Source organism: Streptomyces sp. NPDC110618 (assembly GCF_055657065.1).
This window is the reverse complement of sequence record NZ_JBVKBN010000022.1, coordinates 1-56,650: the sequence shown is the minus strand read 5'-3', so window position 1 is coordinate 56,650 and position 56,650 is coordinate 1. Positions and strand designations below refer to the sequence as shown.

The following is a 56,650-nucleotide window of genomic DNA, read 5'->3' as shown; positions in this document are numbered from 1 at the left end:
CAGCATCAGCGTGGGCAGCAGATACCCGGCCAGGCCCTGCATCCCCAGGTGCAGGACGACCTTCAGCGACGCCTTCTCGGTGAGCAGGATCTCCGCGCCGCCCAGGGCGAGCAGCAGCCCGCCCCAGAACGGCCGCTGACCCCGCCAGCGCCGGAAGCCCGCGCGCGACGGACGGCGGAGACCGGGGCGCGTCATCAGCAACCCGACTCGCTGAACCGCAGCTTGAGGCCGGGCAGCTTGAACACACCGGCCGTCGTGGCGTAGTTGGTCTGCCGCAGATTGGCGATGCGTACGGTGTCGGCCTGCTGGCTGAAGACGCCCTTGGGCCCCTGCACCCCGGCCTTGGTGAGGGTGCTCGCGTCGTTGCCGATCTCGATGCCGTTGAAGGCGGCGTCGCCGGACAGTTCCGTGGAGTCGGTGGTCAGATCGCTCGCGGTGACCTTCTCCGCTCCGCTGCCCGCCGTGATGAGCAGGTTGATACCGCCGAGGTCGACGCTCTGGCAGAGCTTGCTCAGTGTCGCGTCCTTGATGACGGACGTGACGACCAGGACCTGACCTCCGGTGTCGCCCTCGTTGGGGCTGCCCGGTGCCATGTTGTCCAGCCCGCCGAACTGCTCGAAGCCGGTGCCGTTCAGCTCGGTGGCGGTCACCGTGAACGGCATGCCGGAGATGGCGAACTGCACGCCCAGGGCGCCCTGCGCGGTGAGCACGGCGAGTCCGGCGAGGGCGAGCGTGGCGGGGACCGCCATGACGGCGGCGCGACGGGCGCGGACGCGTCCGGGTCTGGGGGTGGTACCGCTTTCCAAGTCTGCTCCCGGTGTTCGGGCACGTTGTCCTGGCGCGGACAGCGGGCGGGTGAGGGGTGGCGTGAAGGGCTTTCTCCGTACTGCCCAGTAGCGTGCGAGGAAGTTACCGGGGGTTACATTTGAGGGTCAAGACAGTTGTGAAAAAAGGGTGTTGAACCTGCGTCAGTTTTGCGCCGCGGTTGCGGGAAGCCCCAACTCCCGTTCAAACCCTTGACGTTGACGAGACGTCAGGTCTACAACTCAACCTGGCCGTACCGGAATCCGTGGCGCCGGATCGGACGGCCCCTCTCGCGGCCATCAGCCCGCGTCTCCCCATGGCACCCCGCACGGCCGGTCCTCCCTGCGGCCGTGCGCGGTACCCCCCACCCCCCGCTTCGAAAGAAGAGGCACCCGCATGCGTACTCGCACCCTGCTCACCCTCGTCACCGCCGCCGCGGCCTGCGCACTCCCGCTCGCCGGACCCGCCTCGGCGGCCGACGACGTCCCGGTGCTCACCACCGGCGGCGCCGGCGGCACCCCCGTCGCCGTCGGGGACGTCCTGACCGCCCAGCTGGCCAGTGGCACCACCGCCACCCTCTACTCCAGCGCGACCGGCACCAGCGGAGTCTCCTGCACGTCCTCGCAGTTCACCGCGACCGTCACCGACAACCCGGCGGCACCGGGCACCGCCACCGAGTCGCTCGACGCGCACTCCTTCGACAGCAGCAGCTGCACCAGCAACGTCCTCGGCGTGCGCGCGGTCAACAGCATCACCGTCGACAACCTGCCCTACACCACCACCGTGACCTCCGACGGCACCGTCACGGTGGCCCCGGCCGGCGGCGCCGTGCAGACCACGGTCCGCCTGAGCACCCTCCTCGGCACCATCACCTGCGTCTACCAGGCGCCGAGCCTGACCGGCACGGCGAGCAACGACGACAACAGCATCACCTTCACCGCCCAGCAGTTCACGAAGGTCTCGGGCTCCTCGCTCTGCTTCGCGAACGGATACTTCACCGCCAAGTACGCCCCGGTGACCGACGGCGGAGTTCCCGTCTTCGTCAACTGAGGGACGTCGCGCCTGAGTTCACCTCCTTCGCAGGCGCGCGACCAGGGCGGCGCCCCCGGTGAGCACCAGCACCGCGGCGGCGCCGCCCGCCACCAGCGGGGCGGACGGGCCGGAGTCCGGCGTGGAGTTCGCGCCCACATTGCTGGTGTCCGGCGTCGGCGTCGGCGGCGGCACGGGCGTACGGCGCGGCTCGGCCTGAGCGGTCCTGGAAGGCTCCGGAGACTTCGAGGGCGAGGGCTCCGCCGGGGCAGACGCCTTCTTGTCGCTCTCCGCGGGCTTCTGCGCGGCGGCCGTCTCCTTCTCCGGGAACACCACGTCCGAGCAGGAGTAATACGTGTCCGGCGTACTGCTGTTCTGCCACACCGTGTACAGCACGTGCCGTCCCGTGCGGTCCTTCGGCAGGGTCATGCGGATGCGGTAGGCGCCGTCCGTGAGTGCCGGGTCGCGTACCTCGGCGAAGGGCTGGTCCGGCAGGTCGGACCAGGTGAGCGGCTTGGCCGGATCGTAGCCCTGCTCGGTGAGGTAGAGCCGGAAGGTGCCGGTGTGCGGGATCGTCGAGACGTACCGCATGGTCAGCGTGGCGCCGGGCGCCAGGCGTGTCGAGGGCCAGTCGGAGCGGGCCAGGTCCAGGCCCCGGTAGGCGGGCAGGCCACCGCTGCACAGTTTCCCGTCGGGGACGACCTGCCGGTCACGTCCGTTCACATTCGCGATGCGCAGGTTGTCCCAGGCCGTGAAGGGCGCCCCGTTCGCGGCGACCGCCGCCCGGCACGCCGCCGTCCGCGCGTCGGCGCCGCCCTCCGGGGAGCAGGCCCGCACCCGGCTCACCGGGTCCGTGGGCGCACCGTGCGCGGCGGCCGGTCCGGCCGCACCCAGGGCGAGCAGCAGCGGGGCCGCCGTGAGAGCGGCGGCGTGCCGGGCGCGAATCCGGGTCATGTGAAGCGTCTCCTCGGCCGGTGCGGGACGGGCGGTGCGGGACCGCATGCTTCTGACCAGTACGGGCCGTGGGCCGTGTGCGTTCAGCGGGGTGCGAGCCGCCGCATAAACGGACACAAGCGGTCAATCAGTGGACGCCAAGGGTTCGTTTCCAGCCTGATCGAGGGTTTCCCCTGTATCCCTATGACCGTCTGTTTGCCTATCGTTCCTGCACAGCCGACCCACAGGTAACCCCGCAGGGGTCGGTCCCCACCGCGCCTGGCCGGCCTCAGCGCAACGCTTTTCGGTTCTCGGTTCGCCCCCCTCCGCTTCGACGACGAAGCGACAGACCGCCGCTCCGACGCTGCCCGGAGTCCGGCCACGAAAGGCATTCCCTTGCGTACCTCCCCCTCCGTGCGACGGAGACTGATATCCGTCGCCGCGGTCTCCGCCGCGCTGTTCACGGCCGCTACCGCCACCGGCGCCTCGGCCCAGGAGACCGCCGCCCCCCAGCAGGCCCCCACCGCCGCCCGCACCGAGGCCGCCCCCGGCGCCCCGGCCGAGCGTCTGATCGTCGGCTACAAGTCCGGCGCCGCCGAGGCGAAGTCCAACAAGGCCGCCGACGCGGACGCCGTCGCCAAGGGCAGGAAGGCCGGCGAGTCCCTGGACTTCGAGCGCCGCCTCGGCACCGGCGCCGCCCTCGTCGACCTCGGCGAGGACCTCAGCAAGGCGGACGTCGCCGACGTCATCGCCGAGTACGAGGCCGACCCGCAGGTCGCCTACGTCGTACCGGACCGGCTGAACAAGCCGCTGGCCACGCCGAACGACACCGAGTACACCAAGCAGTGGGACCTGTTCGAGGCCACCGCGGGCATGAACGTGCCGGGCGCCTGGGACACCACCACCGGCACCGGCGTGACCGTCGCCGTCATCGACACCGGCTATGTCGCCCACTCCGACCTCGCCGCGAACATCGTCGGCGGCTACGACTTCATCTCCGACGCCGCCGTCGCCAACGACGGCGGCGGGCGCGACAGCAACCCGGCCGACCCGGGCGACTGGACCGCCGCCAACGAGTGCGCCTCCGGCGACCCGGCCTACGACTCCTCCTGGCACGGCACGCATGTCGCGGGCACCATCGCCGCGGCCACCGGCAACGGCAAGGGCGTCGCCGGTATCGCGTACGGCGCGAAGATCTCCCCGCTGCGGGTGCTCGGCAAGTGCGGCGGCTACGACTCCGACATCATCGACGCCATCACCTGGGCGTCCGGCGGCACCGTCTCCGGCGTCCCGGCCAACACCAACGTCGCCAAGGTCATCAACATGAGCCTCGGCGGTGGCGGCGCCTGCACCACCGCGACCCAGAACGCGATCAACGCGGCCGTCGGCCGCGGCACCACGGTCGTCGTCGCGGCGGGCAACAGCAACGCCAACGCGGCCAACTACTCGCCGGCCAGCTGCAACAACGTGATCAGCGTCGCGGCCACCGACCGGCAGGGCAACCGCTCCTACTACTCCAACTACGGCTCCGTCGTCGACATCGCCGCCCCCGGTGGCGAGACCAACTCCGTCACGACCAACGGAATCCTGTCGACGCTGAACTCCGGTACCAAGGGCCCGGGTGCGGAGAGCTACGAGTACTACCAGGGCACCAGCATGGCCGCCCCGCACATCGCGGGTCTCGCCGCGCTGATGAAGTCGGCCAACACCGCGCTCACCCCGGCCCAGATCGAGTCCGCGATCAAGACCAACTCGCGTGCTCTGCCGGGTACCTGCTCGGGCGGCTGCGGCGCGGGCCTGGCGGACGCGGCGAAGACGGTGCAGGCGGTGAGCGGGTCCGGCGGCTCCACGGGGGGCACCACCTTCACCAGCACCTCGTCGGTCGCCATCCCGGACAACAGCACGGTCGAGTCCCCGATCATCGTCTCCGGCCGCAGCGGAAACGCCCCCTCGGCGCTCCAGGTCGGCGTGGACATCAGCCACACCTACCGCGGCGACCTGGTGATCGACCTCGTCGCCCCGGACGGTTCGACGTACCGGCTGAAGAACTCCAGCTCCTCGGACTCCGCGGACAATGTCGTCACCAGCTACACGGTGAACGCCTCCAGTGAGGTGGCCAACGGCACCTGGAAGCTGCGGGTCCGGGACACGGCGACGCAGGACACGGGCCGGATCAACAGCTGGAAGCTGACCTTCTGACCAGAGGAAAGCCAGAAGGCGAGTCCTTCACATGAGCGGGCGGGTCGGCCGGTGCGGATGGGGCATCGGCCGGCCCGTCGTCATGCGCCGCCAGTGCCAACCCGTCGTCGTTCACGCGCCGCCAGTGCCAACCCGTCGTCATTCATGCGCTGCCTGTGCCGACCAGTCGTCGTTCATGCGCCGCCGTCGCCGCGGAAGGCGTCCAGCCGGTCCAGCGCCCACTGCCGGTAGCTCCCGGCGGGCCGCCCCAGCAGCTCGGCGACGGTCGGGTCCACGTCCGACTTGGCCCCGGCCCGGCCCCGCAACGCGCTCTCGGCGAGCGCCTCGGCGATCGGCGCGGGATACCGTACGAGCAGCCGACGCCGTGCCTCCTCCTCGGTCAACTCCTCGAAGACCAGCGGGCGTTGGAGCAGATCGCCGAGGATCTTCGTCTGCTCCACGGGGCTGATCGCCTCCGGCCCGGTGAGCGGGTAGGCCCGTCCGGCGTGGGCCTCGGGCGCCAGCAGCGTCAGGGCCGCCACCTCCGCGATGTCCCGCGGGTCGATGGTGGCGTTGACAGCGTTGCCGCAGGCGGCCCGTACGACACCCTCCGCGCGGATGGAGATGGCCCAGCCGAGCGTGTTGGACATGAAGGCACGCGGCCGCAGCGACGTCCACAACAGACCGGAATCAGCGAGCAGTTGCTCGTTGCCGCGCTGCCAGGTCGTGATCAGGTCGGCGGCGCCCGGGTCGGTGACCGCGAGCGCCGACAGCTTCACCACATGCCGGACCCCGCACGCGCGCGCCGCCGCCAGGAAGTGCTCGTCATGGGCGTGCGTGAGCGGGTTGGCGGTGACCAGCAGCGCGGCGGTCACCCCGGTCAGCGCCCGGCGCAGACTCGGCGGATCGTCGAAGTCGCCGCCCACCACCTCCACCCCCGGTCCGGCCAGGTGCGCGGCCCGGTCGGGGCGGCGGGTCAGCAGCCGCAGGGGAGCGGCACCGCGCAACCGGCGTACGGCCAATGATCCGACGGTGCCGGTCGCGCCGGTGAGCAGGATCATGGCTCGGCCCTCCGCATCGGCTCCTCCTCCTCGCCGAGCAGGGCGAGGATGCGCGCACCCCGGTCCGGCGCGGTGTCGAGCCTGCCGATCAGCCCCGGCACCGCGATGCTCGGCAGGACGTGCGCCCACATCACCGACAGCCGGTGGCCGAGATCCGCCCGCCCGGTCAGCGCCCGCGACATCAACTGGATCCCGGCGAACGAGCCGACCAGCAGCTCCACCGTGTCCCGCGGCACCACCGTGGGCAGCAACTCGCCCTGCTTGTCGGCCTCTTCGAGCAGTTCCACCACATGGTCCGCCCACTGCCGGAACGGCCCGGAGTGGTCGACGCCGGGCGGGGTGGCCTGGTCCACGGTCAGCCGCACACTGCCCTGCAGCAACGGGTTGTTCAGCAGCCGCCGTCCGTAGACGAAGCTCATGTCCACGATCTCCTGGAGCTTGCAGGGCTGCGGCGGCACCGAGCCGAAGGGCACCTGCTCGTCCAGGACGGCCTGGGCGAGGGACTCCTTGGAAGGGAAGTGGAAGTACAGGGCACCTTTGGTGACTTCGGCCCGCTCCAGCACCATGGAAATCGTCGTCGAGGCGTAGCCGTGCTCGTCGAACACCGCCCCCGCGGCTTCCAGGATCGCTCTGCGCGTCCTGATGGCGCGTTCCTGCTTCGCCATAAGGGCCCCTCCGTTGCGCCGAGTTGACGGGATGGCCATGGTGCGAGGGCCCGGAGGCGCACCCGGTCCTGGTCACCCTGGTCTCATTGAAAACAAACCGGTCGGCTCGTACTCTAGCGCTCACGGCACGGGCACCTCGCCGTCTGTCAACACTGTCGGGGGAGCCAGGGAGAGACATGCCTCAATTGCCGCAACTCGCTGATTTCCCTACGGCGTCCGAGGCGCTCACGTCCACCGTGCCCCGCCAGCTGGTCCACCGCGCGGCCGTCGCCGAGACCCTCCTGACCGGCTGGAGCCGCATCGGGACCGACCGGTTCAGGGTGGCCGCGCAGTGGCCGCGAGCCCACCAGTTGCATGTGTCGAGCGACCGTACCGCATACGAGCCGCTGCTCGTCACCGAAACAGTCCGCCAGGGCGGCACCCTGATCGCGCACACCGAGTACGACGTACCGCTGGGCCACCGGTTCGTGCTCCAGGAGCTGCGTGTCAGCACCCGCCCCGAACACCTCCGGGTGGGCCCCCTGCCCGCCGAACCATGGGTCGACATCAGCATCCTCGACATCCGCAGGCGGGCCGGGAAGGTCACCGCCTTCGACGTCGAAGCGGCCGTCTTCCTGGAGAACACGCAGGTCGGGAGCGCGTACTTCGCCGCGTCCTGGACCAGCGACCCCGTCTACCGCAGGCTGCGCGGCGGCCGTACGCCGGAGAACGTCACCCCGCTGCCCCTGCCGCCGGGACTCACGCCCGCCGACGTCGGCCGCACGGTCCCCGGTGATGTCGTCCTGGCTCCCGCCGACCGCCGGGACCGCTGGCAGCTGCGCGTAGATACCGCGCATCCCGTTTTTTTCGACCATCCTCTCGACCATGTGCCGGGGATGCTGCTCCTGGAGGCGGCCGGGCAGGCGGCCCGGGTCGTGCACGGCGGGCGGCGCGTCCCGATGTCGTTCCACGCGACCTTCGATCGGTATGCCGAACTGGACCTGCCCACGTGGATAGAGGCGGTGCCCGGTCCCGAGGGGCTGGTCCAAGTCCTCGGCGCGCAAGGGGATTCGGCAGTCTTCGCATGCGGGGTAGGCACGGTCGCGCAGTGAGCTATGGTGTTCGGGGAGCAGAAAACAAACGGCATGACCCGTTCTTTTCCCGGCCCAGGAGAGAGTCGAGCCGATGGCGAGGCAGTTACGCGCAGAACAGACCCGCGCGACGATCATCACCGCTGCCGCTGACCTTTTCGATCGTCGCGGCTACGAGTCGACCAGTCTGAGCGACATCGTCGAACACGCCCAAGTCACCAAGGGCGCCCTGTACTTCCACTTCGCGGCGAAGGAGGACCTCGCGCACGCGATCATGGAGCTGCAGTCGAAGGCGTCGCGTCAGATCGCCTGCGAGATGGAATCGCGCGGCTACTCCTCGCTGGAGACGCTGATGCGCACCATGTTCGGCATCACCCGGCTGTCGGTGGAGGGCCCGATCCCGCGGGCCGGACTCCGGCTGGCCACCGGGCCGGTCCCGGTGAAGGCGCCGATGCAGCACCCGTTCGCGGAGTGGCTGGACATCGCCACCCGCAAACTGGTCGGCGCGGTCAAGGAGTCGGACCTCCACCCGGACGTCGACATCGACGCCGCGGCCCACTCCCTGGTCTGCTTCTTCGTCGGCACCCGCGTCGTCGGCCGCTCCGTCGAACCGGTCGTCCGTCAGCCCCGCAGGCTCGCCGAGATGTGGCACGTCCTGATCCGCGGCATGGTCCCGGTACCCCGCCGCCCGCGCTACCTCACCCTCGCCACCCAGCTGGAACGGGAGGCGCGGCTGAGTCAGCGGGAAGCCGTCGGGTGACCGCGATACCGTCGCCGCATGGACGACACCCCGCCCGTGATCCTCGGCGACGTACCCGGCTCCTTCCCGCACTCCGTCCTGACCGAGCGCCACCCCGCGATCATCGAGCAGGTGCGCGCGGCCGTCCCGTACGGCCCCGAGCAGCGCTCCGCGCTCGACGCGCTGCTGCACGAAGGCACCAAGGGCGTCGTCGAACCGCTCCCCGACGGCGCCCACGACCGGGACCGCTGGCAGGACTGGGGCATCGCCGACCACGCGGGCCGCCCCTGGACCGACGCCCCCTGGCTGTGGGCGGAGAGCTACTTCTACCGCCGGCTCCTCGACGCCACCGGCTACTTCACCCCCGGCGCCTGGCAGGGCATCGACCCCTTCCGCCCCGCCAAACTCGCCGAACTGGACTCCCCGGAGACGGACGAGGAACTGGCCGCGCTGGACGGCCTCGCCGTGCTGTCGCCCGCCGAGCGGGACCGGGCCCTGCTGCACGGCTCCCTGTGGGGCAACCGCGCCGACCTCGGCTTCCGGCTGTCCACCGCCGACGGTACGAGCCCCTCCGGCACCCCGCCGCTGGTGGCCGACGACAGCGGCGCCCTGTGGTCCCTGCTGCCGCCCGGCCGGACCGCCCCGCTGCTCTGCCTGATCGCCGACAACGCGGGCCGCGAACTCGTCCCCGACCTCCTGCTGATCGCCCACCTCCTCGACCAGGGACGGGTGGCCCGAGCCGTCCTGCACGTCAAGCCGTACCCGTACTTCGTCTCCGACGCCACCCCCGCCGACGTCCTCGACGCCCTGGGGCGGCTCCGGCAGGCGCCGGGCGCGGCGCGGGCGTACGGCGACACCCTGTGGGCGGCGCTCACCGACGGACGGCTCACGATCCGCGCCCACCCCTTCTCCTGCGCACCCCTGCCCTACGAGCGGATGCCCGACGACCTGCGCGCGGAACTGGCCGGGGCCACGGTCACGATCCTCAAGGGCGACCTCAACTACCGCCGCCTGGTGGGCGACCGCCGCTGGCCCCCGACCACTCCTTTCGCCGACGTCACCCGCTACTTCCCCGGCCCCGTGGCCGCCCTGCGCACCCTCAAGTCCGAGGTGATCACCGGCCTCGACGCCGACACGGTGACCGCACTGACCGCCGCGGAACAGGAGAGCTGGCGCACCAGCGGCACCCACGCCCTGATCCAGGTGCGCCGCTGAAGGCTCACGGCACTGTGCTCACGGCACTGTGCTCACGGCACCTCGACCGGCAGCGACTTGATGCCGTTGATGAAGTTCGACACCAGCCGCCCGGCCGGACCGGCGGTGCGCAGGACCGGCAGGGCCCGCAGCGACTCCCGGTACAGCACCCGCAGTTGCAGCCGCGCGAAGTGCGCGCCCAGACAGACGTGCGGACCGTCGCCGAAGGAGACGTGCGGATTCGGGGAGCGGGTCAGGTCGAGCCGGTCCGGCTCGGCGAACACCCGCTCGTCGCGGTTGGCGGAGGCGTGGAAGACCACGACCTTGTCCCCGGCCCGGATCCGCTGCCCGGCCAGCTCGGTGTCGACGGCGGCGGTCCGGCGGAAGGTCAGCACCGGCGGATGCCAGCGCAGCAACTCGTCCACCGCCGGACCCAGTTCGACCTCCTCCGCGCGCAGTCGCGCGTAGCAGTGCGGGTGCTCGGCCAGCGCCAGCAGGCCGCCCGGGGCCGCGCCGCGCACGGTGTCGTTGCCCGCGATCGTGAGCAGGAAGAAGAACATCTCCAGCTCGGGCGCGGTGAGTTCGGCGTCATGCGCCAGGATCGTCATCACGTCGTCGGCCGGGTACCGCCGTTTGTAGACGGCCAGTTCACCGGCGTAGTCGAACATGTCCCGCAGCAGCGCCGGGGAGCGCGGGTTGACCGGCTTGCCCGTCGCGTCGCGCACCGTCGGCCCGGACTCGTCGGGGTCCTGGTAGCCGATCACCCGCCGCGTCCAGTGCAGCAGCAGCTTGCGGTCCCGCTCCGGGACGCCCAGCAGGTCGGCCAGATTGAGCAGCGCGTAGTCGTCGGTGACGGCGGTGACGAGATCGACGGTGCCGTCCTGCTCCCGCGCGGTCTCCAGGGCCTGCGCGAACAGGTTCCGGGCGCGTGTCCCGGCCAGCGCGGTGAACCGGTCGATCCGCTTCGGGGTGAACGCCCGGCTCACCAGGCGGCGTAACCGCCCGTGCTGCGGCGGGTCCTGATTGAGCATCATGCGCCGGATGAACGGCAGGTCCTCCGGGTCGGGGTCGCGGATCTGGGTGGCGCCCAGGTGGGAGGAGTACGTCAGGGCGTCCTTCAGCACCCGCACCACGTCCGCGTGCCGGGTCACCGCCCAGAAACCCGGCCCGGCCGGCCAGCCCAGCACCTCGGGCTCCTCCTGCCAGGACACGGGATGGTGGTCGCGCAGGACGCGGTAGGCGGCGTACGGCACGCCTTCGGCGTACTGCCGGGGATCGAAGACATCGGGGGCGGACGGGGACGGCCGGACGGTCACGCCTGCTCACCCTCGGCCGCCCAGGACCCGTCCGCGTAGTCCAGGTCGTTCAGCTCGTCCAGGTCGTCGGTGTCGTCCTCGTCGTCCGCGTCCAGGAACGCCTCCACCGCCTGGATCAGCTCCAGCGGGGACTCGTCCATCGCGTAGTGACCGGCCGCCGACAGCTCCCGCACCTCGCCGTACGGGTACCAGCGCCGCCAGGTCTCGCGCAGCAGGGCCGCCGACAGCGCGGGATCGAGCCGGCCCACCAACGCCAGGGCGGGCACCCGGACGCCCGCCACCTCGGTGTGGAAGTCCTCCCCGGCCCAGGAGTCCAGCCAGGCCCGGAACGCCTTCGGGTCGCTCACCGCCAGCGAACGGGCCACCATGCGCTCCAGCCAGGCCGCGGGCCGCACCCCGCCCGTGGTGAAGTCGATGATCGCCCGGCGGTTCTCCGGCAGGTGCGCCGCGTCCGCGAACAGCTCCCACTGCTCCGCCGGGAGCGGCAGCCCCGAGGCGGGCACCGGGGAGACCCCCACGATCCGCCGCAGCCGCTCGGGCGCCAGCGCCAGCAGCCGCTGGGCCACCGCGCCGCCCATCGAGTGCCCGACCACCGAGAAACGCTCCCAGCCGAGCCGGTCGGCCAGCCTCAGCAGGTCCTGGGCCGCCTCGGCCGTCGTATACGCCCCCGCGGCGTCCTTCGCCTCGCCGTACCCGCGCAGATCGACCAGCGCGTAGGTGAAGGACAGGACGTCGAGGTCCGGCAGGACGCTCGCGTACGCGGACCGGTCCGCGAACCAGCCGTGCACCGCGAACACCTTGTGCGCACCGTCGCCGTGCAGCTCATGGGGGAGCGTGAAGGAGGTCATGCGAACACGGTGGCGCCACCGCCGGGCCTCGGCAAGAGCACCCGGCACGGCGGACCGTAACCGGAACACCACAGTACGCATGCGGAGTTGGCCGGTTTCCGGCGCTTTCACGCGATGGTGTGATCATGTCCCGGCGTGCGGATGCCTACCCGGGGCCCCGGGTAGGGCCCGGCCATGACGCAGCAGCCCTTCGAACTCCCGCACTTCTACATGCCGTATCCCGCGCGGCTCAACCCGCACGTCGACGAGGCCCGCGCCCACTCGACGGCGTGGGCGCGCGAGATGGGCATGCTGGAGGGATCCGGGATCTGGGAGCAGTCCGACCTCGAAGCACACGACTACGGCCTGCTCTGCGCCTACACCCATCCCGAGTGCGACGGCCCCGCCCTGTCGCTGATCACCGACTGGTACGTGTGGGTCTTCTTCTTCGACGACCACTTCCTGGACATGTACAAGCGGACCCAGGACCGCGCCGCCGGCAAGGCCCACCTGGACCGGCTCGCCCTGTTCATGCCGATGGACCTGTCCACCCCGATGCCCGAGCCGGAGAACCCGGTGGAGGCCGGACTCGCCGACCTGTGGAAGCGCACCGTCCCGGCCATGTCCGTGAACTGGCGGCGCCGCTTCGCCGTCGCCACCGAGCATCTGCTCAACGAGTCGATGTGGGAGCTGTCCAACATCAACGAGGGGCGGATCGCCAACCCCGTCGAGTACATCGAGATGCGGCGCAAGGTGGGCGGCGCCCCCTGGTCCGCCGGTCTCGTGGAGTACGCGCAGGCCGAGGTGCCCGCCGCCGTCGCCGGGTCCCGGCCGATGCGGGTGCTGATGGAGACCTTCTCCGACGCCGTGCACCTGCGCAACGACCTCTTCTCCTACCAGCGCGAGGTCGAGGACGAGGGCGAACTCAGCAACGGCGTCCTGGTCCTGGAGACCTTCTTCGGCTGCACCACCCAGCAGGCCGCCGACATGGTCAACGACGTCCTCACCTCCCGGCTCCACCAGTTCGAGCACACCGCCCTCACCGAGGTCCCCGCCCTCGCCCTGGAGAAGGGCCTCACCCCGGACGAGGTCGCTGCCGTCGCCGCCTACACCCAGGGACTGCAGGACTGGCAGTCCGGCGGCCACGAATGGCACATGCGCTCCAGCCGGTACATGAACGAGCGCGCCCGCACCGACCGGCCCTGGCACGGACTCACCGGCCCCGGCACCTCCGCCGCCGACATCGGCGCCCTGCTCGCCTCGGCCGGCTCCGAACGCCTGCGCGCCCACGCCCATGTGCCGTACCAGCAGGTCGGACCGTCGCTGATCCCCGACTTCTACATGCCCTTCCAGGTGGAGCTGTGCCCGCACCTGCCGGGCGCCCGGCAGCGGCTCGTGGACTGGTCCCACCGCATGGGCATCCTCCAGGAGGGCGTCTGGGACGAGGACCGGCTCAACGCCGCCGACCTCGCCCTGTGCTCGGCGGGCCTGGACCCCGACGCCACCCCGGAGGCCCTGGACCTCAGCGCCCACTGGCTCGCCTGGGGCACCTACGGCGACGACTACTACCCCCTCGTCTTCGGCCACCGCCGCGACCTGGCCGCGGCCAAGCTCACCACCGAGCGCCTGTCCGCCTGCATGCCCGTAGACGGCGAGGAGGCCCCCCTCGTCCCGTCCAACGCCATGGAACGCGCGCTCATTGACCTGTGGGCCCGCACGACGGCGGCGATGACGCCCGAGCAGCGGCGCACCTTCAAGGACGCGGTCAACTCCATGACCGAGAGCTGGCTGTGGGAGCTGCACAACCAGTTCCTCAACCGCGTCCCGGACCCGGTCGACTACCTGGAGATGCGCCGGTCCACCTTCGGCTCCGACCTCACCATGGCGATGTGCCGCATGGGCCACGGCCCCGCGGTGCCCCCGGAGGTGTACCGCAGCGGCCCGGTGCGCTCCCTGGAGAACGCCGCCATGGACTACGGCTGCCTCATCAACGACGTCTTCTCGTACCAGAAGGAGATCCAGTACGAGGGCGAGGTGCACAACCTCATCCTGGTCGTGCAGAACTTCTTCGGCTGCGACTACCCCGCCGCCCTCGCCGTCGTGCACGACCTGATGACCCAGCGGATGCAGCAGTTCGAGCACGTGGTCGCACACGAACTACCGGTCGTGTACGACGACTTCCAGCTCACCGAAGAAGCACGGGACGCGATGGCCACGTACGTCGGCGACCTGCGGAACTGGATGGCGGGCATCCTGAACTGGCACCGCGAGGTCGACCGCTACAAGCCCGACTACCTGGCCCGCCGCGCCCACGGCTTCCTGCCCGACCGGTCCCCGGCGGCGGGGCTGCCGGTGTCCCTGGGCTGAGGGCCGGATGCGGGGCTCCGGGGGCCACGGGTTCCCGGGGCCCGCGTGTTCGGCCGCCGGTTTCACCCCCGGCCTGTCCGAACCTCCGGCCGCGCGCCTGTCCGACCGCCGACCTCACCCCCGCCCGCGCGCCCGTTCCACCGCCGCCCTCGCCCACGCCGTGATCATCGGGTGCGGGCGGGAGCCGTCGCCGGAGAGTTCCGGCTGGAAGAGGGAGGCCAGGAAGAAGGGGTGGTCCGGGAGTTCGGCGATGCGGACGTGGCCGTCCTCGTCGTGGCCCGAGAAACGGAGGCCGTGCGCGGTCAGGGTGTCGAGGTGGCGGGTGGGGCCGTAGGCGCAGAAGTAGCGCTCGACGGTCCGCTCCGCGCCGATCACCGTCCGGGCGAGCGAGTCCGGCTCCACCAGGACCGCGCCCTCGTGGCCCACCAGGGAGCAGGCCAGCGGCTCGATCAGCGGGTCGGCGGCGTCCGGGTCGTTCTCCGCGTGTGCGGCGCCGGTCAGGCCGCAGACCTCGCGGGCGTACTCCAGCAGGGTGTGCTGGAAGCCGCCGCACGTCCCGAGGAAGGGGATGCCCCGCTCGCGTGCGGCGCGGATCGCCGCGAGCACCCCGGCCTCGCTGCGGTACGGGCTGCCCGGCACCACCCACACCGCGTCGAAGCCGTCCACGACGCCGGGCTCGGCGGCCTGCTCGGAGGGAATCCAGTACGCGTCCAGGAGCAGCCGCTCACGGTCGGCGAGCGTGTCGAGGAGGAGCGGCAGCCGGGTGTGGGACACGACGTTGGGGGAGCGGTCGCCGACCAGGGCGACCCGCGCGAGGGGCTCGGTCATGGCGTTCATCCTGGGCGCCGTCGCGAGTTCACGTCCAACGATGATTCCTGCACTCTCCATAAGCGGTACTGATGTCATCCTGGTCGCCATGGACCCGCACCTGCTGCGCACCTACGTCACCGTCGCCCGCCTCGCCTCCTTCTCCGAGGCCGCCCGCGCACTCGGCTACACCCAGTCGGCGGTGTCCCAGCACATCGCGGCCCTCGAACAGGACCTCGGCGCCCCGCTCCTCACCCGCCGCCCGGTCGCCCCCACACCGGCGGGCGCGCGCCTGATGGAGCACGCCGAAGCCCTGCTGCTGCGCCTGGACGCGGCCCGCGCCGACGTCGTACGGCTGGCCGCGGCGCCCGCGCGCGGGCTGACGCTCGCCGCCGCGCCCACCGCCCTCGGCCCCGCGGTCCTCGCCGCGCTCCCGGCGGCCGGGGTGACCCTGAAGGTGCTGCCCCGGGACGGCATCCCGGCGGCCGTCGCGACCGGCGCCGCCGACCTGGGCCTCGTCGACGGCCTGGCCGCCCCCAGCGACCCGCTGCGGATGCCCGACGTGGCACCGCTGACCACACGCGGCGCGGGCGAGGAACCGGTGTGCGTCCTGCTGCCCGAGGCCCATCCGCTGGCCCGGCGCCCGGGGCTGCGTCTGCACGACCTCGTCGACGCCCGCTGGCTCGACGCCCCCGGGGCGGGCCTCCCGCTCGACCGGCTCCGCGCGGCCGTCGGCGGAAACGGCTTCCGCCCGGCCCTGCGCTACGAGGGCACCGACGTACGCGCCCTCACCGCTCTCGCCGCCGCGGGCCACGGCCTGACCGTGCTGCCCCGGTCGGCCGCGACCGGGGTGCCGGGCGCGGTCGCGGTTCCGGTCACCGAGCCCCGGCTCGTCCACCGCACGGAACTGGTGCACGCGGGCGCACTCCGGGGCGCGGCACAGGAGCTGGCGTTCGCACTGACGTCCGAGCAGGGGCCGGACTTCCGCTCCTGAGCGGGCGTCAGTCTCACTCGTTCGTGGCTCGTTGTGCGCCGGAGCGCCGGGTAGTCCTCAGCCGGAGCCGGACCGTAGCCCTCAGCCCGAGGTCGACCGCGGTTCTCCGTCCGGAGGCGATCCATGGAACACACCGCGTTGCGCCCCAAGCCGATGCCCGGCCAGGAGCCCGGCGACGGCCCGCGCACGACACCCACCCCGCGACCGCGCGCCGCGCGCCGGCGCGGACGCCGGTTCACCACCGCGCTGTTCGCGCTGTTCGTCGGCGCGGTCCTGGTGCTGTCCGGCGTCGGACTCGGCACCGTCGGCGCCACGGTGATCGGGATGAGCAAACTCGCCGAGGCCCAGCAGGCCCAGCAGGCGAGCACCCGCACCCACGCCGCCCCCTCCGCCTCGCTCGGACCCCGGCCCGCCCCGGCCGCGACCGCCGCCCGCGCGACGCTGGGCGTGGAGGCGGTGGACGCCGAGAAGGCGGGCGCCCGCCTCGTCGGCGTCCACGTCCCGGGCCCCGGCTACGCGGCGGGCCTGGTGCGCGGCGACATCCTCCTCGCCTTCGGCAGGACCCGGATCGACACCGCGACCGACCTCGCCCGCGCGGTGGCGAAGGCCCGCCCCGGCACCGAGGTCACCTTGACCGTGCGGCACGCGAGCGGGGGGTACCAGCAGCTCGTCGTGGTGCCGGGCGTGGTGACCTGAGGCCCGAGGACACCTCGGAAACAACGTCGACCGGCTCGCGCCGCCCTCTGCATGCGGGCAGGATGCTCCCCGTAGTCACTTCACCCGCCCAGGGAGGCACGGATGAGCGCCCCGACGCCCGCTCCCTTCACCGCCGAGGAATATCGAACCCGTATGGAGCGCGCCGCGCGGGCCGCCGCCGACGCCGGGCTCGCCGGACTGCTCGTCGCGCCCGGGCCCGACCTGGTGTGGCTCACCGGATACGCGCCCCCCGTCACCGAACGGCTCACCCTGCTCGTCCTCGTCCCCGGTCGCGACCCCGCGCTCGTCGTGCCCACGCTGGAGGCGCCGGACGCCGCCGAGGCACCCGGCGCGCCCGCGCTGAGCCTGCGGGACTGGACCGACGGCAAGGACCCCTACGCCGTGGCCGCGGCCCTGCTGGACCCCGGCGGCCGGTTCGGGATCAGCGACAACGCCTGGGCCATGCACCTGCTGGGCCTCACCCACACCCTGCCCGGCTCCTCCTACGCCTCCCTCACCGAGGCGCTGCCGATGCTCCGCGCGGTGAAGGACACGGTGGAGCTGGAGCGGCTCGCGGCCGCGGGCGCGGCGGCGGACGCCACGTACGAGGAGATCCGGCAGGTGCCCTTCGCCGGGCGCAAGGAGGCCGACGTCGCCGCCGACCTGGACCGGCTGCTGCGCGCGCACGGCCACTCCCAGGTCGACTTCACCATCGTCGCCTCCGGCCCGAACGGCGCCAACCCGCACCACGGGGCGGGCGAGCGGGTCATTGAGCGCGGCGACATGGTCGTCCTCGACTTCGGCGGGCTGCTCGGCGGCTACGGCTCCGACACCTCCCGCACCGTCCACGTCGGGGAGCCCACCGACGAGGAACGCCGGGTCCACGACATCGTGCGCGCGGCCCAGGAGGCGGGCTTCCGGGCCGTACGGCCCGGCGTGGCCTGCCAGGAGGTCGACCGGGCCGCCCGCGCGGTGATCGAGGACGCCGGGTACGGCGAGTACTTCATCCACCGCACCGGGCACGGCATCGGCGTCACCACGCACGAGCCGCCGTACATGGTCGAGGGCGAGGAACAGCCCCTGGTGCCCGGGATGTGCTTCTCCGTGGAGCCCGGCATCTATCTGCCCGGCCGGTTCGGGGTCCGCATCGAGGACATCGTCACGGTCACCGAGGACGGCGGGAGGCGCCTGAACGACACCACCCGCGAGTTGGTCATAGTGGACTAGTGGACCGGCGGGAAACTCTCGGCGGTTCCGGCACCTCTTCAGCGACAACGGCTCTAGTGACTACGGCGCGACCCATGACCCAGGCACCGACACCCACCGCGGACACGGTCCGCAGACTGGTCCGTTCCCTGCTCAAGGACGGCGCGGACGACACCGCGGGACCCGAGGTCCGCCCCGTCGCGCCCGGCGACGAGGCCGTCACCTGGTGGGTCGGCGCCCGCCATGTGCTGCGCCTCGCGCCCGACCGCGACGGCACCGTCCGCCAGCGCCGCGAGATGCGTCTGCGCGACCTGGTCCGGACGCACCTGCCGGTCGCGGTGCCGACGAGCGTCGCGCACGGCGAGTGGGCGCCCGGTCTCGCCTACACCCTGGACACCAAGCTGCCCGGCGGCTCGGCCGAGGTGCACGACGTGTCCGCGGTCGGCGAGGCGGACCTCGCGGGATTGCTCACGGGGCTGCGCGAGGTGCCGGTCCGGCAGGCCGAGGCGCTCGGCGTGCCGCGCACCGGCCCGCGCTCGCTTGAGGCGCTGCGCCGGGCCGCCGAACGCGCCGCCGCCCGACTCGCCGAGGCCGACGAGTTCGACCCGGCCCGGCTGCACCAGCTCACCCCGCCGGCCGCGGTCCAGCTCGCCGCCCAGCCCGGCACCGCCGTCCTCGTCCACCACGGGCTGACCGGCGAGCACCTGGTGGTGAGCGCCGACGGACGGGTGCGCGGCGTCCTCGGCTGGACCGACGCGGTGGTCGGCGACCCCGCCGAGGACATCGCCGGTCTGGCCCGCGCGGTCGGCTCCCCGGCCGCCGTCCGCGCCGCCACCCTGGCGGGCTACGGAGCCCGCCCGTGCCTGCGCGGCCTGTGGCTGGCCCGCTGCGACACCGTCGTCCACCTCGCCGAGGCCCTCGACAAGCCGGGCCGCACCTCCCTGCCGGAGCTGCGCCGCCGCCTCGAACTGGCCTGGGAGGCGATCCTGCTGGAGCGGGTCACGGAGCTGCGCGAGGACGACGACCCGGACGAAGGCCCCTGAGCGTCACTCCTGCAGCAGCACCACACCCGACTCCCCGGGCAGGTGCAGCACGCCGTCCTGCCCCGGCACCTCCACCGGCTCCCACGCGGCCAGCACGCGCGCGTGGCGCGGGCCCAGCGGGATCTGCGCCGGGTCCTTGCCGAGGTTCACGGCCACCCGGACATCGCCGCGGCGGAAGGCCAGCCAGCGGTGCCGCTCGTCGAAGGCGACCTTGGTGTCGGCGAGGTCGGGGTCGGTCAGATCGGGCTGCTCGTGCCGCAGGGCGATCAGGCGCCGGTACCAGTCGAGCACGCGCGCGTGGGGCTCGCGTTCCGGCTCCGACCAGTCCAGGCACGAGCGGTCCCGGGTCGCCGGGTCCTGCGGGTCGGGCACGTCCTCCTCGGCCCAGCCGTGCGCGGCGAACTCCCGTCGCCTGCCCCGCCGTACCGCCTCCGCCAGCTCGGGGTCGGTGTGGTCGGTGAAGAACTGCCAGGGCGTGCCCGCCGCCCACTCCTCGCCCATGAACAGCATCGGCGTGAAGGGCGCCGTCAGGACCAGAGTCGCCGCGCAGGCCAGCAGGCCGGGGGAGAGGGTGGCGGAGAGCCGGTCGCCCTGGGCGCGGTTGCCGACCTGGTCGTGGGTCTGGCCGTAGCCCAGCAGCCGGTGCCCGGCCACCCGGGAGCGGTCCAGCGGCCGCCCGTGGTGCCTGCCCCGGAAACTGGAGTAGGTGCCGTCGTGGAAGTAGCCGCCGGTGAGCGTCTTGGCGACGGCGGCCAGCGGGGCGCGCGCGAAGTCGGCGTAGTAGCCCTGGGACTCGCCGGTCAGAGCGGTGTGCAGGGCGTGGTGGAAGTCGTCGTTCCACTGGGCCTGGAGCCCGAGTCCGCCCTCCGCGCGCGAGGTGATGATCCGCGGGTCGTTCAGGTCCGACTCCGCGATCAGGAACAGCGGGCGGCCCGTCTCGGCCGCGAGGGCGTCCACCGCGGCCGACAGCTCCTCCAGGAAGTGGCACGCGCGCGTGTCACGCAGTGCGTGCACCGCGTCCAGCCGGAGCCCGTCGATCCGGTAGTCCCGCAGCCAGGCCAGCGCGCTGCCGACGAGGTAGGCGCGCACCTCGTCGGAGCCGGGCGCGTCCAGGTTGACGGCGGCGCCCCACGGCGTGTGGTGGGTCTCGGTGAAGTACGGCCCGAAGGCGGGCAGGTAGTTGCCGGACGGGCCGAGGTGGTTGTGCACCACGTCCAGCACGACCCCGAGCCCGAGTTCGTGCGCCCGGCCGACGAAGCGCTTCAGCGCCGCGGGCCCGCCGTACGGCTCGTGCACCGCCCACAGCGAGACGCCCTCGTACCCCCACCCGTACCGGCCGGGAAAGGGGCACACCGGCATCAACTCGACGTGCGTGACGCCCAGTTCGACCAAGTGCCGGAGCCGCTCGGCGGCCGCGTCCAGCGTCCCCTCGCGCGTGTACGTGCCCACGTGCAGCTCGTACAGGACCGCCCCCGGCAGCGGGCGGCCCGCCCAGTCGGCGCGCCACGTGTACGCGCCGTGGTCCACGACCGCGCTGAGCCCGTCGGGGCCGTCCGGCTGGCGGCGCGAGCGCGGGTCGGGCAGGACAGGGCCGTCGTCCAGCGCGAACCCGTACCGGGTGCCGTCCTCGGCCTCCGCCTCCCCCTGCCACCAGCCCTCCCGCTCCGGATCGCGCTCCAACGCGCGCGTGGCGTCCCCGTGATGGAGCGTGACACGGTCGGCCTGCGGTGCCCACACCTCGAACTGCACGGACGGTTCCCCTTCGTCTGCTCACCGTGATGTAGCCCGTCCATGGTGCTTCAAACGAGATCAATCCGCGTTGGCATCCTCCCTTTTGCCGCAGGTGTCGCCGGATGTACGCACCTGGCTACGGTTTCCTCGATTTCTGGACACCCCGCCCCCGCTGACCGACAATCACCAGCGTGACGTCGTCCTTCGAGTTCAACACGTACCCCGCGCGGCTCTCCGACGCGGAGCGCGACCACGCGCTGAAGGCGCTGCGGGACGGCGTCGCCATGGGCCGGCTCTCGCACGACACGTTCATCCGGCGCATGGAACTGGCCCTCGCCGCCCGCCGCTCCGACGAACTGGCCGCCCTCACCGCCGACCTCCCCCAGGAGAGCCGGCTGTCCCGGCTGGTGTTCGGCACCGTCGAGGCCGTCTCCGGGTTCGGCGTACGGCTGCGCAGCGCCTGGCGGGCCGAGCGGCTGCCGAAGCTGCTGCTGCCGCACCCCGGCGGCGAACGCCCGCTGCGGATCGGCCGGGACCCCGCCAACGGGCTGCGGCTGACCCACGAGACGGTCTCCCGGGTGCACGCCGAGCTGTCCCGGCAGGGCGGCATGTGGGTGCTGCGGGACCTCGGTTCGACCAACGGCACGACGGTGAACGGCCGCCGGGTCATCGGGGCCGCCGTGGTCCGCGAGGGGGACCAGGTGGGCTTCGGGCAGATGGCGTTCCGGCTCTCCGCGAACTGAGCGGACCGCCCCCCGGACTAAGCACCACCTTAGCTCTGGCCTGGGCTTTACCGGGCGAGGTGGATGATTGCCTTTACATGCGCGGGTGTTGACGTACACCCGCTCTCCGTGACTGACTGTGCGTACCCCGTGTACATCAAGTGAACCGACGGCACCGGCTCGCGGAGGTGCGCCCTGTTGCCACTTCTCCGCTACCCGACCGTCGACGAACTCGGCGCCCGGGCGGCCGCACTCGTCACCCGCCACCCCTCGCGGGCCAGGCTCCGGCGCGCCGGGACCTCCCGAGCGGGCAACCCCCTCTGGCTCCTCTCCGTGGGCCACGGCAGCCGCCAGGCCCTCGTCGTCGCGGGCCCGCACGCCAACGAACCCGTAGGCGGCGCCACCGCCCTCCGGCTCGCCGAACGCGTCCTGGCCGACCCCCGCCACCAGCAGGACGCCACCTGGAACCTGCTGCTCTGCCTCGACCCCGACGGACTGCGCCGCAACGAGGGCTGGCTGCAAGGCCCGTACACCCTCGGCCGCTACTTCCGGAACTTCTTCCGCCCCGGCTTCCTGGAACAGCCCGAATGGCTGCCGGACGGCGCCGACCACGCCGCCCTGCCCGAGACCCGCACCCTGCTCGCCCTCCAGGACGAGCTGCGCCCCTTCCTGCAGTGCTCCCTGCACGGCGTCGACGTCGGCGGCGGCTTCGTCGAACTCACCCACGAACTGCCCGGCTTCCCGCGCCGCCTCGCGCACACCGCGGCCCGCCTCGGCATCCCGCGCGAGTTCGGCCCGTACGACACCCTGTACTGGCCGCGGATCGGCCCCGCCGTCTACCGCATCCCGCCCCCGCGCCGCGGCGACCTCGCCGCCGCCATCACGGAGGCGGCCGTGGAGTCCACCTGGTTCCACCCCTACCGGTACGGCACCGTGACGGCCGTCGTGGAGGCGCCCATGTGGGGCGTGGCCGCCGTCGAGGACGACAGCGTGCCGACCGACGCGGCCGCCGTCCTGCGCACCGTCAGCCGCACCCTGCGCCACGACTCCCGCCTCCTGGCCCGCCTCCTCGCCCGCACCCGCCACCGGCTGCCCGCCACCGCCGACACGGAGCGGCTGCTCGCCCCGGTGGACGACTATTTACTGGTCTGTCCCGGACTCGCCGACGCCTGGGACCCCGACATCGTCACCGTCGACGCCCAGCCGCTGCCCGCCCTCAGCACCGCCCATCTCGCCACCCTGCGCATCGCCGGGCGGCGGCTCGCGCTGCGCACCGCCGGTCTGCTGCACCAGCTCGTCTCCCGCGCGGGCAGCGACCCGGCCGGGGTCCTGCCGGAACTGGACCGGCTCATCGACCTGTGGTGCGCCGACTACCGCGACGGCTGCGGGGCGCGCTGGATCCCGGTGGCGCGGCAGGTCGAGTACCAGTCCCGGGTGGTGCTCGCCGCCTTCGACCTCGCCTCGCGGCACGCGGGCGCGTGCTCCCGTTCGGGTGAGCCGGGGTGGGGATCCGAGGCCGCCGTGCCGATGCACCGGGAATGACACACTCCACGACTGTGCGGGCGGGCCGGGCCGGCGCCCTGCTGGCGTCCGCCGCGCTCCTCACCCTCGCGACCGCCCCGGTCCAGGCTGCCGAGCCTTCCGACATCCCCGGCACCTGGCTCCGCCTCAGCCTCACCACGGGCGACTCCCAGTCCAGCGACACCCGCGGCACCCTCCTGCTGTGCGACCCGCCGCAGGGCCACCAGCACGCGGCCGAGGCGTGCGGGCAACTGGCCTCGGTCGAGGGCGACATCGCCGCGATGCGGCCCCTGAACGCCGTCTGCACGATGATCTACGCCCCGGTGACGGCCCGGGCGACCGGCCAGTGGAACGGCAAGGCGATCGCGTACGAGCACACGTTCCCCAACGAGTGCACGCTGAGGGCCACCACGGGCTCCGTGTTCGCCCTGGACCGCGCTCGGATCGACGAGACACTGCCGGGGCTCGGGGACTGAGCCGCTCACATCGCCCTGTCCCGCGCGTGGAGTGCCGCCGCCACCACCGTGCGGGACTGGTGCTCGACCTGGTGTTCCAGGGGCACCCAGCGGGCCCGGAAGCGGCGTTCGAAGGAGCTGCTCCAGGTCGCCACCAGGCGCTCCAGGCGCGGGGCGGCGCGGTCGCCCCTCTGGTGGAGCACGCGGAGCAGCATCGCCGCCGAGCGCAGCGGCAGGCGGCGGCCGAAGGCGTCCACGCTGCCGATGTACGCGCGGGTGGTGTCCGCCGGGGGCGTGTGGGCCCAGTCCGCCGCCAGCCCCGGGACCAGTTCCAGCGCCCAGCGCACCGCCCGCAGCAGAGGGCCCTCGGCGCCCTCCAGACGGGGCAGGGCCTCCGTGAGGGCGCGCTCCACCTGGCGGGCGTCCCGGATCAGACGGTCCGCGAGGCGTCGTAGCGCCGCCGCCGGGGCCGGGTGCGGGGCGGGGTCGTCGACCAGGTCGCTCGCCCACATCGGGACCTCCACGACCGCCGTCAGACCTCCGTAGCGGTGCACGTGGTGCCAGGTGCTGTGGCGGGCGTCGTCCGGCATGCTCGGGTAGGCGGCCCCCGCGTCCGGGGCCGGCATCACATGCACACCGGGGCCGGACGCGGGCCAGCCCGCGGCGTCCGAGGCGCCGGTCTCCACCGGGATGTTCAGCTCCGCCGCCGACTTGGCGAACGGCTCGGCGAGCCCCGGCACGTCCTTCGTCAACTGCACCCAGCTGCCGCCCAGATCGGTGCCGTGCAGGCTGGCCTGGAGGTAGGGACGTACCTCGTCGATGACCCGGGTGAGGGTGACCGTCTCGGGCGGCAGCCGGTCCGGCGGGAGCACCGCGGGCGACCACTCGGGCTGCTCCGGGCCGGCGGGCCGGAAGAACCCCAGGTGGTAGTCGAACAGACTGCGCGGCGCCGGAGTGACGTGCAGGCTCGTACCGTCGGGATCGGCGCACAGCAGGAAGTGCCAGGAGGTGCCGGCCCGCAACGCCCGCTCCTGCACGACCCGTTCGGCCAGCGCGAGCAGGGTGGGACCGCCGGTCTGCTCATTGGCGTGGGCGCCCGCCACGACCAGCACGGCGGGCCGGGCGCTGCCCACGGACAGCAGGTGCAGCGGCCGGCCGGCCCGCGACACACCCACCTGCCGCAGGGTGCACAGGCCCGGCCGGGTCGCCGCCAACGCGCGGGCCGCCGAGACGACTTCGGCCACCGTGGGGTAGCTCGGCTCCGGCAGAAGACTCACCCCCGTCACATCCGCCAGCTTCGCAATCCGCAGTACCCCACGCCCGAGTTGAAGTGTCAAGGACACTCCGGGGGAGCCTCCAGGGGGCGCCCGGAGGCATTCGGCGCCGACGGACAGGACGGCCGGGGTGGGTGGGACCGGTGAGGTCCGCGCACCCCGTCCGGCGGGCCCGGAAGCCGGTCACCACCGTGCGCCGGCCGGGCGGCACGGGCGCCGGGAGCGGGCGCGGGCCCGTGCCGGGAGCCCGCACCACCGCACGGCGCCCGCCACCGGCCCCACGCTCACCCCGCACACCCCCGGGCCGTGCCCGGAAGAGTCCCGCCCGCCGTCCGACGCCCGGCACGCCCTCTCGCCGCACCGGCCGGCCGTCCACGTACGGGACCAGTATGCGGGAGTCCGTCCGGCACGCCGGGAGCACGTTCCCCCCAGCGCGAACCCGGCTTCGCCCGGCCCGCGCGGGGGCACCCCCGTGCCGCCGTTCGGCCCGCCCTCCGCGGGGACGACGCGACCTCGCGGACACGGCCCGGCGCCCGCTCACCCCCGCTCCAGCAACACCACCGGCAGCGGTCCGAAAAGCTCCGCCACGCGCGCGTGGCCGCTGAACTCCCGTGCCGGGTCCAGTACGTCGACCCAGCGCCCCGGCGGCAGCGGCAGCACGGTGTCCCGCCAGCCGCCCGCCTCCGCCAGCCGCAGCGACAGCCGGGTCACGGCCGTGACGACCTCCTCCGAGCGGGCGTAGGCCACACAGTGCGCGGCCGCCGGACCCGCCGCGGCGAGCGGGGCGTACGCCGCCGTCTCCCCGAAGGCGGCCGGACGCCGCGCGCGCAGCCGCAGCGCCGCCTCGGTCACCGCGTTCTTCACGCCCGGCGACGGCGGCGGGAAGGACACCGGCCGCCGGTTGTCCGGGTCCACCAGCGCCCGGTACTCGCCCTCCGTGCCCTGGTACACGTCCGGCACCCCCGGCATCGTCAGGTGCAGCAGGGCCGTGCCGAGCACGTTCGCCCGGATGTGCGGCTCCAGCCGCTCGCGCAGGGCCGCCACATGCGCCCCCGCGGGCCCGCACGGCCCCGCCGCGACGAACGTCGCCACCGCCTCCTCGTACGGCGGCTCCTGCTCCGTCCAGCTCGTGAACAGCCCGGCCTCCCGCACATGCTTCAGCAGCGCCCCCCGCACCCGCTCCGGATCCGCGGGCCCCAGCCCGAACACCGTCTGCCAGGCGGCCCACGCCAGTTGCGCGTCCGGCACGCCCTCCCCGGCGCGGGTCACCTCGGCCAGTACGTCCGCCCACCACTCGGGGCACTCGGTGAGCACGTTCAGCGCGGCCCGTACGTCCGCGCTGCGCTTGGTGTCGTGCGTGGACACCACCACCCCGGTCGCCGGCCAGTCGCGCTGCACGCGCGCGCAGTACGCGTGGAAGTCCTCCGGGGACAGCGCGGGGCTGCCCGGATTCCCGCCCACCTCGGTCGCCGACAGCAGCGGCACGTACCGGTAGAACGCGGTGTCCTCCACCGACTTGGCGCGCAGCGCGGACGCCGTCTGCGCGAACCGCACCCGGAAGTCGTCCAGCTCAGGCCCCGCCCCCGCGCGCCCCAGCACCAGATCGCGCACCACGTCGACCGCCCCGGCCTCCTCCGGGACGACGAAGGCGTGCCGTGCCTCGTCCGCCGCCTCCTCGGTCACCACGGCGGACACGTCGCCACTGGCGTAGGGCCGGTAGACCTCCAGACGTACGAGCAGTTCCTGGAGCGCGGTGCGCAGCGCCCAGGGCGCCCGGTCGCGCAGCGCGGGGTCCCCGGAGGTCTCGCAGACCCGCAGGGCCGCCCGCGTCAGCCGCTCCGTCTCGGCCGCCAGCTCGTGCGTGATCACCTTGTACGCGGCCCGCCGCGCCGTCGCCTCCCACTGGCCGCCCCGGTCGGTCTGCGGGGCCGCGAACCGCCGGTACTGGCCCAGGAGTTCCCCGAACCCGGCCGGGTCCGTGAACAGGCCGTCGATGTGCCGCAGCGCGTCGTATCCGGTGGTCCCGGCCACCGGCCAGGCCGCGGGCAGGCGCTCACCGTCGGAGAGGATCTTCTCCACGACCGTCCAGCGGCCCCCGGTCGCCTCGTGCAGCCGCCGCAGATACCCGTCGGGGTCGGCGAGCCCGTCCGGATGGTCGATCCGCAGCCCGTCGATCACTCCCTCGTGGAGCAGCGCGAGGATCTTGTCGTGCGTGGCCTCGAACACCTCCGGACGCTCCACCCGCACCCCGATCAGCTCCGAGATGCTGAAGAACCGCCGGTAGTTCAGCTCGGTGCGGGCCAGCCGCCACCACCCGAGCCGGTACCACTGGGCGTCCAGCAGCTGCGGCAGCGGCAGCTCCGCGGTGCCCTCCCGCAGCGGGAAGACGTGGTCGTAGTAGCGCAGCACGTCCCCGTCGACCTTCAGTCGGTCCAGCTCCCGGCCGAGCGGCCCGCCGAGCACCGGCAGCAGGATCCGCCCGCCCTGCGCCTCCCAGTCCACGTCGAACCAGCACGCGTGCGGCGACTGGGGGCCCTCGCGCAGCACCTCCCACAGGGCCCGGTTGTGGCGCGGCGCCATCGCCATGTGGTTCGGCACGATGTCGACGACCAGGCCGAGCCCGTGCTCCCGCGCGGTGCGCGACAGCGCGCGCAGGCCCTCCTCGCCGCCGAGTTCCTCGCGTACGCGCGCGTGGTCGACGACGTCGTAGCCGTGCGCGGAGCCCGGCACCGCCTCCAGCACGGGGGACAGGTGCAGATGCGAGACGCCGAGCGAGGCCAGGTACGGCACCGCCTCGGCCGCGGCGGCGAACGGGAAGTCGGGCTGCAACTGGAGCCGGTAGGTGGCCGTGGGCGTCACCGGGTCAGGTCGCTCAGGTGTCATGGAAACGTACGTACCCGCCCTGCCGCCCTTCGTGCCCCCGTCCTCACCATGTGCCCCCGCTGCCCGGCCGCTCACCCGCCCGGAGCACCCCCGCGCGGGTGAGCCCCGTCCCAGGGGCGGGCGCCCCTACACGGGCCGCTGGAGCACCACCAGGCTGCGGTCCACCAGCGTCAGCCGGTCCCCGGCCTGCACCTTCGGCCCGCCGCCCGGCGCGACGCCCTCCTCCCGCGCGGTGTCCACCGCGACCTGCCACTGGCGGCCGTGGTTGACCGGTACCACGAAGTCCAGCGTCTTCGGCGCCGCGTTGAACATCAGCAGGAAGGAGTCGTCGGTGATGCGCTCCCCGCGCGGGCCGGGCTCGGAGATCGCGTTGCCGTTGAGGAACACCGTCAGCGCGGACGCCTGCGCCGAGTGCCAGTCCCGGTGGGTCATCTCCTTGCCCTCGGGCGTGAACCAGGCGATGTCCGACAGCTCGTCATGGGTGCCCTCCACCGGCCGCCCGTGGAAGAAGCGCCGCCGCCGGAACACCGGGTGGTCCCGGCGCAGCCACACCATGGCCTGCGTGAAGCGCAGCAGCGCGCGGCCGTCCTCGTCGCCCGGGTCCGGCCAGTTCAGCCACGCCAGCTCGTTGTCCTGGCAGTAGGCGTTGTTGTTGCCCTTCTGGGTGCGCGCGAACTCGTCGCCGTGGCTGATCATCGGCACGCCCTGGGACAGCATCAGGGTCGCGATGAAGTTGCGGATCTGACGGCCCCGCAGCTGAAGCACCTCGGGATCGTCCGTCTCGCCCTCCGCGCCGCAGTTCCAGGACCGGTTGTGGCTCTCCCCGTCGCGGTTGTCCTCGCCGTTGGCCTTGTTGTGCTTGTGGTTGTACGACACCAGGTCGTGCAGGGTGAAGCCGTCGTGGCAGGTGACGAAGTTGATGGAGGCCAGCGGGCGCCGTCCGTCGTCCTGGTAGAGGTCGGAGGAGCCGGTCAGCCGGGAGGCGAACTCCGCGAGCGTGCGCGGCTCACCGCGCCACAGGTCCCGTACGGTGTCGCGGTACTTGCCGTTCCACTCCGTCCACAGCGGCGGGAAATTGCCCACCTGGTAGCCGCCCTCGCCCACGTCCCAGGGCTCGGCGATCAGCTTCACCTGGGAGACCACCGGGTCCTGCTGCACCAGGTCGAAGAACGACGACAGCCGGTCCACCTCGTGGAACTGCCGCGCCAGGGTGGCCGCGAGATCGAAGCGGAAGCCGTCGACATGCATCTCGGTCACCCAGTACCGCAGCGAGTCCATGATCAGCTGAAGGACGTGCGGGGACCGCATGAGCAGCGAGTTCCCGGTGCCCGTGGTGTCCATGTAGTAGCGGCGGTCCTCGGAGAGCCGGTAGTAGGACGTGTTGTCCAGGCCCCGGAAGGAGAGCGTGGGGCCCAGGTGGTTGCCCTCGGCGGTGTGGTTGTAGACCACGTCCAGGATCACCTCGATCCCGGCCTCGTGCAGCGCCTTGACCGCCGACTTGAACTCCAGCACCTGCTGGCCGCGGTCGCCCCAGGACGCGTAGGCGTTGTGCGGGGCGAAGAAGCCGATCGTGTTGTAGCCCCAGTAGTTGTTCAGGCCCATGTCCACCAGGCGGTGGTCGTTGACGAACTGGTGGACGGGCATCAGCTCCAGCGCCGTCACCCCCAGCTCGGTCAGATGCTCGATGACCGCCGGGTGCGCGAGCGCCGCGTACGTGCCGCGCAGCTCCTCCGGCAGCCCCGGGTGGCGCATCGTCAGGCCCTTCACATGGGCCTCGTAGATCACCGTGTGGTGGTACTCGGTGCGCGGGCGCCGGTCGTCGCCCCAGTCGAAGTAGGGGTTGACCACCACCGACGACATGGTGTGCGGCGCCGAGTCCAGGTCGTTGCGCCGGTCGGGGTCGTCGAAGTGGTAGCCGTACACCTCCTCGCCCCAGCTGATCGAGCCGCTGACCGCCTTCGCGTACGGGTCGAGCAGCAGCTTGGCGGAATTGCAGCGCAGCCCGCGCTCGGGGGCGTACGGCCCGTGCACCCGGAAGCCGTACCGCTGCCCCGGCATGACACCCGGCACGTACGCGTGCCGGACGAACGCGTCGCTCTCCCGCAGTTCCACCGCCGTCTCCGAGCCGTCGTCGTGCAGCAGACACAGCTCTACTCGGTCCGCGGACTCCGTGAAGACCGCGAAATTCGTGCCGGCGCCGTCATACGTGGCACCGAGTGGATACGCCTCTCCAGGCCAGACCTGCATGGACTCGACTCTTTCAGGTGGACCGCGCCGACGGGGGCGCCTTGACTCCGAGTCTCCCCGAAAGTGATGGAACCACCCCCGAATCGCACCCCTCTTACCGGACGACCAGGCATACCAGTGATGCCGAACCAGTGGGGCAGACGAATACTCCCGGGAACCCCCGGGGAGTAGGGGGAAACACGTGCGCAGGACAGTGCACCGCCATCTGGGCAAGGTGATGGCCGGCGCGGCCATAGCCTTGGCCGGGACCGCGGCCATGGTCGCGGTCACCCTGCCGGGGACGGCGGGGGCCGACGAAGCGGGAGGAAAGAACAACGGGGCCCAGGCGGGCGCGCAGGGGCAGGCGCAGGGCAGCGGTCAGGACCAGGCCGTCGAACCCGGCGTCGTCCAAAAGGCACCCGCCGACGGGGAGAAGGGCACCGGACGCGACCCGCTCACCGACTCCGAGCTGGACCGGGCCGAGCAGATCGCGCTCAACCAGCAGATGCGGCGATCCAGTGAGGACGTCGAGGGCGACCGGGGCCCGCAGCGCCTCGCCGTCGACCTGGCCGAGCCGGAGGCCGACGAACTCGACGGCGCCTCCGCGCCCCGGCGCGCCGAGGTGACGTTCTACGACTACAAGAACGACACACTCGTCATCAAGACGGTCAACCTCGACACCGGCAAGGTCGAACGGACCAGCTCCGAGCAGGGCGTGCAGCCGCCGCTCAGCCGGGCCGAGGACACCGAGGCCGTCCGGATCCTGCTGGCCGACCCGCTCAGCGCGGGCCTGAAGGCGGACTACAAGGACGCCACCGGCAAGGAGCTGACCTCCCCGGACCAGCTGGAGATCGACAGCATGGTCTTCCGGGCCGAGCCCGGAGCCCAGCCCACCGCGCTCGACAAGTGCGGCGAGCACCGCTGTGCCCGGCTGTTCCCGAAGGCGCTCAACGGCCCGTGGATCGACATGCGGCACCTGGTGATCGATCTGAGCGCCCGCAAGGTCGCCGAGCTCAAGCGCTGACCGTTCCCTTTTTCCGACTTCGCTCCTTACGCAAGGGAGTCACTTCTTCATGCGTGTCAACAGAATGAGCCGTGCCCGTACGCGGACGGCCCTGGCCGCGTTCGCCGTGGCCGGCCTGACGGCGGGTGCCGCCGCGGGCGCCGGCCCGGCCACCGCCCAGCCCAAGGCGGCACCGGCCGCCGCGCCCGACTGCAGCGCGGCCTACCGCATCGAGCAGAAGCTCGCCAACGGCACCACGTGGCGCATGTGCTGGCGCCACGAGGCCATGGCCGGGATGGTGATGGAGGACATCACCTACCAGCCGCCCGGCGAGAGCAAGCCGATCAAGGTCCTCAACAGCTCCCGGCTCGCCCAGATCCACGTGCCCTACGACGACGGCTCGGAGGAGTACGACGACCTCACGAGCTACTACTTCGGCGCCGGCCTGGAGAACCTGGCCGCCGGCGAGTGCCCGGGCGGCACCATCCGCACCGTCAAGGTCCGGATGCCGGGGGCGAGCGAGACCGAGAACGTCAAGGGCCTGTGCACCACGACACGCGCGCGTGGGCACGCGTACCGCATGCACTCCTACACCATGGACGGCACCGAGAAGCTGTACCAGAAGCAGGGCAAGGACCTGCTGGTGTACGCCGTCAACAAGGTCGGCTGGTACGAGTACATCACCGAGTGGCGGTTCTCCGACGACGGCTCCATCCACCTCAACGTGGGCGCCACCGGCAGCCTCGCCCCGCAGGACTACGACGCCGCGGACGGCCGGGGCTGGCCCGTCGGCAAGAACAACAAGGCCCGCGCCCTCAGCCACAGCCACAACGTCTTCTGGAAGCTCGACTTCGCGCTGGACGGCTCCTCCAAGGGCCGGATCGAGCAGTACGACTCCAAGGTGACGCCGCGCCAGCCCGGCGACCGCGGGCCGACGAACAAGACGACCGTCACCAAGATCACCAAGGAGACGGCGGGCGACGCCAAGAACATGCGCTGGTGGCGTGTGGTCAGCGCGACCGGCAAGAACAAGGACGGCCACCCGCGCTCCTACGAGCTGGTCGCCGGACCCAACGCCAAGTACTCCGGGCGCTCCTTCACCAAGCACGACGTGTACTTCACGCAGTACAACAAGTGCGAGAAGTACGCCAGCAACAACAAGGGCAACTGCCCCTCCGGGCACCCCAAGTCGGTCGACAAGTGGGTCAACGGCCAGACCCTGACCAACCCCAGCATGTGGGTGAACGTGGGCTTCCACCACATCGCCCGGGACGAGGACCAGCAGCCCATGCCGGTCCACTGGCAGGGCTTCTCGCTGGCCCCGCGGGACGTCACGGCTATGAGTCCGCTCACTCCGGCCGCGCTGGCCGGTGCGAACGGCCGCCTCGACTGAGGCAGTTGAGAAATCACCCTGTCCATCCGGCTGCACCGTCGACCGCTCCCGGAGTACTCTTCCTTGATCGTTGGGACGGGGAGAGCTCGGGGGAGCGGAAGGCGGTGCGCGGGTGGGCTCGGGAGGGCTGGAGTTGCCCCCTGGTGACGAGGGTCACGAGGGGAACTCCACAGACGTCCCGCCCGGCACGGTGTCCCTGGCCAGGCCCATGGACGCCGGTGCCATCGGACCGGAGCTGGAGTGGGACGCCGAGGCCTGGCACGAGGTACGGACCCGCGCCCAGCGGGCCGGCCGGGCCTACATCTGGCTGAACCTCGTCGAACAGCGGCTGCGCGCGGTCGTGGCCGCTGTGCTGCGGCCCATCTACGAACCCGTCCACGGCGACGACTGGGTGGTCGCGGCCGCCGGACCGGCCGGCCAGGAGTGGGTGCAGCGCGCGGTCGCGGTACGCGAAGTCAGCCGCCGCAAGGGGTACTTGCTGGACCCGGCCGACGACAACGTGCTCAGCTTCCTGACCCTGCCGCAGTTGCGCGAGCTGATGGTGCAGCACTGGCCGTGCTTCGAGCCCTACATCGACGAGCGCCGGGACGTCGAACTCGCCCTGGACGAGCTGGAGGTGACCCGCAACGTCGTCTCCCGCAACCGGGCGCTGTCCGAGGCGGTCCTCGGCCAGGCCGAACGGGCCTCCGCGCGGCTGCTGGAGATCCTCGGCGCGGGCGGCGACGTGCCCTCCGCGCGCCGGCTGCCGGTCGACGCGGTGGAGGACCTGGTCGGCGACCGGTACGGCGACGTGGTCGCCGTCCACCCCGACCGGGTGCGGCTGCTGCGGCAGTTCCCGGCCGAGGACATCTTCGGCGGGGCCCGCCGCCTGGACGCCATCGGCATCGGCCTCAATCTGCTGGTGCAGAACTTCTCCGGGCGCCGCCTGGTCCGGCTCGCCGAGTCCGGCTGCCGGGTGCGGCTGCTGTTCCTGAACCCGGCCTCCAGCGCGGTCAAGCGGCGCGAGCGGGAACTGGGCATCAAGCGGGGCGAACTGGCCCGCTCGGTGGAGATGAACATCCTGCACATGCGCCGGGTCCGCGCCCGGCTGCGCGACCCCGGCGCCTTCGAGATCCAGGTCTACGACGAGACGCCCCGCTTCACCGCGTACCTGGTCGACGGGGACGGCTCGGACGGCATCGCGGTGCTCCAGTCCTATCTGCGCCGCACCCGCGGCATGGAGGCGCCGGTGCTGGTGCTGCGCGGCGGGCACCGGGTGGTCAAGTCGGGCGAGGTGGACGACAACGGGCTCTTCCCGACCTACCGCGAGGAGTTCGAGGTGGCGTGGGCGGATTCGCGGCCTGTGTCCTGAAGTGCGCGCAGGACGACGGCGCGGTAAGCGGAAGGCCCTCCTTCGATTGTCAGTGGCACGTGCGAAGGTGGAGGCCACTGGGGGAGAGCACCACCGAGGAGGGGGACCGCCCATGGGCTGGCACCGTGAGCTGCTGATCGGATTCGACCTGGAGACGACCGGCACGGATCCGCGCGAGGCGCGCATCGTCACCGGGGCGGTGATAGAGGTCCGGGGCGGGCAGACGCTGGGGCGCAGGGAGTGGCTCGCGGACCCGGGCGTGGAGATCCCCGCGGACGCGGTGGCCGTGCACGGCATCAGCAACGAGCGCGCGGCGGCCGAGGGGCGCCCCGCGGACCAGGTGGCGGGCGCCATCGCGGACGTCCTCGTCGGGTACTGGAAGACGGGCGTCCCGGTCGTCGCCTACAACGCCGCGTTCGATCTGAGCCTGCTCTCCGCCGAACTGCGCCGCCACGGACTGCCGTCCCTGCGCGAGCGGCTCGGCGGCATTGACCCCGGCCCGGTCATCGACCCGTACACCATCGACCGCTGGGCCGACCGCTACCGACGCGGCAAGCGGAACCTGGAGGCGGTCTGCGCGGTCTACGGCGTCCCCCTGGACACCGCCCACGACGCCACCTCCGACGCCCTGGCCGCGGCCCGCCTGGCCTGCGCCATAGCCGACCGCCACCCCAAGATCGCGGCCCTCGGCCCGGCGGAGCTCCACCGCCGCCAGATCGGCTGGTACGCGGAATGGGCGGCGGACTTCCAGGCCTTCCTGCGCCGCAAGGGCGAGACGGACGCGGTGATCGACGCCACGTGGCCGCTGCGGGAGCCGGCGGACGAGCGGGTGTAGGGGGCGCGGGGCCCAGGCCCCGGGGGAGAGGGGACGGGCTGGGTCTGGCGCCACCTACACGGGCGTCGCGGTATTCGTCGGCGCCGCGATGCGGGCCACGCGTGGGTTTGCCAGCCGTTCGTAGTCGGTGCCGGACAGGCACAGGGAGCGGTCCAGGCGGGCGGCGTTGAAGTAGAGCTCCGGCCGGGACACCACCTCGGGATCGGCGACGACTTCCAGGTCCGGGTCGAAGCTGAAGGGGAGGACGGTCCCCGGGACGGTGTAGGCCAGGCGTTCCGCTGTTGCCGGGTCGCTGAAGCCCGCGTAGCGCGCCCCGTACAGCTCCCGGACGGCGTCCAGGTCCACGCGGCGGTCCCCGGGGACGACCGCGAGGACGTGCCGGGTGGTGCGGCGGTCGACCTTCACACGGAGGACGATGCACTTCGCCGCCCGGGACGGCGGGTGGCCGCGCAGGGCCGAGACGGCGTCGGTGGCGCCCTCGGGGGCGTGGTCGAGGAGACGGTAGTCGACGCCCGCGGCGTCGAGCAGTGCGATCAGGTGGTCGTAGGTGTCGTGGTCGGGCATGTGAGGTCCTTGGTCGGCGGGGATGGTGCGGGTTGCTCGCGGTGGGCGCGTTCCACCGCCTGGCCCCAGTACGTGCCGGTGAGCATCAGCGCCGCGCCGACGCCGGTCAGTGCGGTCAGGTGCTCGCCGCCGAGGGCGACGCCCACCGCGACCGCCCACAGCGGCTCGGTGCCCAGCAGCAGGCTGGCCCGGCTGGCGGAGCTGCGCTGCACGGCCCAGGTCTGCGCCAGGAAGGCGAACACACTGCAGAACAGGGCCAGATAGAACAGCTGCGTCCAGGTCGCCGCCGACGCCCGCGCCAGGGTCGGCAGGCCCGCGCCTACCGCCGGCAGGAACAGCACGGTGCCCACCACGGTCTGCACCGTCGTCAGGTGCAGCGGGCGCACCGCCCGGCCCACCGTGAGCCGTCCCACCAGCACCACATGCCCGGCCCGGACCAGCGCCGCGCCCAGCATCAGCAGGTCGCCGAGGCGCGGCGCGTGAAAGCCGTCGCCGCCCATCAGCAGGGCGACGGCGAGGACACAGAGACCGGTGGCGGCGTAGAAGGCGGGCGGCAGTCCGCCGGAGCGTCCGGCGCGGTCGAGGAGCGGGGTGAGCACGATGGTCAGGCTGATGATGAGCCCGGCGTTGGCGGCGGTGGTGTGGGCGACGCCGTACGTCTCCACGACCAGCACCGCCGCCTGGGTCAGGCCCAGCGGCAGCCCGGCGCGCAGCTCGTCCCGCGTCCAGCGGCGTGCGCTCCGCCGGGAGAGGACGAGGCCGAGACAGGCGAGCGCGGACAGGGCGTAGCGGGCGAACAGCACCAGCAGGACGGGCAGGGCGGCGGCGGCCGTCTGGGCGGACAGATAACTGGAACCCCAGACGACCGCGACGAGGAGGAGTACCGCATCGGTACGGCGGACGTCGGACACGCCCCCCACGGTGCACCGCAACGTCCGTGAAGCCCAGTACCAGCTTCTAAAAGGATCTTTTAGCACTCCTACACTGTGACGATGGACGAACGCCAGCTGAGGATCCTGCGCGAGCTCGGTGAACTGGGCAGTGTCACGGCCGTCGCCGAGGCCCTGCTGGTGACCCCGTCGGCCATCTCCCAGCAGCTCAGGCTGCTGCAGCGGGCGGTCCCGGTCCCGCTCACCGAGCGGCAGGGCCGACGCCTGGTGCTGACCGACGCCGGTCAGGCGCTGGCGGGCGCGGCCGTGGAGGTGGAGACGGCGCTGGCGCGCGCCCGGGGCAGCGTCGAGGAGTTCGTGGGGCGCCCCGACGGGGAGGTGTCCGTCGCGGCGTTCCACAGCGCGGGCGGCGCCTTCTTCCCCCTCCTGCTGCGGGCCCTTGCCGGTCCCGGCCGACCGGTGCCGAGCTTCGCCGACGAGGACGTACCGCAGGAGGACTTCCCGCGTCTGACCCGGGAGTACGACATCGTCCTGGGGCACCGCCTGGACCACGCCCCGCCCTGGCCGGACACCGTCACGGTGACCACGCTGCTGCGCGAGCCGCTGGACGTGGCCATGCCGAAGGACCATCCGCTGGCCGCGAAGCGCCGGGTCACCCCGCGCGATGTGGCCGACGAGCCGTGGATCACCGTGCACGACGGCTTCCCGGTGATGGCGACCATCGACGCCATCGCGGCCGCCGCGGGGCGCAGGCTCCGGCTGGCCCACCGCATCAACGAGTTCGCGGTGGTGGCGGAGGCGGTGGCCGCCGGGGGAGGCATCGCCCTGATGCCCCGCTGGACCGTGCGGCCCCACCCCGCGCTGACCCTCCGGCCGCTCAGCGGCGTCCAGGCGCGCCGGCACATCGACGCCCTCTACCGCCCGGAGCGCCTGGCCCGCAGGGCGGTCCGCACCGTCCTCACCGAACTCGGCCACGCGGCCCGCGCGATCCGGTCGCGGGAGGACTGAGCGGGCGTCAGAACGGATACCAGCGCACCGTCTCGTCCCCGTCCCGCAGCGACGCCACCCGGCGCCGGAACTCCTCCAGTGCCTCGGGGTTGCTCGGTGCGTGCTGGGCCACCCAGGCGCAGCTCGCCGTCTCCCGCGCCCCGCGCAGCACCGAGCAGCCCTCCCACTCGCGCACGTCCCAGCCGTACGCGGTGACGAAGGCGTCGTACGCGGCGTCGGGCAGGGCGTACCGGTCGCGGGAGAGGGCCATCACCACCAGGTCGTGCTCGCGGAAGTCGCCGGAGAAGGTCTCCAGGTCGACCAGGACGGGTCCGTCGGGGCCGACGTGGACGTTGCGGGGGAGGGCGTCGCCGTGGATCGGGCCGACGGGCAGGCGCGGGGTCAGCAGGCTCGCCGCCTCGGCGAACCCGTCCCGGCGCCGCCGCAGGTACTCCGCGTCCTCCTGGTCGATCGCGTCCCCCGCGAGCCGCAGCCAGCGCTCCACGCCGCCCAGCAGATCGCGCGGCGGCAGGGCGAAGGGCGGGGCGGGCAGGGCGTGCACCACCCGCAGCAGTTCGGCCAGGTCGCGGGGTTCGGCGGGCCGTACCCGCTCGGGCAGCCGGTGCCACACGGTCACCGGGTGCCCCTCGACCAGCAGCGGCTCGGGCTCGGCCGCGCGGACCGCCGGGACGCCCGTCTTCGCCAGCCACAGCGCGATGTCCAGTTCCCGCCGGGCCCGTTGCAGCAGTTCGGCGTCCCGGCCCACCTTGACGACCAGGTCACCGGCGGCGAACACGGCGTTCTCGCCCAGGGCGAGCAGTTCCGCGTCCCGCGGAAGGCCTGCCCCGGCCAGTACGTGCCGGGCCCGCGTCTCGTCCATCGTGCCGCCTCCATGCCGCCCTCGGTGCGTGGTCGTCCGTCGGCAAGTCTCGCATTCCCACAGGTCGGCACGGGTGCACGGCGTCTTCGCCGCAATTGTTTGCACGAGACGTATCGTCTCGTTAGGCTGCTGTGCATGACCTCACCCGCACACATCGCCATGTTCTCCATCGCCGCCCACGGGCACGTGAACCCCAGCCTGGAAGTGATCCGTGAACTGGTCGCGCGGGGGCACCGGGTCACCTACGCGATCCCGCCCGCGTTCGCCGACAAGGTCGCCGAAACGGGGGCCGAGCCGAAGCTGTGGGACTCCACCCTGCCCGGCCCAGACGCCGACCCGGACGCATGGGGCAGCACTCTGCTGGACAACGTCGAGCCGTTCCTGAACGACGCCATCCAGGCGCTGCCGCAGCTCGCCGCCGCGTACGAGGGTGACGAACCCGACCTCGTCCTCATGGACATCACCGCCTACCCGGCCCGGGTCCTCGCCCACCGCTGGGGCGTGCCCTGCATCTCCCTCTCCCCGAATCTCGTCGCCTGGGAGGGGTACGAGGAGGAGATCGCCGAGCCGATGTGGGCGGAGCCGAAGAAGACCGAGCGGGGCCGGGCCTACTACGCGCGCTTCGAGTCCTGGCTCAAGGAGAACGGCGTCGATCTGCACCCGGACCCGTTCGCGGGCCGCCCCGACCGCTCCCTCGTGCTCATTCCCAAGGTGTTCCAGCCGCACGCCGACCGGGTCGACGGGAGCGTCTACACCTTCGTCGGCGCCTGCCAGGGCGACCGCGCCGCCGAGGGCGACTGGCAGCGGCCCGAAAGGGCGGAGAAGGTCGCCCTCGTCTCGCTCGGGTCGTCCTTCACCAAGCAGCCCGCCTTCTACCGGGAGTGCGTCAAGGCGTTCGGGGAGCTGCCCGGCTGGCACCTGGTGCTCCAGATCGGCCGCCGCGTCGACCCGGCCGAACTGGGCGAGGTGCCGGCGAACGTCGAAGTGGCGTCGTGGGTACCGCAGTTGGCGGTGCTGAAGCAGGCCGACCTGTTCGTCACCCACGCCGGCGCGGGCGGCAGCCAGGAGGGGCTCGCCACCGCCACCCCGATGATCGCCGTACCGCAGGCCGTGGACCAGTTCGGCAACGCCGACATGCTGCAGGCGCTCGGCGTGGCCCGGCGGCTGGACACCGCCGACGCCACCGCCGAGGCACTGCGCGAGACCGCGCTCGCCCTCGTCGACGACCCCGAGGTCGCCCGGCGCCTGAAGGAGATCCGGGCTCAGATGGCCGAGGAGGGCGGTACGCGCCGGGCCGCCGACCTCATCGAGGCCGAACTGCCCGTCCACTGAACACGACTGAGGGCCCGTCGACACCCCCGTGGGTCGACGGGCCCTCGGCTTTCACCGGGCCGGGACCGGACCGATCAGACCGGGACGCGTTCGCCCTCGTCGTCGCGCGTCTGGTGCGTGACCGCCTCCGGCGCCTCGTCGTGGGTGAGGTCCGGCATCCGGTTCAGCCAGCTCGGCAGGTACCAGTTGCGTTCGCCCAGCAGTGCCATGACCGCCGGGAGCAGCACACCGCGGATGACCGTCGCGTCGATCAGCACCGCCGCCGCCAGGCCCACGCCCATCTGCTTCATGGACTGCATGGACAGGGTGCCGAAGATCGCGAACACGGCGACCATGATGACCGCGGCGCTGGTGACGACACCCGCCGTGGTGACCACCCCGTGCTTGATCGCCTCGTTGGTGGAGCGGCCCTTCAGCCGCGCCTCGCGGATCCGGGAGACCACGAACACGTGGTAGTCCATCGACAGGCCGAACAGGATCACGAAGAGGAACAGCGGCAGCCAGGTGATGATGGCGCCGACGCCCTCCGCGCCCACCAGGGACGCGCCCCAGCCGTGCTGGAAGACGGCGACCAGGATGCCGTAGGCCGCGCCCACCGACAGCAGGTTCAGCGCGATCGAGGTGACCGCGATGGTCAGCGAGCGGAAGGACAGCAGCATCAGGAAGAAGGCGAAGACCACGACGAAGGCGAAGACCGGGACGACCGCACCCGCCAGCTGGTTGTTGAAGTCGTGGCTGCCCGCGACCTGACCGGTGATCGGCGCCTCCAGGCCGTCGACCTTGCCGAGCGTGGCCGGACGGACCTCGTCGCGCAGCTTCTCCAGGCTCTCGCCCGCCTTGTCCAGGTCGGAACCGCCGACCAGCGGGACGTAGACGAAGGCCAGGTTCTGCTTGTCGTGCAGCTTGATCTCGACCGGGCCCTTCGAGGCGCCCGAGTCCACGGCCTCCTTCTTGAAGGCGGCCAGCGCGTCCTGCACCTCGGCGGAGTTGATGTCGTCCGCCTTGACGACCACCTCGGCCGGCTCCGAGCCGCCGGGGAACGCCTCGTTGACCCGGTTGTAGGTCTGCACGATGGGCAGCGAGTCGCCGAACTCCTGGTCCAGCGTGAGGTTCTGGGTCTTCATGCCGACCGCGGGCGCCGCCACCGCGAGCAGCGCGCCGGTCGCGACGACCACCGAGACCACCGGGCGCTTCAGCACCGCGTTCAGCACGGTCGTCCACATCCGGCTCTCGCTCTGGCCGGCCGGGCGCTTGCGGCGCAGCTTGCTCTCCGGGTGCAGGAAGGGGAGCTTGCCCTTCTCCACCCGGTGGCCCAGCAGCGACAGCAGCGCCGGCAGCACGGTCACCGAGCCGACCATGGCGACCGCCACGACGATCAGCGAGGCCAGGCCCATCGCCTCGAAGTCGGCGATACCGGTGAACAGCATGCCCGCCATCGCCACGCACACCGTGACACCCGAGACCACGATCGCGCGGCCGCTGGTGGCGGCGGCGATCCTGAGCGCCGTCTGCGGGTCGCGTCCGGCGGCCCGCTCCTCGCGCTCACGGCGCAGGTAGAACAGGCAGTAGTCGACGCCTACGGCCAGACCGACCAGCAGCATCACCGAGTTGGCGACGTCGCCCATCGGCATCACATGGCTGACGATGCCCATCAGGCCCATCGTGGCCATGATCGCGGTGATGGCGAGCAGCACCGGCAGCAGGGCCGCGACGATCGCGCCGAAGGCGATGAGCAGAATGCCGAGGGCCACGGGCACGGCCGAGTACTCGGCCTTCTGGAAGTCGTCCCCGAAGGCGTCGTCGAACGTCTTCATCATGCTCGCGCTGCCGATCTCCTCGATCGTCAGCGACGCGTGGTCCTTCTGTACGTCGGCCACCGCGTCCAGCACCGGCTCGACCCGCTCGGCGGCCGTTTCCGCCTCGCCGCGCATGTCGAACTGCACCAGCGCGCTGCGGCCGTCCGCGGAGACCATGTCGGTGTCGTACGGCGAGGTGACGTCGGTGACCTTGCCGGTCTTCTCGACCGCGGCCATCACCGCGTCCACCGCGGCGCGGAACTCCGCGTCGGTGGCCTTCGGGCCGCCGTCCTTCGCCTGGACCAGGACGGTCTCCCCGGCGGGCTCCTCGATGCCGGCGTCCTCGATGATCTGCGCGGCGGTCTTGGTCTCGCCCTTGAGCGCCTGGCTCTCGTCCACGTCCACGCGGCCCGCCGCCGACCCGAGGCCCATCGCCAGGACGACGAACAGCACCCAGATGCCGACCGCGGCCCATCGGTGCCGGGCACTCCATCCGCCGGCCCGGGCGGCCAGGCCCCGCACCCGTATGTCTCCGTTCCCCATGACGGGATTGCCCCCTCGTGTGCCGGTGACAGCCCCCTGCCGCCACCTTTCAGCTTCGAAGGTATGGGCCGGATAAAGCCTTCTCGTCGTGCTGATCGGTGAACTGGACGAGGCGGGAATCATCCCCCTGGACCCCGCCTTCTCCCCACTGGGGAGGAGGCGGCCCCTTACATCTAATTGGGGACTCTTTGTCATTACGAAAGCTTGTTGAGTAAGTCACAGCTGCGTGTAGCGGTTGATCGGCACCCCGGGAATCCGCCAGAGTTCAGCCCAGTCCGCCCCGGCGGACCCGGCCGTCGTGCCCGCCCCCACGGGGCACGACGGCCCCTTAAGGTGTCCGGATGACGACGACGTACGCGGCGCTGCTGCGGGGCATCAACGTGGGGGGCGCCAAGAAGGTGCCGATGGCCGAGCTGCGCGGCCTGCTGTCCGGTCTGGACCTCGGCGACGTACGCACCTACCTGCAGAGCGGCCAGGCCGTCTTCACCGCCGCCGACGGGGACGAGGACTCCTGGGCGGCGCGGATCGCGGAGGCGATCGAGCAGCACTTCGGGTTCTCCGTCGACGTCGTCGTCCGCGACCACACCTACCTCGCCGCGGTCGTCGCGGCCTGCCCCTTCCCGGCCGCCGAGCTGGAGGGCAAGCAGTTGCACGTCACGTACTTCTCCGCGCCCGTGGGCGACGAGCGGTTCGCCGGGATCGACCGGCAGGGCTTCCTGCCGGAGGAGTTCCGCCTCGGCGACCGCTGCCTGTACCTCTACGCCCCGAACGGCCTCGGCCGCTCCAAGCTCGCCGAGCAACTCGCCAAGCCGCGCCACAACAAGGGCGTTACGGCGACCACCCGGAACTGGAACACCGTGGTCAAGCTGGTGGAGATGACCGGCACCTAGCGTGCGAGGCTTCGTCGCATGCGATACATCATCATCGGAGCGGGCGCCATCGGCGGGGTCGTCGGCGGACGGCTCGCGCAGGCGGGCCACGAGGTCGTTCTGGTGGCGCGCGGCGCCCACCTCAAGGCGCTCAGGGAGCACGGACTGCGGCTCACCGTCCCGGACGGTACGAGCGTGCACCGCCTCCCGGCCGTCGGGAGCCCGGACGAACTCGGGCCCCTGCGCCGCGACGACGTGCTCCTGCTCGCCGTGAAGACCCAGGACAGCCCCGACGCCCTGCGCACCTGGGGAGCGGCCCCGGTCGAGGGCGGCGGCACGGCCGCCGGGCGGCTGCCCCTGCTGTGCGCGCAGAACGGCGTGGAGGGCCCGCGGCTCGCCCTGCGGATCTTCCGGCGGGTGTACGCCGTGTGCGTGTGGCTGCCCGCCACCTTCGTCGCCCCCGGAGAGGTCTCCGCCGCCGCCACCCCGCTCACCGGCATCCTCCACCTCGGCCGCTACCCCCACGGCACCGACGACACCCTCCACCGCATCTCCGCCGACCTGGAGAAGGCCCCCTTCGAGGCCCCGGTCGTCCCCGACGTGACCCGCTGGCTGTACGCCAAGCTCCTCGGCAACGTCGGCAACGCCCTGGAAGCCGTCACCGGCCCGGTCGCGAGCGAGGAGGCGACCGCCCTCTACGCCAGGGTCCGCGCGGAAGCCGCGGCCGTCCTGGACGCGGCGGGCATCCCCTACGCGAGCGCGGAGGAACAGCGGGCGGTCCGCGGCGACAAGGTCACCCTGGTCCCGCTCGACGGCATCACCCGCGGCGGCGGCTCCTCCTGGCAGTCCCTGGCCCGCGGCACCGGCACCATCGAGGCCGACCACCTCAACGGCGAGATCGCCCTCCTCGGCCGCCTGCACGGCGTACCGACCCCGCTCAACGAACTCCTCCAGCACCTCGCCAACACGTTTGCACACGAGGGCCGCGAGCCCGGCTCGATGCCGCTGGAGGAGCTGCTGGGGATGGCCAACTCCGCGACAGACAGCCCCGGTTGTCCCTAAAGTGAGCGTCGTGCGACTTCACCGGCAGGGGGGCAGGGCAGCGTGGCGGGCAGAGTCTTACCGGTGCTGCCGCAGTACCGCAAGGACGGCGTGACGCGGCGCTTCTGCGCCACGGTCCATCTCTACGACGACCTCGCCCGGGACATCGACCGGGAGCTGACCGGCGACGGGCTCCAGGCGCTCGGACTCACCCTCGGCATCAACTTCGTGGCCGTCGCCCGCCACGCCCGCGTGGCGGTACGGCGCAGACAGGCCCTCGACCGTCAGCTCACCGCCCTCGGACTGCTGTTCGTCGGCTCCCTGATGCTGGCCCTGTGGTCACTGCTGGCCGGCGACGGCTCCCTCGTCATGGTCGCCGTGTACGGTCCCGCGGGCGTTTTCGCCGCCTCCTGGATCCTCGTTCGGCACGCGGAGGGCCGGGCCCGGGACGCGGCCCAGGAGGTGTACCGGGGCGCCGGGAAACCGGAGACGCTCGCGCCGCCCGTCGAACAGGACGCCGAGGCACGGCTGAACGAGCTCAAGCGCTCCAACGTGCTGCCGTACGCCGACGAGACCGCCTTCGCCAACCCGTTCGTCGGCAGCGGCAGGCGACTGCAGGAGCGGGAGGTCATCTGGGGCCCGATCGACGTCAGCGAGCCCGCCGAGGGGCCCGGCGGCACCAAGCTCACCATCACCCCCTTCGACGCCAACGACCTGCACACCTACATCGCCCGGCAGATGGAGAGCATCTCCGGCCTCGACGGACTGCGCACCCGCAACCGGCTGTACGTCCTCGGCAGCAACGCCTACATGCTGCCCGAGCTGGTCCCCGACCGGACCCGGCGCCCCGCCGCGCACGTCCCCAAACAGCTCGTCCAGGCCGGACTCCAGCAGCCCGGCGCCGGAATGCGCACCCACCTGTGCCTGGAGCGCGTCGGCGAGGGCGGACGGATCATCGTCTCCATGTACCTGCGGGCCATACTCGCCGGACCCAGCCTCAGCTGGGAGGTGGCCGTCTACGCCATCCCCCCGCTCGAAGCCCGTTTCCAGACCGTCGACCACCTTCCGGTGGCGCCCTTCGACCGCTGGTGGAGCCTGTTCAAGTACGCCACCGTCCGCACCTGGTCCGAACTGTGGGGCGCCTCGGGCCGTATGTCGGAACGCTCGCGCTGGGGGCGCGAGAACGAGCGGACCCTGCGCAAGCTGCGCCGCAAGATCAAGAACCAGCACGTCGTCGTCGATCAGGGCGCCGGCACCAGCCTGCGCGAACGGCACGGCGACTGGGACCAGGCGACCTACGCGGAGCGCATGGACGCGCTGGACTTCCTGGTCCGCCTCCAGCAGGGCGTGCTGACCGCGACCGAGCGCTTCCTGAAGGACCACAACGTCGACACCAGCTCCTTCGACAGCGCGCAGCAGATCATCACGCAGAACTACCACGTCAACAATGTCAACGGGCCCAGCATCTTCGGGGCCGGCGGCACGATCAACCAGACCAACACCCCTCAGGGCGGCGGACCTCAGGGCGGCCAGGGCGGTGGCGGCACGCCGTCGCCCCCGGCCAGCCCCTGACCCGGCCACGGACACAGAAGCGGGCACATGAGCAACTACCACATCAACAACGTCAACGGCCCGGCCAACTTCGGCGACCACGGCCGTATCGAGATCAACAACGGCGCCGACGCCGCGACCCTGCTGCGCCTCGCCGACCAGCTCGTGGAACGGCTGCGGGTGGAGAACCCCGCGCTCGTCCCGCACGCCCAGGTCATCCGGGGCGAACTCGCCGACGCCGGGCAGGACGGCCGCAGCGCCGACCGGGGACGTATCCGGTCGGCGCTGGAGACCATCGGCATCGGGGTCGCGGCGGGCAGCGGCGGACTCGCACTGGCCCAGGACATCGGACGCCTCCTGGGCCTGTGAACGGCCGCCGCTACTTGGCGCGCACCACCGCCCGTACCCCGCCCCCGAGGTCCAGCTCCAGACCCGAGCGCAGCGGCACGGTCTGACCGGGGGCGATCTGCTGGGAGGAGCCGTCCGAGCGGGTGCCCGTCCAGGTCTCCTTCGACCGGTTGGCGATACCGAACCGGCCCGGCTTGGCGGGGTGTTCCACCAGCTCCGCCACCAGGCTGCCGTCCGAGCAGTCGTGCCGGGCCGGTTCCGGCAGCAGATGGTGCGCCTGCACCCGCGCCGAGCGCCGCAGCCGGATGTGGTGCTGGGCGCGCGGCGGCGGCGTCGTCACCGTCAGCCGCGGCGGCAGCATCAGCCGCGCCCCGCACCCCCAGCAGGCCCTCGGCGGCGGGTTCTCGCCCGGCTCGGTCATGTTCTCGCGCCCGCAGGAGGCGCACTCCACCACCGCGTCCAGCACCGCCCGCAGCGCGTTGCGCCACTCCGTCTCGCGCACCCGGGACGCCGGGTCGCGCAGCCCGGTGGTGAAGCTGCGTACGAACAGGTCCTGGAGCGTGGCCACCGTCGCGTCCCAGGTCGCCAGCACCGTCGCGTGCTCCATCGGATCGGGCGCGTTGGAGTCGTCCGCCGGATCGAACACGAACAGCGGGTCCTTGCCGTACAGCCGCTTCTCCGCCGCCTCGTCGAAGCAGTGGATGCCCAACTCCCGCCTGCCCTCCAGCGGGTGATGGTTCATCAGCAGCATGAACAGCAACACCGCCAGCGAGTGCAGGTCGGACTGGGTGCCCGGCCTGGCGCCCGGCTCGGCGCGCACCAGCTCCGGGGCCATGAACTTCATCGTCCCCGAGATCCCGCTCGCGTCGCCCTCCACCACCGCGTTGTCGTTGTCGCAGATCAGCACGTCACCGGTGGCCGGGTCGAAGAAGACATTGCCCCAGGAGATGTCCCGGTAGGCGATGCCCCGCGAGTGCAGCGCCTGGTACGCCTCCACCGTGTACAGACACGCCGTCAGCAACGCCCGCGGGGTGGTGCGCAGTTGGCGGCGGAACAGGTCCGGCAGGCCCCTGAACCGGTCCGGGCGCAGCGCCATCAGATAGCCGAACGAGCCCCGGTGCGCCGGCACGAAGTGCTCCGGCCACAGGAACCGGTCGTCGTCGAAGTCCCGCTCCACCAGCTCCTGGACGATCGCCTCCTGCTCCGGTGTCGCACACGTCGGGTAGTACCACTTCAGGGCCTTCTCCCCGGCCGCCGTGCGCACCCGGTACACCTCGCCCTGCCCACCGGCGCCCAGCATGCCGATGATCTCGACCTCGTCGCCGTTGTCCACGGCCAGCCGGGTCCCGCTGTCGAGCATGCCGCTCATCGCTCAACTCTCCGTCTTCTGTTCGCTCTTGTGATCCGCATCCAGCGTCAGGTGCCCCGGCCGCAGCGCGGCGACCAGCGTGGTGTCGTCCCCGGAGTACCGCGAGGCCTGCCGCAGCCACTCGGGCAGCGCGGCCCGCACCCCGTCCGCGCCCTCCGCCGCCAGCCGGTCGTCCAGGCCCACGACGAAGTCCCGGTAGCCGTCCGCCGAGGCGAAACTCTTCGACAGGCCGTCCGTCGACAGCACCACCAGCCGCGGCCCGCGCGCCTCGTCGAACAGCGGCGCCCAGTGCGTGCGCACCGCCCGCCAGGCCTGCGTGCCGCACAGCGACTCCGTCTCGTCACCCAGGTCCTCCTCGGCCGGGGCCAGCGGACGCAGCAGCTCACCGTCGTGCCCGATGACCGCGAGATCGCCGTCGCCGATCTGCCACGCCACGAACAGCCACGGCGTGACCACGGCCCCGATCAGCGTGGTCCCGTACAGCACCAGCTTCTCGGCGGCCTCCGGCTCGGGCGTGCCGACATCGGCGACCGGGCGGTGCCGGTCCCAGTGGCCGAGCGCCGCCGACCGCCACTCCTGGACCAGGGCGCGCGGGAAGTCGTCGCGGGCGTACGCCATCAGCCGGGCCAGGCTCCCCCGCTCATGGCAGTCACCGGCGGCCCGCCCGAAGGCGGAGGCGAGCCCCACGAACCGGTCCACGGCGAACCGCGCCCCCAGCTCGCTGCGGGCGTGCACCGCCGAGCCGTGCCCGTCGGCCACCGCCAGCACCAGCGGCTCGTCCGCGCCGCCCGTGCCCTCGCAGGCCCACCAGTCCTGGTTGCACCGCTTGCCGACGCCCTGGACGCTCTCGCCCATCGTGTCCCAGCGCCGCACCCCGAGCGTCACCACACGTCGTCATCGTCATCGTCGTCCAGCACCGGCGGCGCGTACGGCTGTTTCGCCAGCGGGTCGCCCGACGCGCCCGCCACCGGCTGCGAGGCCGCCTTCACGGCCGCCGTGGAGGCCCAGCGGATCGCCGCCGCGAGCTGCTTGGGACTGTTGGCGTCCAGCGGCTGCAGTTCGGGATTGCCGAGGAACTCCTGGAGCACCCCCCGGTCGGCGTCGGCGCCGATCGCGATGGCGACCCGTACCGCCTTGCGGCCCCACGGGGTGGCGTCGATCGCCTTCAGACCGGCCTTCCAGTCGTCCGTGGGCACCCCGTCCGACACCAAGGCCAGCACGGGCTTCAGCGCCCGCTGCGGCATCGGCGGGCTCTGCAGCTCCCGCGACACCAGGGACAGTGCCTCACCGAGGTTGGTCATACCGTCCACCTGCACGTCCTGCCAGGTGAAGTCGTCGACCGGCACCGGGGTCTGGTGCAGCCACTGCGCCGTCGTGGAGAACGTGACGGTACGCAGCAGCAGTTGGGCCGCCGGATTGTCGTGCGCCACCGACCGCATCTCCGGGATGGCTTCTCTGATCGCGTAGTTGAGCTGGCCGATCTTCTCGCCCTGCATCGAGTACGAGCAGTCGAGCAGCCAGATGAAGTGGACCGGACGGTTGGCCATGGCCCCGCCGGGAATGTCGCTCACGCCGTTTTCCTCTCCTCGAATCCTCGCCGTCAGGCCAGCAGCCAGTACGCCAGCCCGGCCCCGCCGAGCACCGTCAGCACCATGGCGGCCACGAACACGCCTGCCATCGCGCGCCGCCAGCGGCCGATGGACGCGGTCACCTGCGTCATGCCGGGGTCCTCTCACGGTCACGGGGGCCGCGCAGCCGCAGCCTGCGCTCCTTCACACCCGGCCGGCCGTCCGGCCCGGCCAGCGCGCCGGTGCCGAGCCCCGAGACGGCCAGCAGCCACAGCACCGGCTCGGCCGCCCGGCGCTGCTCGCTCTCCAGCGGCCCGGTGCCGGTCGCGGCGCGGGCGCTCACCGCCCAGTAGCGGGCCGCCCGGAAGTCGCCGCCGAGCGCCCGCACCAGCCGGTCCAGACCGATCTCGGTCAGCCAGTCGTCCACCCGGGGTCCGGGCACCGGCAGGGTCGTCAGCTGGTCCAGGATGTCCCGCTTGGTGACGACGGTGGCCACGGACAGCCGCTCCCGCCGCCCGGTCAGCGCCTGGAGTTCACCGGTGAGGCGCTGGTAGGTGTCCCACGGGCCCTGGGACGAGGGCCGGGCCGCCGTGGCGCGGGAGATGTCGTCCTCGCCCAGCTTGCCGCGCACCCCCGCGTCGGCCAGTACGTCCGCGACGAGCACGACTCCGTCGGTGTGCTGGAGATAGGGCTGGGCGCGCACCCGGTCGGCCTCGCTGACCGACTCGCCCATCGGGTCGTACAGATACAGCAGCCGCCGGCGGCGGCCCCGGGTGACCGTCAGCATCAGGGCGCGCGGCTGGCCGCCGGTCGTGGCACGCGCCCAACCGGTCTGCCTGAGCTCCAGATTGAGGTCGACCGCGACGGCCCGGTCGTCGGGGGAGGCGTACTCGACGGTGAGCTCACCGCGCCGCGCGAACGCGTGCAGGCCCTCCACCATGGCCGCCATCAGCATCGTCTTGCCGGAGGAGGTGCCGCCGATCAGCGGCGCGTGCACCACCCGGGTGGAGCCGACCGCCCGCGGCAGCCGCCGGTCGCAGTGCGGGCACAGGGTCGTCAGGGAACCGCGCCGCATGGCCCGGGTCGTCGGCAGCCGCCGCCCGCAGGTGCACCGGTGCCACAGCAGCCCGTAGCGGCCCGGGCGCAGCGAGGCGTGCGGGGACTCGCACCCGGGGCAGCGGTGCACCGCCAGCGGTACGGGCCGGTAGCAGCGCGGGTAGGGGCACTTCACGCGTATCCCGCGGGCCAGTTCCCACCCCCGCTCGGCGCCCCGCAGCACCGGCACGGCCACCGCGCAGCCCAGCCAGAGCAGGGCCAGCAGCAGGCCGAACACCGTGAGGAACGCGCCGAGCAGCACACCGGCCAGGGCGGCGCCCAGGAGCGCGCCCGCCACCGTGCCCGGGGCCACGAACACCACCAGCAGCGCGGCACTGAACGGGGAGTCGGTGAGGGTCCCGGAGGGCGTCCGGCCGCGGAACAGGTTCTTGCCGGTCCGCTCCAGCCACGGGTCGGCCAGCTCGCTCCCCACGACCCTGAACCCGTAGCCCGCGGCGCTGAGACCGTCGGTCCACATCTGCCGCCACCAGTAGGCGAGCGGGGCGGGTTCGCCGCCGCCGACGGCCGGGATCCGCTGGTCGGCGCCGCCGGTCTGCCACGGCCCGAGGCCCCGCCAGACACCGCGCACCCCGATCCCCAGGAACTCCCACGTCACCCGGCCCAGACCGACACCGACGGCGATCAGCCCGCACCACGCGCCGTAGATCCACACCCCCGTCATGGCGCTCATCAGCGGCCTCCCCGGTAGGGCGGCTCCACGTCCCCGGGGAAGACAGGACCCTGCTCGGCGCGCCTGCCGCGCCCGGACAGCCGCCCCGCGAGCCGCCCGAGCGCGCCGGGCCGGTTCCACGCCTGGAACGAGTCGAACTTGCCGCGCCCGGCCCGCCGGAGCGCCGCCTCCACCGCGGCCACGTCCTCGCCGGGCAGCGCCTTCACGATCGGCCGCAGCACCTTGGTGAGCAGCGCGGTACAGGTCTCGTCCCAGGCGGGATGGCTGCCCGACCAGGAGGTCCACGCGCAGTAGCAGGCGGCCACGTAGGTCGGCACGACCCGCAGCCGGTCACCGACCGTGGAGGAGCGCGCGGCGCGCTCGTACGCGGCCAGCAGCTGCGGCTCGCCGGACCTGGCCAGGGCGTACAGCTCGGCCTCCGGCGCCGAGGGGGCCAGCAGCCGCTCCGCGAGGGCGTCGTAGACGCGCCGCATGACGCCGTCCGGCACGGGCTGGGTCGTGCCGTCGCGCAGCGCCAGCACATGGCCGACCCAGTTCTCGCCCTCGCCGCCGGTGCCCAGCAGGCCCGCGAACTCCAGCAGGAGCAGCGCCGGGCGCTGGTCGGGCCGCAGTTCGGTGCTGAAGCTGCGCAGCAGGTCGACGGCGAGGGCCGGGACGTCCGGGTCGTCGGGCGGCGCGGCGAGGGCGGCCTCGACCAGGATGTTCCGGGTGCCCGCCGCCTGGTGCAGGTCCGAGCCGAGTTCGTTCAGCAGCAGACTCGCCTCCTGCCCGGTCGGCAGGACCCCGTCCCACACCAGGCCCAGCGCGGTGCGCAGCACGGAGGTGTCGGCGTGCGGGGAGACCCCGGCGGTGCGCAGCAGTTCGTGGAACCGGGCGAGCCGGTCGCCCGCGGGCGGCACCAGGACGCACATCCGCAGATGCGGGAAACGGGTGTGCATGCCCACCGGCAGCCCCGAGCCGGTCAGGGCCCGCGCCGCCGCGGGCGGATCGGCCGCCGCCAGCGCGTCCAGCGCGCCGAACAGCGCGATCCGCAGGGCGGGATGCTCCTGCACGGCGTCCAGCAGCGCCGCGGACGCCCCCCGGCGCGCGGGAGCCTGGACCGCTTCCGGCGCCGACCGGGCGGGATGCCCCACCGGTGGCTCGTCCGGGGCGGCCGACGGCGCGTCCGGCGCCACCTCCACCAGGGCGCGGGCCAGCCGTCCCGCCAGGTTGGGCAGCAGGTCCTGGCAGTCGACATGGAGCAGGTCCGCGATCCGCAGCAGGGCCAGCGGGCGCCCGTCGGCGGGCTGCCCACCGTCCGCGATCCCGGCACGCAGCGCGGGCGCCAGCCTGCGGGCCGCCTCGGCGTGGCTCTGCGGGGTCAGCGACCCGGGGCGCAGCGCGGGCACCGGGCCGCCACCGAGTACGGCGCACTCCAGCACCCGTGCGGCCAGCGGCGCCGACACGACAGTGGGCACCTGCCCGTCCAGCCGTGCCGACAGCGCGGCCAGCGCCGCCAACTCGTCGTCGCCGACCGGGCCCTGGCACAGCCCCGCGACCAGCGCGCTCAGCGTCGCCTCGGGCAGCGTCCGCTCGGCGGCCCAGCGCGCCGCGACCGCCCGCGCGTCCGAGCGCAGGGCGATGCCCGCCGTGAGCGCGGCCACCGCGAGCGGCCCGAGGCCGTCCCCGGCGTCACGGAACAGATCGGGCCGCCCCGCCGTCCACACCCGGGCGCACACCTCCGCCCAGGTGTCGGCGACCGGCTCCGCCGGCGGCCGCCCGGTGCAGTCGTGCACCCGGTACCGGTGATCGCTCGCCACCCGCTCCGACGACGGCACGGCGCCCACGATCTGCTGACGGGCCTGCTGCGGGCGCCGGGTGTAGGTCGTGAACGTCAGCCGGTGCGCCTCCTCGCGCGGCAGCACCGCGCAGGCCAGCGCGATCCACTGGGCGACATCCGCGCTGTCGTGCTCCACCAGCACGATCTGACCGGCGCCCGGATCCCGCGTCACCGCCCCCAGATCCGCGAAGAACGGCGCCAGCCAGGCCGCCCGGGACGCCGCGAAGGCGACCAGCGCGTCCCGGCGCAGCAGCCCGGACGGCTCGAACCGGTCCACCGGCACCGGCCGCCCCTCCGGGGGAGTGCTGTCGGCCCAGCGGGGCGACTCCCAGGCCGTGATGGGCAGCGCCCCGTCCGGCAGCCGGGCCCCCGGCGGCAGATGCAGGGCGTGGGCGTGGAAGTTGCCCCAGCGCCCGCTGTAGTCGGCGCCCGTGTACACGGAACGGCTCAGCAGCCGCCCGCCGTCGGACAGTTCGGAGCAGGAGAAGGACTTCGGGAAGCGCTTCAGCTCCTCCGCGTCCGGGCGGGCCGGACAGTCCCGCGGCGGCTCGTAGCCGATGAGCTGCTCCGCCTCCCGCAGCAGCCCCTGCGGCACTCCCGCGCTGACCGCCGTGAACCGGAAGCCCGAGCCGTCCGGGCCGGGCGGCGCGGACGTGTAGTGCAGCTGCGCCAGGGTCACTTGACCCGCTCCTTCCCCGTCGTACGGTGCACCGGCAGCAGTCCGCGCCGGGCCAGCAGCCACATCAGCGGATCCTCCACCCGGATCGGCTGCGGACCCGACTTGGGCACGTCCGCCGGTGCCTCGGCGGGCGGCGGCGCCCCCAGCGCGGACAGCCCGAACAGCGACAACTCCGCGAAATCCAACTCCAGTTGACGCACCAGAGCGCCCGAGTCCCAGTCGTTGAGCAGGGAGCGGATCTCCTCGTGCACCCCGAGCCGGTCGTCCTCGTCGAGGGCGCCGCCCGGGTGCGGGGCGTTGCGCAGCACCGGGGAGTGCGGGCCGAGCAGCGGCCTGAGCATGTCGGTCTTGGTGACCGCCACCGCGATCGGCGTGGACACCCGGCCCCGGGAGCCGCCCTTGCCGTGGGCGCGCAACTGACGGGCCAGATCGGCGGCGATCTGCTGCGGAGGCGTCTCCACCACCGGCAGCGGCGGACCGTCGTGCACCGGCAACCGGTCCCGCACCGAACCGAGTTGCAGCGGGTCCACCAGCAGGATGATGCCGTCGGCCGCGCTCAGGTAGCGGGTGTAGCGGTCCATCGCCTCGGCGCCCGCGAGGTCCTCGCCCGCCGCGTCGAAGAAGACCAGCGCGGTGTGCCGGGTCCCGGAGCCCAGACGGCTGCGCCGGGGCAGGCTGAGGCGGTACAGCAGCGGGTCGTTGAAGCCGAGCGCCGCCGGTCTGGTGGCGTCCGGCAGCCGCAGCCGCTCGTACAGGTCCTCCGCCATCTCCCGGTCCCGCGCCTGGGTGCTCTGCCCCATCGCGGCCAGCGTGGCGTGGTACGCCTGCCCCACCCGGTGGTTCAACTCGTTGACCAGCACCGCGACATAGGTGCTCTTCCCGGACGCCTTCGCCCCGACCAGGGCGATGATCCGGCTGTCGTGGTCGCAGTAGTCGCTCGGCAGGTCGTTGTGGCAGGACCCGCAGACCCGGGTCGTGGTGCCCACCCCGCACCCCGGGCACGGCACACTGCTGCCCGCGCCGGACCGCAGGCCGACCTTCCGGGGCGGGGTGAACACGGGCCCGCGCATCAGGGCGCCCGGCGGCACCGCCGGTCCCATGAACCCGGCCCAGATGTCGTCGCGTTCGGGTCCGCAGGGCCGGCCGCCACGGATGCCGGCCGGAGTCATCAGACAGCGGTAGGGCAACCTGCCCGCCGAGGCGCGGGCGAAGCAGTAGGGGCAGATCACGGTCGTCATGTCAGCGCACCACCAGGGTCGCGGGGGACGGTTCTTCCAGTCGTACGTCGGCGGCGTGCTCGCCCAGCAGGAAGCCGCGCAGGGTGTACGGGGCCGGGAGCGGCGCGGCCGGCAGTTCCTGTTCGACCGTGCCGTGCCGGATCAGTTCGGCACCGGGGACGCGCACCACGGTGGTTCCGTCGGTGGCGCTGCGGGGCCGGATCGTCCCGCTGCGGGCGACACACACGAACTCGGGGACATCGGGGCCGCCCTCACCACCGAATGAGGACAGGGTGACCCTCAGCAGGGTACGGCCCTTGCCGAGCAACCGCCGCCGTTCGCGCACGAGTTGATAGCCGATGGCGGTGTCCGGCGGCACCACGGTCTCGGCTCCGGCCGCCGCCACGACCACCCCCCGCGGGCCCTGCGGCACGGCCGTGGCACACAGCCGCACCCGGCCCGGGCCCACCGACAGCCGCAGCCCGCCGTGCCGGTAGGCGTGCGCGGTCACGGTCCGCTCGCCCGTACCGCCGGGGCCGTCCCAGCGGACCGCGAGCTGGTGGGTGGCCCCGGGCCAGTCCAGCAGCACCGCGACCGCCCCGCCGGGCAGCCGCCGCGCGCCGAGCCCGGTCACCGGCTGGAGCACCTCGACATCGACCGCGGGACCGGCCAGCGCCCGTTCGCCCAGCACGGCGACGGCGGCGACCCGGGAGTGCCCGGCGGGCGGCTCGGTGACGGCGGGCGGCAGCTCCGAGGTCCGTAACTCGGTTCCGGGAGACGGGGGTTGCCCCGGCCACAGCACCAGGCGGACCTCGGCACCCGTGCCTCCGGTCCAGTCGAACCGTACGGTGTGGCCCTCGGGCACGGCGGTGAGCGTACGGACGGGCGCGGGCCAGGGATGCACCCGGTGCGCGGCCCGGACGCCGGGGGAGGGGACGATACGTCCGTCCGGTGTGCGGTAGTGGCACACGACCCGCAGATCGTGGCGGCCGACCGGAAGACCGGTCACGGTGAAGCCGTCGGCGCGGACCTCCGGCCGCTTCCCGGCGTCCAGTTCGACGGTGACCTCCTCGGCGCCCGGGGGACGCCGCCAGGTCCCCGCGATCCGCTCCGGCCCGTCGGTCAGCGACAGCTCGGTCACCTCGGGCGTGAACAGCACCCGGTGCGACACCAGCGGCGGCCCGGCCACCCGGTCGTCCTCCAACGGGAAGGCGGCGTACCGGGCCGCGGTGCCCAGCGGTACGGCCGTGTCCCGGACGCCCGTCACCTCCCGCACCCGGGCCTCGCCCCCGGCAGCGCGGTACAGGCACAGCAGCCGCCAGTCCGAGTCGCCGCGCTCCCAGTCCAACGCGATGTGGTCCGGGGCGACTTCGGCCCGCAGCTCGGCATCGCGACCGGGCCGGTGCACCCGGACCAGTCCGCGCAGCGCCCGCTTGTCGTCGGCGGCCAGGTCCAGCGCCCGCAGATACCGCTCGCTCGCCGACTCCAGCGCGCCGTCCTCCTCGGCGCAGCGGGCAGCGGCCAGGGCTGCCTCCGCGTTCGCCGACCGGGCGGCCAGGACGGTCCGTAACCGCTCCAGCCGGGGGTCGCCCTGCGGTAACCGCGCCATCAGGCCGCGCACCCGGTGCAGCCGCCTGCGCTCCCAGGCGTCCGCCAGCGCCTCGGCCGCGTCGCGCTGGCGCCGGTCGAGCACGGGCCGGGTCCGCGCCGCCGCCACCAGGGCCGCCCGCTCCTCGGGGTGGACGCCCAACTCCTCGACCGGACAGGAGTCCTGGAGCAGACAGATCAACTGGTACAGCACGGCCCGGCGCGGCCCCTGCGGATCACGCCGGTACACCTCCGCCAGTAACTCCGCGACCCGGGCGGCGGCGGAGGAGGTGGTGCGGGCGAGGTCGTCCAGCAGGTCCGCGTCGACGCGGCGCCAGGAGCGCGGCCCGGAGGGGACGTACAGGCCGTCCAGGACCCGTAAGCCGCCCGCGGGGGCGAGTGCTTCGCCCAGGTGCCGCAGTCCCGCCCCGCTCTGGGCGACGGCGAGTTCGCCGTACCCGACGACCAGTGGGCTCAGCGGCAGCCCGGAAAGAGCCCGGGGCAGGCCCAAGTAGTGCCCGAACTCACGACCCGCCACGTGAACTGCTCTCCCCCGCTCGCCTTCGAGGGACCATCCCAGCAGACAGGAGGGACAACGGGGAGCGCTTTTACCGAAAAGCGGCGGCCGAAAAAGCCGCTCACGCCCCCAGGACGGTCAGCATCGGCACACGCGCCTCGTCGTACCGCTCCAGCAGCAGCCGTGCCACCTCCGGAGCCGGGCCGAGGACGTCGGCGAGGACGTCCGCCCGCGCGGCGCCGCGGGCGATGCGGTCGGGCAGGAAGCCGGGGGCCAGGACGTACGGGGCGACGGCCACCTTCGCGCAGCCGAGGGCGCGCAGTTGCTCGACCGCGTCCTCCGTGCGCGGCAGGGATGCGGAGGCGAACGCGGGTCGCACGGCGCACCAACCGGTGTGCCGCCACTCCCGCGCGATTGCTGCGATCACCGCGCTCGCCTCCGGGTCGGTGGACCCCGCCGAGGCCAGCACGACCCCGGTCGAGGGCTTGTCGGCGGGGGTGAGGCCCGCCTCGTACAGCCGCCGCTCCAGTGCCGTCAGCAGCAGCGGGGACGGGCCCAGCACCTCCGCCTGCCGGATGCGCAGGGAACGCGGGGCGTCGCGCAGGACGGCGGGGATGTCGGCCTTGGCGTGGAAGGCGCGGGTCAGCAGCAGCGGCAGCGCCACGACCTCGCGCACGCCCTCCGCCGCCAGCGACTCCAGTACGCCCTGCACGGAAGGGATGTTGAAGTCCAGGAAGCCGGTCTCCACGCGCAGCCCGGGGCGCGCGGCACGCACCCGCCGTACGAGTGCGTGCACGGTCGCGGCGTGCCGCGGGTCACGGCTGCCGTGGGCGATGACGAGGAGAACCGGCTGGTGGGACATGGGGTTCAGCTCCTTGCCAGCAGGCCGCGGCTGCGCAGGACGCGGCGTTCGAGGGGGCTGAAGATGAGCAGGTCGATGGCGATGCCGACGAGGAGGATGAGGAGGATGGCGAGGAAGACCTG

At 72.9% G+C, this 56,650-nt stretch carries 47 protein-coding genes and 1 pseudogene (1 of these 48 cut by a window edge); 23 read left to right on the top strand and 25 right to left on the bottom strand.

Translation table 11 applies throughout. The features are described from left to right. Both ACZ7L7_RS30250 and ACZ7L7_RS30245 read right to left on the bottom strand, forming a co-directional pair. Window positions 1–195 carry the 5' end (the start) of a DUF6114 domain-containing protein gene (locus ACZ7L7_RS30250; RefSeq protein ID WP_285515793.1) on the bottom strand. It extends 237 nt beyond the left edge of the window, so only the first 195 of its 432 coding nucleotides appear in the window; its start codon is at window positions 193–195; its stop codon lies off the left edge, out of view. After that, window positions 195–749: a DUF6230 family protein gene (locus ACZ7L7_RS30245; protein WP_250754764.1), complete on the bottom strand. Its 555-nt coding sequence runs from the start codon at window positions 747–749 to the stop codon at window positions 195–197. Before ACZ7L7_RS30245 ends, ACZ7L7_RS30250 begins: the two co-directional genes overlap by 1 nt. Window positions 750–1,200: 451 nt before the next feature. On the opposite strand from ACZ7L7_RS30245, the gene ACZ7L7_RS30240 reads away from it, so the two are divergent. Next, window positions 1,201–1,854 carry a Tat pathway signal sequence domain protein gene (locus ACZ7L7_RS30240; protein WP_285515792.1) on the top strand — a complete coding sequence of 218 codons (654 nt, stop codon included), beginning with the start codon at window positions 1,201–1,203 and terminating at the stop codon, window positions 1,852–1,854. Between the two features lie 18 nt (window positions 1,855–1,872). Here ACZ7L7_RS30240 and ACZ7L7_RS30235 read toward each other — a convergent pair whose 3' ends face one another. After that, window positions 1,873–2,787, bottom strand: coding sequence for a lytic polysaccharide monooxygenase (locus ACZ7L7_RS30235; RefSeq protein WP_453600812.1), 915 nt, complete (start codon window positions 2,785–2,787; stop codon window positions 1,873–1,875). Window positions 2,788–3,162: 375 nt separating this feature from the next. On the opposite strand from ACZ7L7_RS30235, the gene ACZ7L7_RS30230 reads away from it, so the two are divergent. After that, on the top strand, window positions 3,163–4,965 hold the full coding sequence (locus tag ACZ7L7_RS30230; protein WP_472077671.1) for a S8 family peptidase: 1,803 nt from the start codon (window positions 3,163–3,165) through the stop codon (window positions 4,963–4,965). A 173-nt stretch (window positions 4,966–5,138) separates the two neighbouring features. Here the strand turns inward: ACZ7L7_RS30230 and ACZ7L7_RS30225 are convergent, their stop codons facing one another. Together ACZ7L7_RS30225 and ACZ7L7_RS30220 are read right to left on the bottom strand one after the other, a co-directional pair. Continuing rightward, window positions 5,139–6,005 carry an NAD(P)H-binding protein gene (locus tag ACZ7L7_RS30225; protein ID WP_472077670.1) on the bottom strand — a complete coding sequence of 289 codons (867 nt, stop codon included), beginning with the start codon at window positions 6,003–6,005 and terminating at the stop codon, window positions 5,139–5,141. Beyond that, window positions 6,002–6,670, bottom strand: a complete 669-nt coding sequence (locus tag ACZ7L7_RS30220) for a ScbR family autoregulator-binding transcription factor (RefSeq protein WP_285515788.1) — start codon at window positions 6,668–6,670, stop codon at window positions 6,002–6,004. The genes ACZ7L7_RS30225 and ACZ7L7_RS30220 overlap by 4 nt, the downstream gene beginning before the upstream one ends. Before the next feature lie 236 nt (window positions 6,671–6,906). Between ACZ7L7_RS30220 and ACZ7L7_RS30215 the strand changes: the two genes are divergently transcribed. The 3 genes from ACZ7L7_RS30215 (at window position 6,907) to ACZ7L7_RS30205 (ending at window position 9,694) form a co-directional block, all read left to right on the top strand. Beyond that, window positions 6,907–7,761: a ScbA/BarX family gamma-butyrolactone biosynthesis protein gene (locus ACZ7L7_RS30215; protein ID WP_471430877.1), complete on the top strand. Its 855-nt coding sequence runs from the start codon at window positions 6,907–6,909 to the stop codon at window positions 7,759–7,761. Window positions 7,762–7,834: 73 nt separating this feature from the next. After that, window positions 7,835–8,500: a ScbR family autoregulator-binding transcription factor gene (locus ACZ7L7_RS30210; RefSeq protein ID WP_285515786.1), complete on the top strand. Its 666-nt coding sequence runs from the start codon at window positions 7,835–7,837 to the stop codon at window positions 8,498–8,500. An 18-nt stretch (window positions 8,501–8,518) separates the two neighbouring features. Continuing rightward, window positions 8,519–9,694: a damage-control phosphatase ARMT1 family protein gene (locus ACZ7L7_RS30205; protein WP_285515785.1), complete on the top strand. Its 1,176-nt coding sequence runs from the start codon at window positions 8,519–8,521 to the stop codon at window positions 9,692–9,694. Window positions 9,695–9,726: 32 nt separating this feature from the next. Here ACZ7L7_RS30205 and ACZ7L7_RS30200 read toward each other — a convergent pair whose 3' ends face one another. Together ACZ7L7_RS30200 and ACZ7L7_RS30195 are read right to left on the bottom strand one after the other, a co-directional pair. Continuing rightward, window positions 9,727–10,989 carry a cytochrome P450 gene (locus ACZ7L7_RS30200; protein WP_453600800.1) on the bottom strand — a complete coding sequence of 421 codons (1,263 nt, stop codon included), beginning with the start codon at window positions 10,987–10,989 and terminating at the stop codon, window positions 9,727–9,729. Next, window positions 10,986–11,837, bottom strand: coding sequence for an alpha/beta fold hydrolase (locus ACZ7L7_RS30195; RefSeq protein ID WP_285515783.1), 852 nt, complete (start codon window positions 11,835–11,837; stop codon window positions 10,986–10,988). Before ACZ7L7_RS30195 ends, ACZ7L7_RS30200 begins: the two co-directional genes overlap by 4 nt. A gap of 174 nt (window positions 11,838–12,011) precedes the next feature. Here ACZ7L7_RS30195 and cyc2 point away from each other — a divergent pair, with 174 nt between their 5' ends. After that, window positions 12,012–14,183, top strand: a complete 2,172-nt coding sequence (gene cyc2, locus ACZ7L7_RS30190) for a germacradienol/geosmin synthase Cyc2 (RefSeq protein WP_285515782.1) — start codon at window positions 12,012–12,014, stop codon at window positions 14,181–14,183. A 114-nt stretch (window positions 14,184–14,297) separates the two neighbouring features. Here the strand turns inward: cyc2 and ACZ7L7_RS30185 are convergent, their stop codons facing one another. Next, entirely contained in the window at window positions 14,298–15,011 is a 714-nt protein-coding gene (locus ACZ7L7_RS30185; RefSeq protein ID WP_285515781.1) for a CTP synthase C-terminal region-related (seleno)protein, read from the bottom strand. 88 nt (window positions 15,012–15,099) lie between these two features. Here ACZ7L7_RS30185 and ACZ7L7_RS30180 point away from each other — a divergent pair, with 88 nt between their 5' ends. The 4 genes from ACZ7L7_RS30180 (at window position 15,100) to ACZ7L7_RS30165 (ending at window position 18,929) form a co-directional block, all read left to right on the top strand. Beyond that, complete coding sequence (locus tag ACZ7L7_RS30180) at window positions 15,100–15,984, top strand: LysR family transcriptional regulator (protein ID WP_471430872.1); 885 nt, start codon at window positions 15,100–15,102, stop codon at window positions 15,982–15,984. A 123-nt stretch (window positions 15,985–16,107) separates the two neighbouring features. Continuing rightward, on the top strand, window positions 16,108–16,680 hold the full coding sequence (locus ACZ7L7_RS30175; protein WP_285515780.1) for a PDZ domain-containing protein: 573 nt from the start codon (window positions 16,108–16,110) through the stop codon (window positions 16,678–16,680). Between the two features lie 102 nt (window positions 16,681–16,782). Beyond that, window positions 16,783–17,907, top strand: coding sequence for an aminopeptidase P family protein (locus ACZ7L7_RS30170; RefSeq protein WP_285515779.1), 1,125 nt, complete (start codon window positions 16,783–16,785; stop codon window positions 17,905–17,907). Between the two features lie 74 nt (window positions 17,908–17,981). After that, window positions 17,982–18,929 carry an aminoglycoside phosphotransferase family protein gene (locus tag ACZ7L7_RS30165; RefSeq protein ID WP_285515778.1) on the top strand — a complete coding sequence of 316 codons (948 nt, stop codon included), beginning with the start codon at window positions 17,982–17,984 and terminating at the stop codon, window positions 18,927–18,929. Window positions 18,930–18,932: 3 nt separating this feature from the next. On the opposite strand, the gene treZ is transcribed toward ACZ7L7_RS30165, so the two are convergent. Then, window positions 18,933–20,678: a malto-oligosyltrehalose trehalohydrolase gene (treZ, locus tag ACZ7L7_RS30160; protein WP_285515777.1), complete on the bottom strand. Its 1,746-nt coding sequence runs from the start codon at window positions 20,676–20,678 to the stop codon at window positions 18,933–18,935. A gap of 173 nt (window positions 20,679–20,851) precedes the next feature. Here treZ and ACZ7L7_RS30155 point away from each other — a divergent pair, with 173 nt between their 5' ends. The 3 genes from ACZ7L7_RS30155 to ACZ7L7_RS30145 all read left to right on the top strand — a co-directional run bounded on the left by ACZ7L7_RS30155 (window position 20,852) and on the right by ACZ7L7_RS30145 (window position 23,379). After that, on the top strand, window positions 20,852–21,403 hold the full coding sequence (locus tag ACZ7L7_RS30155; protein ID WP_285515776.1) for a DUF1707 and FHA domain-containing protein: 552 nt from the start codon (window positions 20,852–20,854) through the stop codon (window positions 21,401–21,403). A gap of 177 nt (window positions 21,404–21,580) precedes the next feature. Continuing rightward, window positions 21,581–22,924, top strand: coding sequence for a M14 family zinc carboxypeptidase (locus tag ACZ7L7_RS30150; RefSeq protein WP_471430866.1), 1,344 nt, complete (start codon window positions 21,581–21,583; stop codon window positions 22,922–22,924). Continuing rightward, complete coding sequence (locus ACZ7L7_RS30145; RefSeq protein ID WP_285515774.1) at window positions 22,921–23,379, top strand: SSI family serine proteinase inhibitor; 459 nt, start codon at window positions 22,921–22,923, stop codon at window positions 23,377–23,379. The genes ACZ7L7_RS30150 and ACZ7L7_RS30145 overlap by 4 nt, the downstream gene beginning before the upstream one ends. Before the next feature lie 5 nt (window positions 23,380–23,384). Here the strand turns inward: ACZ7L7_RS30145 and ACZ7L7_RS30140 are convergent, their stop codons facing one another. The 3 genes from ACZ7L7_RS30140 to glgX form a co-directional block, all read right to left on the bottom strand. Next, window positions 23,385–24,635 carry a M14 family zinc carboxypeptidase gene (locus ACZ7L7_RS30140; protein ID WP_285515773.1) on the bottom strand — a complete coding sequence of 417 codons (1,251 nt, stop codon included), beginning with the start codon at window positions 24,633–24,635 and terminating at the stop codon, window positions 23,385–23,387. A 534-nt stretch (window positions 24,636–25,169) separates the two neighbouring features. Beyond that, complete coding sequence (gene treY / locus ACZ7L7_RS30135; protein ID WP_472077669.1) at window positions 25,170–27,515, bottom strand: malto-oligosyltrehalose synthase; 2,346 nt, start codon at window positions 27,513–27,515, stop codon at window positions 25,170–25,172. 126 nt (window positions 27,516–27,641) lie between these two features. Continuing rightward, window positions 27,642–29,762, bottom strand: a complete 2,121-nt coding sequence (gene glgX, locus ACZ7L7_RS30130) for a glycogen debranching protein GlgX (protein WP_285515771.1) — start codon at window positions 29,760–29,762, stop codon at window positions 27,642–27,644. 181 nt (window positions 29,763–29,943) lie between these two features. Between glgX and ACZ7L7_RS30125 the strand changes: the two genes are divergently transcribed. The 4 genes from ACZ7L7_RS30125 to ACZ7L7_RS30110 all read left to right on the top strand — a co-directional run bounded on the left by ACZ7L7_RS30125 (window position 29,944) and on the right by ACZ7L7_RS30110 (window position 34,323). Then, window positions 29,944–30,765 (top strand): Tat pathway signal sequence domain protein, encoded by an 822-nt coding sequence (locus ACZ7L7_RS30125; RefSeq protein WP_472077668.1) that lies wholly within the window; start codon window positions 29,944–29,946, stop codon window positions 30,763–30,765. 49 nt (window positions 30,766–30,814) lie between these two features. Continuing rightward, a complete protein-coding gene (locus tag ACZ7L7_RS30120) occupies window positions 30,815–32,137 on the top strand; it encodes a copper amine oxidase (protein WP_285515769.1) in 1,323 nt (440 codons plus the stop codon). Between the two features lie 112 nt (window positions 32,138–32,249). Then, on the top strand, window positions 32,250–33,488 hold the full coding sequence (locus ACZ7L7_RS30115; protein WP_472077667.1) for an SAV2148 family HEPN domain-containing protein: 1,239 nt from the start codon (window positions 32,250–32,252) through the stop codon (window positions 33,486–33,488). A 112-nt stretch (window positions 33,489–33,600) separates the two neighbouring features. Next, window positions 33,601–34,323, top strand: a complete 723-nt coding sequence (locus ACZ7L7_RS30110) for a 3'-5' exonuclease (RefSeq protein WP_285515767.1) — start codon at window positions 33,601–33,603, stop codon at window positions 34,321–34,323. A gap of 54 nt (window positions 34,324–34,377) precedes the next feature. On the opposite strand, the gene ACZ7L7_RS30105 is transcribed toward ACZ7L7_RS30110, so the two are convergent. Both ACZ7L7_RS30105 and ACZ7L7_RS30100 read right to left on the bottom strand, forming a co-directional pair. Continuing rightward, complete coding sequence (locus tag ACZ7L7_RS30105) at window positions 34,378–34,887, bottom strand: YbaK/EbsC family protein (protein WP_471430861.1); 510 nt, start codon at window positions 34,885–34,887, stop codon at window positions 34,378–34,380. Next, window positions 34,857–35,798 carry a DMT family transporter gene (locus tag ACZ7L7_RS30100; protein WP_285515765.1) on the bottom strand — a complete coding sequence of 314 codons (942 nt, stop codon included), beginning with the start codon at window positions 35,796–35,798 and terminating at the stop codon, window positions 34,857–34,859. The genes ACZ7L7_RS30105 and ACZ7L7_RS30100 overlap by 31 nt, the downstream gene beginning before the upstream one ends. An 81-nt stretch (window positions 35,799–35,879) precedes the next feature. Between ACZ7L7_RS30100 and ACZ7L7_RS30095 the strand changes: the two genes are divergently transcribed. After that, window positions 35,880–36,785 (top strand): LysR family transcriptional regulator, encoded by a 906-nt coding sequence (locus ACZ7L7_RS30095; RefSeq protein WP_285515764.1) that lies wholly within the window; start codon window positions 35,880–35,882, stop codon window positions 36,783–36,785. A gap of 7 nt (window positions 36,786–36,792) precedes the next feature. Here the strand turns inward: ACZ7L7_RS30095 and ACZ7L7_RS30090 are convergent, their stop codons facing one another. Beyond that, window positions 36,793–37,644, bottom strand: a complete 852-nt coding sequence (locus tag ACZ7L7_RS30090; RefSeq protein WP_471430858.1) for a phosphotransferase enzyme family protein — start codon at window positions 37,642–37,644, stop codon at window positions 36,793–36,795. Between the two features lie 135 nt (window positions 37,645–37,779). Between ACZ7L7_RS30090 and mgt the strand changes: the two genes are divergently transcribed. After that, window positions 37,780–38,976, top strand: coding sequence for a macrolide-inactivating glycosyltransferase (gene mgt, locus ACZ7L7_RS30085; RefSeq protein WP_285515762.1), 1,197 nt, complete (start codon window positions 37,780–37,782; stop codon window positions 38,974–38,976). 74 nt (window positions 38,977–39,050) lie between these two features. Here mgt and ACZ7L7_RS30080 read toward each other — a convergent pair whose 3' ends face one another. Then, window positions 39,051–41,315: an MMPL family transporter gene (locus ACZ7L7_RS30080; protein ID WP_285515761.1), complete on the bottom strand. Its 2,265-nt coding sequence runs from the start codon at window positions 41,313–41,315 to the stop codon at window positions 39,051–39,053. Window positions 41,316–41,656: 341 nt separating this feature from the next. Here ACZ7L7_RS30080 and ACZ7L7_RS30075 point away from each other — a divergent pair, with 341 nt between their 5' ends. The 4 genes from ACZ7L7_RS30075 to ACZ7L7_RS30060 all read left to right on the top strand — a co-directional run bounded on the left by ACZ7L7_RS30075 (window position 41,657) and on the right by ACZ7L7_RS30060 (window position 45,145). Then, a complete protein-coding gene (locus ACZ7L7_RS30075; RefSeq protein WP_285515760.1) occupies window positions 41,657–42,205 on the top strand; it encodes a DUF1697 domain-containing protein in 549 nt (182 codons plus the stop codon). 18 nt (window positions 42,206–42,223) lie between these two features. Then, window positions 42,224–43,246, top strand: a complete 1,023-nt coding sequence (locus ACZ7L7_RS30070) for a ketopantoate reductase family protein (protein WP_285515759.1) — start codon at window positions 42,224–42,226, stop codon at window positions 43,244–43,246. Between the two features lie 63 nt (window positions 43,247–43,309). After that, the gene (locus ACZ7L7_RS30065; protein ID WP_471593059.1) at window positions 43,310–44,797 is read left to right on the top strand and encodes a hypothetical protein; all 1,488 of its coding nucleotides are present in this window, start codon (window positions 43,310–43,312) and stop codon (window positions 44,795–44,797) included. Window positions 44,798–44,824: 27 nt separating this feature from the next. After that, window positions 44,825–45,145: a hypothetical protein gene (locus ACZ7L7_RS30060; protein ID WP_285515757.1), complete on the top strand. Its 321-nt coding sequence runs from the start codon at window positions 44,825–44,827 to the stop codon at window positions 45,143–45,145. Between the two features lie 10 nt (window positions 45,146–45,155). Here the strand turns inward: ACZ7L7_RS30060 and ACZ7L7_RS30055 are convergent, their stop codons facing one another. From ACZ7L7_RS30055 to ACZ7L7_RS30015, 9 genes and pseudogenes are all read right to left on the bottom strand, one after another. Further along, window positions 45,156–46,493, bottom strand: coding sequence for a protein kinase domain-containing protein (locus ACZ7L7_RS30055; RefSeq protein WP_285515756.1), 1,338 nt, complete (start codon window positions 46,491–46,493; stop codon window positions 45,156–45,158). Between the two features lie 3 nt (window positions 46,494–46,496). Beyond that, window positions 46,497–47,381: a protein phosphatase 2C domain-containing protein gene (locus ACZ7L7_RS30050; protein WP_285515755.1), complete on the bottom strand. Its 885-nt coding sequence runs from the start codon at window positions 47,379–47,381 to the stop codon at window positions 46,497–46,499. Then, window positions 47,375–48,040, bottom strand: a complete 666-nt coding sequence (locus ACZ7L7_RS30045) for a vWA domain-containing protein (RefSeq protein WP_285515838.1) — start codon at window positions 48,038–48,040, stop codon at window positions 47,375–47,377. Before ACZ7L7_RS30045 ends, ACZ7L7_RS30050 begins: the two co-directional genes overlap by 7 nt. A gap of 169 nt (window positions 48,041–48,209) precedes the next feature. Further along, window positions 48,210–49,847: a TRAFAC clade GTPase domain-containing protein gene (locus ACZ7L7_RS30040; RefSeq protein ID WP_472077666.1), complete on the bottom strand. Its 1,638-nt coding sequence runs from the start codon at window positions 49,845–49,847 to the stop codon at window positions 48,210–48,212. Beyond that, window positions 49,847–52,345, bottom strand: a complete 2,499-nt coding sequence (locus ACZ7L7_RS30035) for a GTPase-associated protein 1-related protein (protein WP_472077665.1) — start codon at window positions 52,343–52,345, stop codon at window positions 49,847–49,849. The genes ACZ7L7_RS30040 and ACZ7L7_RS30035 overlap by 1 nt, the downstream gene beginning before the upstream one ends. Beyond that, complete coding sequence (locus ACZ7L7_RS30030) at window positions 52,342–53,583, bottom strand: TRAFAC clade GTPase domain-containing protein (RefSeq protein ID WP_472077664.1); 1,242 nt, start codon at window positions 53,581–53,583, stop codon at window positions 52,342–52,344. The genes ACZ7L7_RS30035 and ACZ7L7_RS30030 overlap by 4 nt, the downstream gene beginning before the upstream one ends. 1 nt (window position 53,584) lies before the next feature. After that, entirely contained in the window at window positions 53,585–55,687 is a 2,103-nt protein-coding gene (locus ACZ7L7_RS30025; protein ID WP_472077663.1) for a hypothetical protein, read from the bottom strand. A 100-nt stretch (window positions 55,688–55,787) separates the two neighbouring features. Further along, on the bottom strand, window positions 55,788–56,528 hold the full coding sequence (locus ACZ7L7_RS30020) for a sirohydrochlorin chelatase (RefSeq protein ID WP_285515750.1): 741 nt from the start codon (window positions 56,526–56,528) through the stop codon (window positions 55,788–55,790). 5 nt (window positions 56,529–56,533) lie between these two features. Continuing rightward, a pseudogene (locus ACZ7L7_RS30015) lies at window positions 56,534–56,650 on the bottom strand (ABC transporter permease); the annotation flags it as partial.

What these genes read in the sequence shown, in the direction of transcription:
- ACZ7L7_RS30095 (WP_285515764.1), top strand. Translation starts at nt 35,880, where the DNA reads ATGGACGAACGCCAGCTGAGGATCCTGCGCGAGCTCGGTGAACTGGGC.
- ACZ7L7_RS30045 (WP_285515838.1), bottom strand. Translation starts at nt 48,040, where the DNA reads ATGGCCAACCGTCCGGTCCACTTCATCTGGCTGCTCGACTGCTCGTAC.
- ACZ7L7_RS30105 (WP_471430861.1), bottom strand. Translation starts at nt 34,887, where the DNA reads ATGCCCGACCACGACACCTACGACCACCTGATCGCACTGCTCGACGCC.
- ACZ7L7_RS30060 (WP_285515757.1), top strand. Translation starts at nt 44,825, where the DNA reads ATGAGCAACTACCACATCAACAACGTCAACGGCCCGGCCAACTTCGGC.
- ACZ7L7_RS30185 (WP_285515781.1), bottom strand. Translation starts at nt 15,011, where the DNA reads ATGACCGAGCCCCTCGCGCGGGTCGCCCTGGTCGGCGACCGCTCCCCC.
- ACZ7L7_RS30175 (WP_285515780.1), top strand. Translation starts at nt 16,108, where the DNA reads ATGGAACACACCGCGTTGCGCCCCAAGCCGATGCCCGGCCAGGAGCCC.
- ACZ7L7_RS30170 (WP_285515779.1), top strand. Translation starts at nt 16,783, where the DNA reads ATGAGCGCCCCGACGCCCGCTCCCTTCACCGCCGAGGAATATCGAACC.
- glgX (WP_285515771.1), bottom strand. Translation starts at nt 29,762, where the DNA reads ATGCAGGTCTGGCCTGGAGAGGCGTATCCACTCGGTGCCACGTATGAC.
- cyc2 (WP_285515782.1), top strand. Translation starts at nt 12,012, where the DNA reads ATGACGCAGCAGCCCTTCGAACTCCCGCACTTCTACATGCCGTATCCC.
- ACZ7L7_RS30070 (WP_285515759.1), top strand. Translation starts at nt 42,224, where the DNA reads ATGCGATACATCATCATCGGAGCGGGCGCCATCGGCGGGGTCGTCGGC.
- ACZ7L7_RS30225 (WP_472077670.1), bottom strand. Translation starts at nt 6,005, where the DNA reads ATGATCCTGCTCACCGGCGCGACCGGCACCGTCGGATCATTGGCCGTA.
- ACZ7L7_RS30080 (WP_285515761.1), bottom strand. Translation starts at nt 41,315, where the DNA reads ATGGGGAACGGAGACATACGGGTGCGGGGCCTGGCCGCCCGGGCCGGC.
- treY (WP_472077669.1), bottom strand. Translation starts at nt 27,515, where the DNA reads ATGACACCTGAGCGACCTGACCCGGTGACGCCCACGGCCACCTACCGG.
- ACZ7L7_RS30145 (WP_285515774.1), top strand. Translation starts at nt 22,921, where the DNA reads ATGACACACTCCACGACTGTGCGGGCGGGCCGGGCCGGCGCCCTGCTG.
- ACZ7L7_RS30235 (WP_453600812.1), bottom strand. Translation starts at nt 2,787, where the DNA reads ATGACCCGGATTCGCGCCCGGCACGCCGCCGCTCTCACGGCGGCCCCG.
- ACZ7L7_RS30020 (WP_285515750.1), bottom strand. Translation starts at nt 56,528, where the DNA reads ATGTCCCACCAGCCGGTTCTCCTCGTCATCGCCCACGGCAGCCGTGAC.
- ACZ7L7_RS30210 (WP_285515786.1), top strand. Translation starts at nt 7,835, where the DNA reads ATGGCGAGGCAGTTACGCGCAGAACAGACCCGCGCGACGATCATCACC.
- ACZ7L7_RS30120 (WP_285515769.1), top strand. Translation starts at nt 30,815, where the DNA reads ATGCGTGTCAACAGAATGAGCCGTGCCCGTACGCGGACGGCCCTGGCC.
- ACZ7L7_RS30220 (WP_285515788.1), bottom strand. Translation starts at nt 6,670, where the DNA reads ATGGCGAAGCAGGAACGCGCCATCAGGACGCGCAGAGCGATCCTGGAA.
- ACZ7L7_RS30180 (WP_471430872.1), top strand. Translation starts at nt 15,100, where the DNA reads ATGGACCCGCACCTGCTGCGCACCTACGTCACCGTCGCCCGCCTCGCC.
- ACZ7L7_RS30055 (WP_285515756.1), bottom strand. Translation starts at nt 46,493, where the DNA reads ATGAGCGGCATGCTCGACAGCGGGACCCGGCTGGCCGTGGACAACGGC.
- ACZ7L7_RS30040 (WP_472077666.1), bottom strand. Translation starts at nt 49,847, where the DNA reads ATGAGCGCCATGACGGGGGTGTGGATCTACGGCGCGTGGTGCGGGCTG.
- ACZ7L7_RS30075 (WP_285515760.1), top strand. Translation starts at nt 41,657, where the DNA reads ATGACGACGACGTACGCGGCGCTGCTGCGGGGCATCAACGTGGGGGGC.
- ACZ7L7_RS30165 (WP_285515778.1), top strand. Translation starts at nt 17,982, where the DNA reads ATGACCCAGGCACCGACACCCACCGCGGACACGGTCCGCAGACTGGTC.
- ACZ7L7_RS30090 (WP_471430858.1), bottom strand. Translation starts at nt 37,644, where the DNA reads ATGGACGAGACGCGGGCCCGGCACGTACTGGCCGGGGCAGGCCTTCCG.
- ACZ7L7_RS30195 (WP_285515783.1), bottom strand. Translation starts at nt 11,837, where the DNA reads ATGACCTCCTTCACGCTCCCCCATGAGCTGCACGGCGACGGTGCGCAC.
- ACZ7L7_RS30030 (WP_472077664.1), bottom strand. Translation starts at nt 53,583, where the DNA reads ATGACGACCGTGATCTGCCCCTACTGCTTCGCCCGCGCCTCGGCGGGC.
- ACZ7L7_RS30205 (WP_285515785.1), top strand. Translation starts at nt 8,519, where the DNA reads ATGGACGACACCCCGCCCGTGATCCTCGGCGACGTACCCGGCTCCTTC.
- ACZ7L7_RS30240 (WP_285515792.1), top strand. Translation starts at nt 1,201, where the DNA reads ATGCGTACTCGCACCCTGCTCACCCTCGTCACCGCCGCCGCGGCCTGC.
- mgt (WP_285515762.1), top strand. Translation starts at nt 37,780, where the DNA reads ATGACCTCACCCGCACACATCGCCATGTTCTCCATCGCCGCCCACGGG.
- ACZ7L7_RS30110 (WP_285515767.1), top strand. Translation starts at nt 33,601, where the DNA reads ATGGGCTGGCACCGTGAGCTGCTGATCGGATTCGACCTGGAGACGACC.
- ACZ7L7_RS30245 (WP_250754764.1), bottom strand. Translation starts at nt 749, where the DNA reads ATGGCGGTCCCCGCCACGCTCGCCCTCGCCGGACTCGCCGTGCTCACC.